Source organism: Mesorhizobium mediterraneum, assembly GCF_002284565.1.
GTDB classification, from domain to species: Bacteria; Pseudomonadota; Alphaproteobacteria; order Rhizobiales; family Rhizobiaceae; genus Mesorhizobium; species Mesorhizobium mediterraneum.
Window position 1 is genome coordinate 112,933 of record NZ_NPKI01000033.1, and the last position, 57,671, is coordinate 170,603.

The following is a 57,671-nucleotide window of genomic DNA, read 5'->3' on the forward strand; positions in this document are numbered from 1 at the left end:
TCGGGCAGCACGATGTGGCGGGCGTAGCGTTCAAGCTCTTCGTCGGTGAGCGCGGTGATGTTCATTGCAAGACAATATAGCTGCCGAGAAATCTTGTCAGGCGTCTTTGGTTGGCCCAACCGTGCCGTGATCGACGGTCAGGAACTGCGCGCGTCCCTTGAGACTGGAAAACAGCGCCGCATCGGTCCCGGTCATGAAGGCCTGGCAGTTCAGCTCTTCGAGGATCGAGAACAGCGCGGCGCGCCGGCCTGCGTCGAGATGGGCGGCGATCTCATCGAGCAGCAGGATCGGCGTCATGCCCGACATCTCGCCGGTCAGCCGGGCATGCGACAGGACCATGCCGACCAGCAGCGCCTTCTGCTCGCCGGTCGAACAGAGTTCGGCCGGCATCGCCTTGGGCCGGTGCCTCACCACGAGATCCGAACGGTGCGGGCCGTCTAGCGTGCGCCCGGCGGCGCGGTCGCGATCGCGGCCTTCGGCAAGGGCGCGGCGGAACCGCTCCTCGACATCGACAGCCGCGGTGGTTCCGACTTCGCTTTCCAACGCGCCCGACAGGCCGATATCGGCTTGCGGAAACGGACCCGCGCTTGGCAGCCTGTCGATCATCGCGGCAAGCAGGCGCACCAGTTCGGCACGCGCCGCGGCAATCGCCACACCGGTTTCGGCCATTTGCGTCTCGATTGCGTCGAACCAGGCGCCGTCACGCGAGCCTTCGGCGAGCAGCCGATTGCGGCCGCGCATCGCTTTTTCGTAGTCGAGCGCGCGCTGGCCGTGGCCGGGATCGATCGCCAGCACCTGACGGTCGAGAAAGCGCCGGCGGTCTGCGGCCGGCCCGGTGAACAATGCATCCATCGCCGGTGTTAGCCAGACGACGCGCAGCCATTCCAGCATGTCCTCCGCCGAGCGCGCTGCCGCGCCATTGATCCGCACCCGCCGGCCGCCCTCGCCGGCGGCGTCGCCGCCTGCAATGCCGGTGCCGATCTCGACCGGGCCGTCCGGCCCATCGAGCCGGGCATGGATGGCAAAGCCGCCGTCGCCGCCTTCGCGCGCCACGTCGGCATAAGGTGCGCGGCGCAGGCCGCGACCCGGCGTCAGCAGGGAAATCGCTTCCAGCAGATTGGTTTTGCCGGCGCCATTGTCACCGGAAAAAATCACGGCGCCGGGGTCGATGTCGATCGACAGCGTTGCGTAGTTGCGGAAATTCGTAAGCGATAGCTTACTTATATGAGTCTGCTGGTCGTGCGCAGACTGCTTCGCAACTCCGGTCATGACAGCAAGATGGCTTCTTTCGGGCCTATACCCGCATCGGCATCAGCACGTAGAGCGTGGTTTCGTCGGCCATGTCGTGGATCAGCGTTGGCGAACCGGCGTCCGCCAGCATGAATTTTGCCTCAGTGCCGGTCAACTGGGCTGCGACGTCGAGCAGATATTTGGCATTGAAGCCGATTTCGATCGCGTCGGACGAATAATCCGCAGCCAGTTCTTCGGTGGCGCTGCCTGAATCCGGATTGTTGACCGCAAGCGTGACCTGGCCTTCTCCAATCGAAAGCTTCACCGCGCGGCCGCGCTCGGAGGAGATGGTCGAGACGCGGTCGACGGCGGCGGCGAAACTCTGACGGTCGATGATCAGCTTCTTGTCGTTGCCGGTGGGGATGACCCGCTGATAGTCCGGGAAGGTGCCGTCGATCAGCTTCGATGTCAAAACCACACTGCCGATGGTGAAGCGGATCTTGGTGTCGGACAATTCGGTGGTCACGGCGATATCAGGGTCATCGACAAGCTTTTGCAGCTCGCTGACGGTCTTGCGCGGAATGATGATGCCCGGCATGCCCTCGGACCCTGCCGGCGCGTCGATCTCGGCGCGCGCCAGTCGATGTCCGTCGGTCGCTACCGAGCGCAGCTTCAGCTTGCCGTCGGCATCATGCGTGTGCAGATAGATGCCGTTCAGGTAGTAACGCGTCTCTTCGGTGGAGATGGCGAATTGGGTCTTCTCGATCAGGCCCCTGAGCGCAACCGAATCGAGCCGGAAGATATGCGAGAACGATCCGGCCGAAAGCTCCGGGAAATCGGATTGCGGCAGGCATTGGAGACGGAAGCTCGAGCGGCCCGAGGTCACCGTCATGGCGTTGCCGTCCTCGTCGGTCTTCAGCATGACCTCAGCGCCGTCGGCGAGCTTGCGCACGATGTCGTAGAGCAGATGCGCCGGAACCGTCGTCGCCCCGCCGCGCTCGACCTTGGCAGGCGTGGCTTCGGTCACCTCCAGATCGAGGTCGGTCGCCTTCATCTCGAGGGTGGCGCCTTCGGCGCTCAGCAGCACATTCGACAGAATCGGTATGGTGTTGCGCCGCTCGACCACGCGATGAACGTGATTGAGCGACTTCAGGAGATTTGACCGTTCCAAGATAACACGCATGACGAAACAGGCTCGCTTGAATGAATGAGCGGGTCTCCGGCAAGCGGTGCCCCGCGAAAGGTCTGAACAGGCTCAGAATCTGCATAAACTGATAGGAAAAACCCCGCAAGCGCAAGCCCACGCCACCGGTTCGAGCCGGTTACGCAGGCTTTCTGGGGATAAAGCTGGCGAAGCCCGCAAGCCAATGCTTGTCGCCCAAAAGTGCGCAGCGGTTTTGAGGCAACGACATGCATAAAAACGTAGATTTCAAGCGCGTCGCAGCCACGCGACACGCTTTGTTTTCGGGCCGGTCAGGCTTGATCGTTGATCAGTCTTCTCAGCAGTTCGAGCTCCTGCGCCAGCGTGTTGTCGACGCCTGAAAGATCCTCGATCTTGCGCACGGCATGCAGCACCGTCGTGTGGTCGCGGCCACCGAAACGCCGTCCGATCTCCGGCAAGGAGCGCGGTGTCATCACCTTCGACAGGTACATGGCGACCTGCCGCGGCTTGACGATTGTACGCGTGCGCCGGTTGGACAGAAGTTCGGTCTTCGAAACATTGTAGTGACGCGCGACGATGCGCTGGATGTCCTCGATGCGCACCCGCTTCGGCTCGCCCGAACGATAGATGTGGCCGAGGATCTCGTCGATGCGATCGATGGTGATCTGCGGTTCGAACGATTGACGGAACAGAAGCTGGTTGAACGCACCTTCGAGTTCGCGTCCGCTGCCGGTCACCGTGCGGGCGACATGGTTGAGGATCTCCTCCGAGATGTCGAGCGATGCATCATCGGCCTTTGCGGTGGCAAGGCGCAGCTTGAGCATGCCGATGCGCATGGCGAAATCCGGCGCCGACATTTCGAGCGCGACGCCGCCGTTGAGGCGCGAGCGGACGCGGGGCTCCAGCGATTCCAGTTCCGACGGCGGCCGGTCGGCGGCGACCACCACCTGCTTGGCGCTGTCGAGCAGCATGTTGATCAGATGGCAGAATTCATGCTGGATCGACTTGCCTTGCAGGAACTGCATGTCGTCGATGATGAGGAGGTCGATGTCGCGCAACTGCTCCTTCAGCGTCAGCGCATTGTTGTCGCGGATCGCGGTGGCGAACCGCCACATGAAATATTCGGCCGTGAGATAGACGACGCGCGACTTTGGATTCTGCTTCAGCGATTCCGCCGCGATCGCCTGCAACAGGTGCGTCTTGCCCAGCCCCACCGTCGCGTGAAGAAAGAGCGGATTGAAGCGCACCGCGCTCGACTGCGATTCCGCCACCGCCTTGGCGGCGGCGAAGGCCACCCGGTTCGACGGTCCCTCGATGAAGGAGCCGAACGTATAGCGCGGGTCAAGCGGCGAACCGAGCACATTGTGCCTGAACTCGGTCTCTGCAGGCATTCCCGAGCGAGGTGCCGGCACCCGCTCCACCCTGCCGGGGCCCGCTGTTCCAGCGGCCAGCGCCGTTTGCGCTTGCCTTGTCATCTTGCGCGCTGGGGCCAGTTCGGGCTCGACGCCATTGCGCCCCGGGCGGGTAGCGGTGCGCACGACGATCTCGATCTTGAGGATTTCGGGATCCTCGTGTTTCCACAGCTCGGCGATGAGGTCGAGGTAGTGGCCGTTGATCCATGAGCGCAGGAAGGCAGTCGGCACGGAGATGCGGACAATGCCCCGGGATGCTTCGGCGACCTTCATGCGCCCGAACCAGCTCGAATAGACTTCGGTTCCCAGACGCGCCTTCAACTGGGCCTTGACCCGGTCGAACTTCTGTTCCGCGTCGTTGGAAGCCGACATAGTGTCCCCTCCGGTTAAGGTTCCAGGGAATGGGAGGTCGCCCGTAAGCTCCCTTTCGATGCCGCTCTGCATGATCGAGTTCCTTGTCCTTTTGTACCTTTTTTCGCCGGGGATACGCCTCCTGCATCCATGTTTCCGGCGACCGTGTCTTCGCTGCGACACCACCGCCGCCGCCGGCAGGTGATGTCGCCTCGTTGTCAGGGGACCGGCGCCGGCTCCTCAGAGCCAGCCCGTTTGGTCATGTCAGGGCAATACAATGCCGTCCGGCGAAAACGCCGGCGCGTCATGACCTGCCATATACAGTTACGCCAATCCCCTACCGTATCGAAAAAGACAAACCAAACCCGACGCGGAAATGATCCACGTCATGAATTCCGCCACTTTTTTGCTGGCCGATTCAGGCTGGGTTAAGGGCCAACAGGCCCGTCCCTCTCGATAGACCGACATTAACGAAATCGTTGTGGATAGGGCAAGGCCACGACTAACGGATTTTTAAGGAATGTGGTTACCGCAGACGGGTTCGAACCCTGTGTTGCACGGGCGTATTTTGACAAAGCCATTGTGATTCAAACCCTTTTCCGGCGAATATGAAAAAGGCCACGCCGCGCGAAATTTTCTGAAATAATTTTCTTGACAGGCAATTGTCCCCCATCCCCCGCACGCGATGTGAACAAGCTGTGGATGGACCGTCCGTAAGTTATTGAAAAGTAAGGGTAGTTTTTGACAGCCGATATTTTCGTCGCGGACGCTTTCAGCGGCCTTGAATATCAGCAGGCATGTATATGCCGGCAAAGCATTTCGAACATTGAAGTTCGCGCGGAGGTGTGGTTTGCGAGCATTCTTTTTAAGTACTTGCCGGCAAACGAAAAAACCCGGCGCGAGCGGCCGGGTTTAAAGAAGATCAGTTCTGGAAAGGTATATCAGGCCGACAGCACCTTGAGCCGCTGGGCCAGGCGCGACACCTTACGGGATGCCGTGTTCTTGTGCACCACGCCCTTGGTCGCGGCGCGCATCAATTCCGGCTCCGCCACTTTGAAAGCAGCCTGCGCGGCGGCCTTGTCGCCCGAGGCGAGCGCCTCCTCGACTTGGCGGATATAGGTCCGCACGCGCGAGCGGCGGTTCTTGTTCATCGCCGTGCGACGGGCGATCTTGCGCGTTGCCTTTTTGGCCGAGGAGGTATTGGCCATGATGCCTCTCTTCTGATCTGGTGGGCGCATGCGGGATGCCGCAGGGCGCAAAAAACAAACGGGCAGCCACAGGGCCGCCTCGGTTGGTGCGGCTTATAGTTCAGCTTTTCCGGCGCGTCAACGCTGCTTCGCCTTCTTTTTGGCCGCTGTTGTCGCTCGCATCCGGCCGCCGTCGTCACGATCTACCGGTTCGTGAAATTCGGCTTCCGCTTCTCGGTAAAGGCGGCCATGCCTTCCTTCTGGTCGTCGAGCGCAAACAGGGAGTGAAAAAGCCGGCGCTCGAACCGCAGCCCTTCGGCCAGTGTCGTTTCATAGGCGCGGTTGACGGCCTCTTTCGCCATCATCACCGAGGGCAGCGAAAAATCGGCTATCTTGGCCGCCGCCTTCAACGCCTCCTCGATCAGCTCGTCGGCAGGCACGACGCGCGACACCAGGCCGCAACGCTCGGCCTCCGCGGCATCCATCATCCGTCCGGTCAGGCACATGTCCATCGCCTTCGACTTGCCGACGAAGCGGGTTAGGCGCTGTGATCCGCCCATTCCCGGCATGACGCCGAGCGTGATCTCGGGCTGGCCGAACTTGGCGTTGTCGGCGGCGATGATGAAGTCGCACATCATCGCCAGTTCGCAGCCGCCGCCGAGCGCATAGCCGGCCACTGCCGCGATAACAGGCTTGCGCGCCCGGGTGAACTCTTCCCAGCCGACAAAGAAATCCTGCACATAGGCGTCGGCAAAGGAGATCGCCTGCATTTCCTTGATGTCCGCACCTGCCGCGAAGGCCTTTTCGGAACCGGTGATGACCATCGCGCCGATGTCGGCATTCGCGCAGAAGCCGTTCACGGCCGCGACCACTTCCGCCAGGATTTGGGAGTTCAGCGCATTGAGCGCCTTCGGCCGGTTCAGCGTGATCAGCCCGACCTTGCCGCGGGTTTCCACGATAATCGTTTCATAGGTCATGACTGTATCTCCTCGCTCGGTCATCTATCTACATCTGGCGTCCAACTCACACATGGCGTCCAGGCTGGCTCACATCTGACAGGTCCGGCAATAGAAGGTGGAACGCCCGCTTTGCACGACGCGCTCTATGTGGCCGCCGCAGCCGTGCTTTGAGCAGGGTTCGCCCTCGCGATCGTAGACCGCGAAGGAATGCTGGAAATAGCCCAGGGACCCGTCGGTCTGCACATAGTCGCGCAGCGACGATCCGCCGGCGGCGATTGCATCGGCGATCACCGCGCGGATTGCTTCGGCCAAGGCGTCGCTCTGCTGTCTGGCCTTCTTTCCAGGCTTTGCGATGGTGCCCGACTCGCGCAACGGCGACAGGCTGGCGCGCCACAGGGCTTCCGACACATAGATATTGCCGAGCCCGGCGATCAGCCGCTGATCGAGAAGTGCCGCCTTCAGCGGCGACTTCCGGCCTTTCAGCAGCGAGGCGAGAAGCCCGCCGTCCAACGCATTGCCTGTCGGCTCGACGCCCAGCCCCGCCAGCATCGGATGCGTGTCGGGCGCCCCTTCCGAAAACAGCATGAAGCCGAAACGACGCGGGTCGTTGAAGGTCACGCGCGACCGGACGCCTTTGGGCGAGACGACATGGAAGACGACATGGTCGTGCACCGCGTTTTTCGAGCGCTCGTGATAAAACGCGCCCAACATTTCGCTGTTATCGGGCATTTCGCTGTCATCGGACATTTCGATGCGGAACGAACCAGACATGCCGAGATGGCAGATCAGCACCGGGCCGCCTGCCAGATACATCGTCAGGTATTTGGCCCGGCGACCGAGTGCCGTAATCGTCTTGCCGGTCAGCCTCTCCGAGAATTTTTCAGGAAACGGAAAGCGCAGGTCGGGCCGGCGTGCCTCGACGCGTGCGATGCGGGCGCCTTCCAGGACCGCCTGCAGGCCACGCCGGACCGTTTCGACCTCAGGCAATTCAGGCATGGCCGCCTATCGTTGCATAAAAGGAGGTGCCGTGGCGGCCGCGTGCCAGCCCAAGATGCTCGGCGACCGTTTCACCGATGTCGGCGAACGTCGTTCTGAGCCCAATGTCGCCGCCAAAACCTGGTCCCGTGCCGATCACCGGAATGCGTTCGCGCGTATGATCGGTGCCGTGCCAGGTGGGATCGTTGCCATGGTCGGCCGTGAGGATGAGAAGATCGCCGTGCCTCAGCCGCGCAAGCGCCTCCGGCAGCCGCCGGTCGAAGGCCTCGAGCGCGGCGGCATAGCCGGCAACGTCGCGCCGATGGCCGAACTCGGTGTCAAAGTCGACGAAATTGGCGAAGACGAGATCGCCGTCGCCCGCGTCATCCATCGCGCCGAGCGCCTTGTCGAACATCGCCATGTTGCCGGCGGCCTTGCGCACTTCCGAAATGCCGCGATGGGCGAAGATATCGCCGATCTTGCCGACCGCGATGACCCGGCTGCCGCGCGCCGTCAGCCGGTCGAGCAGGGTTGGTTCGGGCGGCGGCACCGAATAGTCCCGGCGGTTGTGCGTCCGTTCGAAGCTGGCGGCGGTTTCCCCAATGAAAGGTCGCGCGATCACCCGTCCGATGTTCAGCGGATCGACCAGCCTGCGCACCACCTTGCAGAATTCGTAGAGTCGTTCCAGGCCGAAGTGAACTTCATGCGCGGCGATCTGCAGAACGGAGTCGACCGAAGTGTAGCAGATCGGCTTGCCGGTGCGGATATGCTCCTCGCCGAACCGTTCGATGATCTCCGTGCCCGGGGCATGGCAATTTCCGAGAACGCCCGGCACCTCTCCTTCGCGGATGATTGCTTCGGTCAGCTCGGCTGGAAAGGCGGGAACCGTGTTCGGAAAATAGCCCCAGTCGAACCGGACTGGCAAGGCGGCGATTTCCCAATGGCCCGACGGCGTGTCCTTGCCGCTTGAAATCTCCTGCGCCGCGCCATGGAAGGCGGAGGCGAGATGGGCCTTGCCGCCGCTTTCGATGCTGAATCCTGTCGCGGTTTTTGCCGCGTGACCCAGACCGAGCGAGAGCATATTGGGTATGAAAAGCGGTCCTTTGCGCAGCCCCTCGCGATCCGCCCGGCCTTCCGCGCAGGCTCTGGCGATGTGTCCGAACGTGTTGGAACCGGCGTCGCCATAGCGCTCGGCGTCGGCCGCGCCGCCGATGCCGAAGGAATCGAGAACGAAAAGGAAGGCGCGCGCCATTGCAGGGTTCATTATTATTGTCTGTCCGTCCGCCCAGACATAGGGTTCCGCGGCGCCATTGGCAATTCGGAACCAGACGGCTTGGCGCGATAGTTGAGATGCCGCGAAATGCCGGCATGGGCATGGACCGATGAAAGGCGAGCGGGGACTCACATGAGGCATGCCTTGAAGGCCTCCGTAGCCATCATGACGATGCTGGGCGCATCCTGGTCAAACCCGGCGCGCGCCGATTGGCGGGACGACATCGGCACGTTTCGTGTCGGCATCGTTGCCGAGCCCGGCGCCGGCAACACCGTTCCAGGTCTTGAGCTGTTGACGGATGCCTACACCAAGGCGCTCGGCATGAGGGTGGAGTTTGTCGTTGCCCGCGACTACGCGGCGCTGATCGAGGCGCAGGCCAATGCCCAGATCGAATATGCGGTCTATTCGGCGACCGCCTACGCCACCGCATCCGAACGTTGCGAATGCGTCGAGCCTCTTGTGGTGCCTGTCGATTCCGACGGCGCGGTCGGCATCCGCTCCGTCTTGCTGACGCGGGACGGCAAGGTCCCGGATCTGGCCGCGATGGAAGCACATCGGGTCGCCATGGCGCCCCCGGACAGCGTCGGCGGTTCTCTCTTGCCACTTGCCGGGCTGGCCGCCGAAGGCGTCAAGGTTGCCGAGGACGCACCATTTCTGACGCACGCCAGTTCGGCTGCGGCGGCTGAAACGATGCTGGTCGATGGTGAGGCCGATGCCCTGTTCGGCTGGATGCCGGCGATGGCCGATGGTCAGCCGGATCTTCCGGGCGGCACGGTGGCCAGGCTGGAAATGGCAGGGATTTCGAAAGCAGCACTTCGGGTCGTGTGGACGTCCGGCGTGCTGCGATATGGTCCCCATGCCGTCCGCAGCGATCTCGACCCCGAAGCCAAACGGCGGCTCACCGTGTTCCTCATCAATCTCAGATCGATGTCGCCGGATGTCTACGATCTTCTGGAATGGAAACATTCCGGCGGCTTCGCCGTTGCCAGCCCGGATGACTACGCGATGGCCGCGGCGATCGTGCGCCTGGTGTCAGGCAACCATCGACAGCAATAGCAACCGGCGTCGGAGCATCGGAGCAAAAAAAGAAGACCGGTTCTGTGTCAATCCGAGTTCAAAAAATGGAGTGGCGGTGCGGCTCGATTTGAGACTCCGCCGCTCTGCCCGCGGTTGTTTCAGCAGGTGGCGCAAGGAATCGTCAGGCTCCTGCGGGGCCTGAGATAATATGTTTCCCCCATCGATATCTTGTTGAAGGCCGAGCTCAATCCAAGTCGCTTTTCGCTGTCCGCCGACCAGGTGATGATCGGCTCGTATGCAAGACTGCTTTCGACGCGAATGAGAAAGGTGTCCTTGATCTCAAGCGCTTTTGGAACCGTGGTGATGGAGTCCTTGGCGGCGTCGGCGCTGAAGGCATCGCCAACCATCTTGCGTGACCACACGACCTGCACCTTCGGCGGCGTTTCGTTGGTGACCTTTATCGCGGTGATGACGATCTTCGGGGTCGAGCGGTTGTAGGGCTGAAGGGTGGAGTTGCCGATCGTCATGATCGCATCGAGATCGGCGGCGAAGATTATCTCCTGCTGGGTGACCAGATCCGCCACCATGCTGCCGATGCGGCTGACCTTCTTGCTGGTCTCGATGGCTTGCGAGGCTTCCATGGTCATGAAGTACATGATCAGCAGGACAGGCACGATGAAGGCAAACTCAACGGCCGCGACACCGCGGCGATCGCAGCAGAACCGGATGGCTTTCGTGCAGATCCCGGCGATCCCCCTATGTGCCCCCGCACGAACCATGCTTCATCCTTTTCCCACTCGCGCAACGGCGCGTTTCAGTCGTCGAACGGCTCGTTCTGCCAGGTCACCGATGCGAAATGCAGCGTTTTGCCATCTTTGAGATTGGCCATCGACTTGGCCATGAAATTGGTCATGACCGGCCATTTGTAGAAAACCCGCAGCATGTTCTTCGACGCAGCCAAGCCCGGGGCTACCGTGAAGGTCTCCGCGTTCGTGCCTTGCGTCAGCACGACGTCGCCGTCCTGGATCTTGAAGCCCGCCTTGGCCGCATCGGCGAAGGTCGGATATTCGCGCAGATCCACCAATAATCCGGGGCAGTCCTTGGCGACCATGATTTCCAGCCGGCTGCAGATCATGGCCTTCAGCGTGGCCTCGGTCATGTCGGCTGCCTTATCTTGGCCCGTCCGCAGCCGGCGCGCGACATCGTCGGTGGCGTTGGCCATCACCTCTTGCCCGGCAAATGAAATGCAGCTCTCCAGGATGGCAAAGACGAGGAGCGCAAACGGCACCGCAAGCATCGCGAATTCGATGGCTGTGCTGCCGCGCCGGTCACCAAGGAATCGCGCGGAAAAGCTCGCTCGTCCTGCTTTGCTCATGTCCCGTCGCTGCCGATCCTGAAGGGGTGTCGGAGGAAACATTAGCGGAAACCCATTGAGGTGCAGTTTGGATGATCGTTAAATTCGACGGAAAGGTTTTAAGCGGCCGATAACCGAAGCGGCATTTCTGTGAGACGAGAACAGTCCGGTTGCTTACCGGCCGGCGCTCATCTCGGCTTCCGAGGCTTTCTCCGCATCGCTCTTGTACGAGCTTTCGCAATACGGCGTGCAGGACATGGTCTGTATTTCGGCACGTCGATAGATGCGCACCGACGACGCGTCCTGCCGCACGACAGTGATCTGCTCGTCGATGATCGGACTGCCCTCTTGATCGAGGACGACGAGGTTGGTGACGCCAAAGCCCTTGCCCGTCAGCACGATCGTCGAAGCATCCTGCACGGAGGCGTCGGCGATCGCCGGATTGCCGACGACGATCGTATCGGCGGCGCGCGACAATTTGACGATCTTCGCCTGGTTCATCGTAACCTCGATGCCGGCGCCCGCCTTGGCCGGCACGACGAAGGCCGTGGCGGCAAGAAGCGCGGCAATCGGAAAGGACGATCTCGGCCCGGTCATTGAAGCGCTCCACGGCGGCGAACTGCTCAACGGAACATGAACGAGATTGGTGAACCAACGGTTAAGCGGATGGGAGCCGTGACGATGTCGGGATCGGAATCGTGATTGCCTGGAGCGCGCCGCCCCTTTCTCAAATCGCCAAATTGCGGCTTTCGCCACCGTTGACGTGCCTCTCGGGCTCGCGGGCGCCACTTAGTTTACGGTTAACCACACAATGCCTTCGAAGCGGGAAAGGAATCGGTAAGGCTGTTTATTAAGCCGATCGAAAGAGCTTCTCCATAGATTGGCAGCATCCGATCAGCCGCCAAGAGAAGTTGACGGATTTGCTGTAACATCTGGAGTAGGAGCTCTCGAATGGCTAATCTCATTGCACGTTTTGTGAAGGACGAATCCGGCGCGACCGCCATCGAATATGGTCTGATCGCCGCCCTAATCGCGCTCGCTATCATGGTCGGCGCCGGTCAACTGGGCAATAGCATCAACCAGAAGTTCAAGGACATTTCCTCGACGCTGAACGGCGCCTGATAATAGCGACGTTAGTCGCTTTTTCGGATCAAGGGCCGCCTCGTTTGGCGGCCCTTATTCATTGTGTCAGGCGATTTTGAATTCCCGGCCTCATCAATCGTTAATCGAACACGTCTAGGCTGGGCCAGGTACCATGGGCGCTGCGCTGATGATTGAAGCCTTGATCTTCGTTGTCTTTCCGTTCTGCATGCTTTTCGCCGCGATCTCCGACACGCTGTCGATGACGATCGCCAATCGCGTGCCGGTGCTGCTCGTGGCTGTTTTCGCTCTGGTCGCACCGCTGACGGGCATGGACTGGGCAACCTATGGCTTGCATTTCGCCTCCGGCGGCCTTGTCCTCGCCGTGACGTTCGGTCTGTTCGCGCTCGGCGGCATGGGAGGCGGAGACGCCAAGCTGCTGGCCGCCACGGCCCTCTGGATGGGACTGAGCATCCATCTCGTCGAATATCTCGTGGCCTCGGCATTCATCGGTGGCCTGCTGACGCTCGCCATCCTCGCCTATCGGAAATCGCCGCTTGCAGCCGTTACAAGTCACAATCCGTTTTTGCGCCACTTCGCCGACGAGACGACCGGCGTGCCCTATGGCATAGCGCTCGGCATTGGCGGGCTGCTCACCTTTCCGAATTCGCCGTTGATGGCGTGGGCACTCGCAAGGCTGGCAGCCTAATTCTCTCGCCAACCTTCCCTCGCCAGATTAGCCTTCCACTATTTCGATTTGGCGTTGGAGCAGGCGGCTTGGCCGCCTTTTTGCGGGCCGAACCGAATGCCTCAAATTTATGTAAACCTTAAATTAATCACGATCGTAAGCATTATATTAACCTTGTTTTGACGATTGCCGCTGCAAGGTCCGGCTTGGCTAAGTGGTTTGCCAAGGGGTTCGGACAAATGCCAGCATCCCGACTGATCATTCTGGGCGTGGCGGTGGCCGCGGCGGGTGGCGCAGGCTATGTTGCAAAAAACATGGTGGCGGCTCCGCCGCCTCAAATCGTCGATTCCGGCCCCACGGCGCCGGCAATCGCGCTGCAGGACGTGCTTGTCCTGTCCAGCGACGTTCCGATGGGCAGCCCGCTCGAGAACAATATCAGCTGGCAGTCCTGGCCGGCCGACGGCATCAATGCGAATTTCATAACCCGCGCCGCGGAGCCCGAAGCGCTTGAGAAGCTGAAAGGCGGTGTTGCCCGAGTGGCGATGTATGCCGGCGAGCCGTTGCGGCGCTCCAAGCTGATCGGCGAGGGACAGAGCTTCATGTCGTCGATCCTGCCCTCCGGCATGCGGGCCGTCGCCACAGCCGTATCTGCCGACACTTCCGCCGGCGGCTTCATTCTTCCCAACGATTTCGTCGACGTCATCATGACCCGCAGAGCCGATGCCGCGAGCGGCGGCAGCGGTTTTACGACCGAAACCATCCTCAAGAACATTCGCGTCCTGGCAATCGACCAGACGATCCAGGAGGACGAGGAAGGCAAGAGGACCAGGGTCGGTCAGACCGCCACGCTGGAACTGACACCGCAGCAGGCGGAGATCATCACCGTCGCCCAGCAGATGGCGGACCGCCTGACATTGGCGCTGCGGTCGGTCAGCGACACCCAGGAGAAGAATCTGGGCGAGGCCGACTATCTCGTTTCCGGCAATGGGCGGCGCGGAACGGTGCGATTGATAAAGTCGGGCGAAGTTTCCGAAGTGGGAGCAAGGCAATGAGGCTACACGCTGGACTGCCGGTCACCGTGGCTGCGGCAATCGGCCTGTTTCTCCTCGGAACGAATGCGCATGGTGTCGTCGAGGCAAATGCGGCAGGCAGGAATGCCGAGGTGTCGGCTTCGACCGCCACCCAGCGCGTCAAGCTCGGTCTCAACAAATCGGTGGTCATCGACCTGCCGAGCGACGCCTATGATATTCTCGTCGCCAACCCCGCGGTCGCCGATGCGGTGACCCGCACCGCCCGGCGCATCTATCTGTTCGGAAAGGCGGTGGGCGACACCAACATCTTCGTCTTCGGCCCCAATGGCGAGCAGATCGTCAGCCTGGATCTGGCAGTCGAACGCGACGTCGCCGGGCTGGAAGACTATATCAGGCGCTTCATCCCGTCATCGGCCATCACGGTCGAATTGCTGAACGATAACGTCGTCCTGACCGGAACCGTGGACACTCCCCTGGACGCCAAGCGTGCGGTCGATCTGGCCACGATCTTCGTGTCCGGCGGTGAAGCGACCACGGGACAATATTCGCAGACCGCCTCCGGCGGCTCGGCCGAAGCCGGTGTCGACATCGACAATCCGGATTCCGAGCGCCGCGTCAGCAAGATCGTCAACCTGCTGCAGATCATCGGCGACGACCAGGTGACGCTGAAAGTGACGGTTGCGGAAGTCAGCCGCTCGGTGATGAAGCAGCTCGGCGTCAACATGGTCGGCAACGGCAGCAGCAATGGCATCTCCTATGGCGCGATGAGTTCTCCTCCTTATGGCTTGGGCAAGCCGATTTCGCAGTTCTCCAACTTGCGGTTGGGTGATACGCTCGGAAACGGACTTCAGGCGTACATCAATGCCATGGAGCAAAGCGGCGTTATGAAGACGCTTGCGGAACCGACGCTCACAGCCGTCTCGGGCGAAAAGGCAACATTCAAGGTTGGCGGCGAGTTCAATCTGATCACAAGCCGAACGAGCAACACGTCGAGCGACAACCAGAAGGGCGAGACCACATACTCCAACGAAAGACTTGAATACGGCATTGGTCTCGAGTTCCAGCCGGTGGTGCTGTCGGCTGGCCGGATCAGTCTCAAGATCAGAACGTCCGTGTCGGAGCCGACCGCAGAAGGTGCGACCACACTCGAAGCGCTCGGTGACTTGCCCGGCACCACTTTGCTGTCGATCCGCAAACGCCTAGCCGACACCACCGTCGAACTGCCCTCCGGCGGTTCGATGATGATCGCCGGCCTCGTTCGAGACGATATCCGGCAGGCGGTCGCGGGGCTGCCGGGCCTGGCCAAGATCCCAGTGCTCGGCACGCTGTTCCGCAGCAGGGATTTCGTCCGCAACGAGACCGAGCTCGTCATCATCATCACGCCTTACCTGGTGAAGCCGGTGGCGCGCAACGAGCTTGCCAAGCCGGACGATAATTTCAACGCGGCCAGCGATGGCGCCGGCATGTTCCTTGGCCGTGTCAATCGCGTCTACGGCAGCATGCAGACCGACAAGCCCAACGGCCGTTACCACGGCGTTGTCGGCTTCATCTACAAGTAAGCGGGGAAGCGGACATGTCGCAGTCAGCGTCGAAGCCAAGGACGATCATCGCAGCGATGCGGCCCGGCCGTTCGCGACACTACCGGCCGGCTATTCCGGTCCTGGCGATTGCGGTCGCGGCATTGCTGGCGGGTTGCGCCAAGCGGGACAGCATCACGGTAGGTGCTGTTCCGGACGACTATCGCACCACGCATCCGATCGTGATCGCTGAGAAGATCCAGAAGATCGACCTTCCGGTCGGCGCCGGCGATCGCGGCATGACCGGTTCTCAACGCGTCACGCTTCTGGGTTTCCTGGACGGCTACGACAAGAGTGCCGCTCCGGCTCTGACGATCTCCATCCCGAGCGGTTCGGCCAACGAGATCGCCGCGACCGCAGCCGGTCGCGATTTCGCCCGGCTTGCGATTGCCAGCGGCATCAGCCGCAACCGTATCGTCGTGACCACCTACCAGTCGGTTTCGGCCGAAGCGTCCGCGCCGATCCGCGTCGCCTATGTCTCGGTGAAGGCCCAGACCGATAGATGCGGGCGCTGGCCCGAAGATCTGCTGGAGACGTCGGAAAACAAGCACTACGCCGATTTCGGCTGCTCTTATCAGAACAATCTTGCCGCCCAGATGGCCAACCCGGCCGATCTGATCGGGCCGCGCAAGCAATCCGATATCGACGCGGAAAATCGCGGCGAGGTGATCGACGTCTACCGCCAGAGAGGCATTTCGGACGAGTTCCTCGGCAATTCCGAAGTGGAATATTGAGTTTGAGCCGCGCAGGTCACGGAAAGAAATGACAATGAGCAATCTTGCCTACGACGCAGGGCTAGACGGCGGCGAAACCTCGCAGCAGGATATCGCCGCCATGCAGGCGTTGCGGCCGATTCCGCGCATTTCGATCCAGGCATTTTGCGAGACCGAAGGCGTCGCCAATCCGGTCGAGCGCGCCGGCGAGGATCGCCGCATGGCGAAGGCCCATTTGAAGGTCCATATGGGCGGCATCGCCACCGCTATCGAATTCTACCAATCGGCGCCGACACCGAACCTGATCCTGCTGGAATCGCGCAGCGAGCCGACGCAATTGCTCGAGCAACTCACGCAGCTCTCCGAATATTGCGATCCGACCTCCAAGGTCGTGGTCATCGGCCACTACAATGATGTCGGCCTCTACCGCGAGCTCATCCGCTCCGGCATTTCCGAATATGTCATCGCGCCGGTGTCGATGGCCGACATCGTCAGCGTGATATCGTCGATTTTCGTTGATCCGGAGGCCGAGCCGATCGGCCGCTCGATCGCCTTCATCGGCGCCAAGGGTGGCGTCGGCTCCTCGACCATTGCCCACAATGTGGCCTGGGCGATGTCGTCCCTGTTCAAATCTGAAGTGGTCGTCGCCGACCTCGATCTTGCTTTCGGAACGGCCAACATCAATTTCGATCAGGATCCGGCGCAAGGCATTGCCGAGGCGGTCTTCTCACCGGAGCGCGTCGACGAGGTCTATCTCGACCGGCTGCTTGCCCAGTGCGCCGAGCACCTCTCGCTGCTTGCAGCACCTTCAACGCTCGACCGGGTCTACGATTTCGATCCCGACGCCTTCATGCAGCTTATCGACACGGCCCAGCGCAGCGTGCCGCTTCTGGTGCTCGATATCCCGCACATCTGGACAGGCTGGACCAAGAACACGCTGGTCAAGGCCGACGAGATCGTGATCACAGCGACGCCGGAGCTGGCCAATCTGCGCAACACCAAGAATCTCGTCGACATGTTCAAACGGCTTCGCCCGAACGATCCGCCGCCCAAGCTGATCATCAATCAGGCAGGCGTGCCGAAGCGTCCGGAGATTACGTCATCCGACTTCGCCGACTCGCTCGGACTGTTGCCGATGTCGGTGATTCCTTTCGAGCCGCTGCTGTTTGGAAATGCCGCCAATAATGGGCGCATGCTCGGTGAAATGGATGCCAAGAACCAGGTCGTCGGCATGGTCAACGAGATTGCGCATGTGCTGACCGGGCGCAGCGAAATCAAGGCAAGAAAGAAAGCGGGCTTGGGCAATCTCCTTGGCAAGCTCTCGCGCGGCAAGAAGTGATGCTTTCGTAGCGGAATTGGTAGTCGATCATGTTTGGTAAAAGAGGTAGCGACGACGGCAGCCGGTTCACGCCGGAATTCCGCCAGCCGGCACCTGCGCCTGCTGCGCCGGCGGCGGCAAACCCTGCGGAAACGTCGGTTCTTGCCAAACCCGCGCTGCCTGCGTTGCTTGGCACGTCTGCGGCCCCGCTCGCGCGCCGCGCTGTCGAGGCGCCGCCACTGGCACCGGAGCCGAAAAGGATCCAGCGCGAAAAGAGCGAAGCCTACTACGACACCAAGAGCCAGGTCTTCTCCGCGCTCATCGACACGATCGACCTGTCGCAGCTCGCCAAGCTCGATCCCGAAAGCGCGCGCGAGGAAATCCGCGACATCGTCAACGACATCATCGCGATCAAGAATTTTGCGATGTCGATCGCCGAACAGGAAGAACTGCTCGACGACATCTGCAATGACGTCCTGGGTTACGGGCCGCTGGAGCCATTGCTTGCCCGCGACGACATCGCCGATATCATGGTCAACGGTTCCAAGGACGTCTATATCGAGGTCAACGGGAAGGTCGAGCAGACCGGAATTCGTTTCCGCGACAACCAGCAGCTTCTCAACATCTGTCAGCGCATCGTCAGCCAGGTTGGCCGTCGCGTCGATGAATCGAGCCCGATCTGCGACGCACGCCTTCCCGATGGTTCCCGCGTCAACGTCATCGCGCCGCCGCTCGCCATCGACGGTACCGCTCTCACCATCCGCAAGTTCAAAAAGGACAAGCTGACGCTCGATCAGTTGGTCAAGTTCGGTGCCATTTCGCCGCATGGCGCCGAGATTCTCAAGATCATCGGCCGCGTCCGCTGCAACATTGTCATTTCGGGCGGCACCGGCTCGGGCAAGACGACGCTGCTCAACTGCCTGACCAACTATATCGACCGCGAGGAACGCGTCATCACCTGCGAGGACTCGGCCGAGCTGCAATTGCAGCAGCCGCATGTCGTGCGTCTGGAAACCCGTCCGCCCAACCTCGAGGGCGAGGGCGAGGTGACCATGCGCGACCTGGTCAAGAACTGCCTGCGCATGCGGCCCGAGCGCATTATCGTCGGCGAAGTGCGCGGACCTGAAGTGTTCGATCTCCTGCAGGCGATGAACACCGGCCATGACGGCTCGATGGGCACGATCCACTCGAACAGCCCGCGCGAATGCCTGAACCGTATCGAATCGATGATCGCGATGGGCGGCTACACGCTGCCGCAGAAAACCGTGCGTGAAATCGTGGTCGGGTCCGTGGACGTGATCATCCAGGCCGCACGCCTGCGCGACGGATCGCGGCGTATCACCCACATCACCGAGGTGATCGGAATGGAGGGCGATGTCATCATCACGCAGGACATCGTCCTCTACAATATCAAAGGCGAGGACGCGAACGGCAGGCTGCTGGGCGAGCACGTGTCGACAGGCATCGGTCGTCCGCATTTCTGGGAGCGCGCCCGCTACTATGGCGAGGAACAGCGCCTCGCCAATGCGCTCGAGGCGATGGAGAAACGCGCTGACTGAAGCATTCGGAGGCGTAGGGGCCAGGATCGATGTTCGGAATTGACGGCACCGTATTGGCGTTCATCGTGCTCGCCGGCTTCAGCGCCGGCGCGGTCGCTTATGTTTTTCTGTTCAACCGGATCAGCACCGAGAAGCAAGTCGGCAGGCGGCTTGAAACGATCAAGACCGCCGAGACGGATCGTGACGTCGTCAAGGCCTCGCGCGATCGCGTGGCGGAAGCAGCCAAGCGCCGCAAATCGGTCCAGGATTCGCTGAAGGATCTTGAGCAGAAGCAGAAAACCAACCAGAGCATCGTCAAGAAGCCGCCACTGAAGGCCCAGATCCGTCAGGCAGGCATGAAGGTCTCGCTCGAGCGCTTCTATCTCTACTCGGCCGTTTGCGGCGTCCTCCTGACGTTACTTGCCTATTTCATCGGCGCGCCGCTGCTTGTCTTGCCGGGTGCGCTGCTGGTCGGCGCCCTCGGACTGCCACGCTGGTTCGTCTCGTTTTGCCGCGCTCGCCGGGTCAAGGCGTTCCTCAACGAATTTCCGAACGCGCTCGACATCATCGTGCGTGCGGTCAAATCCGGCCTGCCGCTGAACGACGCCGTCCGCCTGATCGCCAACGAATCTCCCGAACCGGTCAAGACCGAGTTCCGCCGCATCGTCGATTCGCAGCAGATGGGCCTGTCGATCCCCGACGCCAGCCTACGCATGGCCGAAACAATGCCGTGCACGGAAGCGAGCTTCTTCGGCATCGTCATCCAGATCCAGTCCCAGGCCGGCGGCAATCTTTCCGAGGCGCTAGGCAATCTTTCGCGCGTGCTTCGCGACCGCAAGAAAATGAAAGCCAAGGTCCAGGCGCTGTCCATGGAAGCGAAGGCGTCCGCCGTGATCATCGGTGCGTTGCCTTTCGTCGTCGCCTTTCTCGTCTACCTGACAAGCCCGAACTATATCATGCCCCTGTTTACCACCAGCGCCGGCAATCTGATCCTCGGTTGCTCGGCGGTCTGGATGTCGATCGGCATCCTGGTGATGCGCAAGATGATGAACTTCGAAGTTTAGGGTTTCGAGCGCATGACCGAAAATGTCGTCAAAACCCTTACCGACCCGGCATTCCTGATTGCCTTGCTGGTTGGCATCGCGGTGTTTGCGACCGTCTTCACGCTGCTGCCTGCCTTTGGTGGAAACCAGCTCAAGGCGCGCATGAAATCCGTAGCGCTGGAGCGCGACGAATTGCGCGCCAAGCAGCGTGCGCGGCTTGCCGTCGAGGCCGATCGCCGCCGTAAGGGCCTGCGCGAGCAACAGTCGATCGGCATGCGAAATATTGTCGACCGGCTGGACCTGAGACGCGCCCTTGCCGATGAAGGCACGTTACAGAAGCTCAAGGTGGCTGGCTTTCGCGGGCAGAATCCGCTGACACGTTTCCTTTTCTTCCGTCTGGTCCTGCCCTTTATCGGCTTTGCGCTGGCCGCGATGTATCTGTTCGTGCTCGGAGGATTGTCGGAGCAGCCGCCTCTCATCAAACTGTTCGTCTGCATCGTCGTCGCCTATGCGGGTTTTTACGCGCCGGTGCTCTATGTCAACAACCGCGCCACCAAGCGCAAGCAGTCGATCCAGATGGCGTGGCCGGACGCGCTCGATCTGATGCTGATCTGCGTCGAATCAGGCATGTCGGTGGAGGCGGCGTTTCGCAAGGTCGCGGACGAGATCGGTGCGCAATCGGTGGCGCTTGCCGAAGAGTTCATCCTGACCAATGCCGAACTTTCCTACTTGCAGGAACGCAAGCAGGCTTACGAGAACCTTGCAAGTCGCACCGGTCTGGAATCGGTCAAGTCGGTGTCGCAGGCGCTGGTCCAGGCCGAGCGCTACGGCACGCCTGTGGCGCATGCGCTGCGTGTGCTTGCCAGTGAAAGCCGCGACATGCGCATGAACGCCGCCGAGAAGAAGGCCGCGGCGTTGCCACCGAAGCTAACCGTGCCGATGATCCTGTTCTTCCTGCCGGTGCTGTTCGCCATCATTCTGGGTCCTGCCGGCATCCAGGTGAGCCAGCGCGGCATCTTCGGCGATCCGCCGACATCCAGCGGCCAATAGCCTCGCCAAGGCGACAATGCACGCAAAAGCCGCGGTGCTGATGCAACGCGGCTTTGGATTTCCGGCATGTCGATCAGTTGAGGGACTGGCCGGCAAAGCCGGCGCGGTCAATTGGTGGCAGGCTTGGCCTTGTCCTGGTCCTTGAGCTGGCTCCAGGCATTCTGCTGGGCGAGCATCTGGCGAAGGTAAGCCACGTTCGCTTGCGCCTGTTCGGCCGAGAGCTCCTGCGAAGCGATCTTCTCGGCCTCGTCGAAACGACCCTGCAGGCCGACGACCAACGCCAGGTTCTGGCGGACGCGGCTGTCGGCGTTCGGCTGCTGGGCGGCAGAGCGCATATAGGTTTCGGCCGTGCGCAGGTCGCCTTCCAGCACATAGGACATGCCGAGATTTGAAAGGATCGAAGGTTCGTTCGGCTTGAGGTCCAGCGCCTTGCGATAATCCTGGCGCGCCTCGTCTCTCTGGCCAAGCTGGTCGAGAATCGCGGCTTCCGCCGACACCAGTTTCCAGTCCGGATATTCCGGTGTCTGCGCGCGGCGCACGGCGTCGAGCGCCGGCTCGAACTGCCCATTGGCGGCGAGCGCCTTGCCATAGGCGGCAAGCACGTCGCGGTCTTTCGGCAAGGCGATCGCCAGCTTGCGCATCACTGCGAGCGACTGGTCGGCGTCGCCATCCATTTGCAGCGCCGCCGCGTAATTCGTCGCGATCCGCTTGTCGTTGGGGTTCCTGGCGTAGGACTGACCGAGCGCTGCTGTCGCATTGTGCAACTCGCCGGCCGACATGATTTCCAGCGGTTTGCCGCTGGAGCGCGAGATGGAACCGGTCGTCAACTTGCTGGTTCCGCAGCCGGCGACGCTGGCAGCAAGCGCCATCATCAACGCCGTGGTGATCAGCCGCTTTCCCGTGGCGTTCATCGTGCGGTTGGTCGGCATCTACACCAGGCCTCCATTCATAGACGTGGCCATTACGTGGCCATCTTCCCTCCCGCAGAAATATTCTGTTAACCCTAACGCATAGTTAAGAAACGCCGACTCGAGCGCCGGAGACCATCGAATGCCTGTCGAACTCGTCGAGAAGAAACTGAAGACCGCGCTGCCGGTCCATCTGGTGGCGAAGGACAGACTGGAGGCGGCCGGCCTTGCGTCGTCCACGCTCGCCTGGGCCAGGGCCAACGGCTTTACCGGTGAGGCGGGTAGGACACTCGTCATGCCCGGCGAAAACGGCGCGCTGGCCGGAGCCTTGTTCGGCCTCGGCGATGGTGAAAGCGCGCTTGCCCTCGGCGCGTTGGCGCGGGCCCTGCCGGAGGGCGACTGGCATTTTGCCTCCACATTGGCCGAGCCGGAACTTGCGGCAATTGCGCTGGCTCTCAGTGGTTATGTCTTCACCCGCTACGGCAAGAAGCCTGGCAAGGCGCTGCGTTTTTCGCTGCCGTCCGGCGCTGAAGCGGCCTACGTTCGCCGTATCGCCGATGGCGTTTTCCTGACGCGCGATCTGGTCAATACGCCGACCAGCGATATGGGGCCGGACGATTTGGAGACGGCTGTCCGGACCTTGGCCAAAAAGCACAAAGCCGAAGTGTCGGTGACCAAGGGCGACGATCTGCTCAAGAAGAATTTCCCGATGATCCATGCGGTCGGGCGCGCATCGGTCGGCGCCCCGCGCCTGATCGACATGATTTGGGGGCCGAAGAACGCCCCGAAGGTGACGCTGGTCGGCAAGGGTGTATGCTTCGACACCGGCGGTCTCGACATCAAGCCGTCATCGGGCATGCTCTTGATGAAGAAGGACATGGGTGGCGCCGCCAACGTGTTGGGCCTCGCCTCCATGATCATGGCCGCCGGGTTAAAGATCCGGCTGCGTGTGCTGATCCCGGCGGTTGAGAATTCGATCGCCGGCAACGCTTTCCGGCCCGGCGACGTGCTGGTAAGCCGCAAGGGCATCACCGTGGAGATCGGCAACACCGATGCCGAGGGACGGCTGGTGCTGGCGGATGCCTTGGCGCTGGCCGACGACGACGAGCCGCAACTGCTGATCGACATGGCGACCCTGACGGGGGCTGCTCGCGTCGCGCTCGGCCCCGACCTGCCGCCTTTCTACACCGGCGATGAAGCGCTGGCGTCCGATCTTGCTGCGGCCTCCGTCGCGATCGAGGATCCGCTGTGGCGCATGCCGCTGTGGAAGCCCTATGACGCAAAGCTGTCGTCGAAGATCGCCGACATCAACAACGTCACGTCTGACGGGTTCGCCGGCTCGATCACGGCGGCGCTGTTCCTGAAGCGCTTCGTCGAGAAGAGCGCCGGCTGGGCGCATTTCGACATCTTCGCCTGGAACCCGTCCGATCGTCCGTACGGTCTCGCCGGCGGTGAGGCGCAAGGCATCCGGGCGCTGGAAAGGGTCATCTCGAAACGCTACGCCTGACGGTTGCTGTCCGACAGGAAATTCTCGAGACTGAAACGGAACCGAAACAATTTGCCGTCATGTTGGCCGGATGTCGATTTCCATGCGCCCGAGCCAGGCCTTGCGACTGTGGCAGCAGGTGATGCTGTCCCAGGTGCGCGACGATACGCCGGACCTTACCATGCGCCAGACGGCGATCCTGTTCACCATCTATCTCGACCCGCCGCCGCACACGGTGCGCGGGCTCGCTGCCCGGCTCAATGTCACTAAGCCGGTGATTACCCGCGCGCTCGACACAATGGGCGCGCTGAAGCTGGTTTCGCGCCATCGCGACGAGCTCGACAAGCGCAACGTGCTGGTCAAGCGCACTGTCGAAGGTGCTCTCTTTGTCGAGCGCTTCGGCGATGTTATCATCGCCAGAGCCCAGGAATTGCCCATCTGACCGAGTTGCCGATTTGAACGAGTTGCCGATTTGACCGCCAGGGATGCCCGCCTCCACGCCTTCCGTTCCGATCTCGCCGATGTCAGGCTGAAAGGCGAGGTCGCCGCCGATCGCTTCGTCGCCGGACGGCCAGCGCGTATATCAGCTTCAGTGGCCGATATCCGCAAGGCGCCGCGCCCGGATGCCGGCGTCGACACGCAGCTTCTGTTCGGCGACGACGTCCTCGTCTTCGAGGACGTTGAGGGCTGGGCCTGGATCCAGGCCGAGCGCGATGGCTATGTCGGCTATGTCGCCGACACCGTGCTGGGGGCGCGAGGCCATACGCCCACCCATGTCGTCTCGGTGCCGCGCACCTTCCTTTATCCCGGACCGGATTTGCGGTTTCCGTCGAACGGACAGCTCTCGATGGGATCGGCGGTAACGGTGACGGGCGCGGCTGAAACACGCGGTACGCACTATGCGCTGCTGCCATCCGGCGAGGCGGTCATATCGGGCCATTTGCGGCCCTTGAACAAACCAGCTGCCGACTATGTCGCGGTCGCGGAAACCTTTCTCGGCACACCCTATCTGTGGGGCGGCGCCTCCGGCTTCGGCATCGATTGTTCCGGCCTCGTGCAACTGGCGATGCACATGGCCGGCAGGCAAGTGCTGCGCGACACCGACATGCAGGCGGCGACCATCGGTGAGCCGCTCGACCCGGACCGGGATTCTGCCGGGTTGCGGCGCGGCGACCTGGTGTTTTGGAAAGGCCATGTCGCTGTTATGACCGACCCAGAAACGATGATCCATGCCAACGGCCACACCATGCTGGTCTCGCGTGAAGGGTTCAGAGAAGCCGTCGCCCGTATCGGCTACCTCTATGGCGGGCCGACAGGATTTCGGCGACCGTAGCGCGAGAGCGGTTCTTCTCAGGCGAGAGGAAGGCGTTCGATCACCTTTTGTTCCGATTCTTCTTGGCGATTGCGCGCCGCCGCGCTACCTCTGGCGCGTGACAGAGCAGCCGCGCCTTGCCGAACAGAATGCCGCCGTGCACTTGCCCGAGCCATTCCTCAGATGGTTTTCGCAAAAGGGCTGGTCGCCGCGTGCCCATCAGATCGAATTGCTGGCGACTGCCCAAGCCGGGCAGTCGGTGCTGCTGATCGCACCGACCGGCGCCGGCAAGACGCTGGCAGGGTTCCTGCCGTCGCTGACCGAGTTGGCAGGTCGGCCAAGGAAGAAACCGGGGCAGGCGCGTCGCGGCATCCACACGCTCTACATCTCGCCGCTGAAGGCGCTGGCCGTCGACATCGAGCGCAATCTCGGCAAGCCGGTCGAAGAAATCGGTCTGCCTATCACGATCGAGACACGCACCGGCGACACGCCCGCCCACAAGCGCCAGCGGCAGAAGCTGGCGCCACCCGACATTCTCCTGACCACGCCCGAGCAACTGGCGTTGCTGATCGCGGCGCCCGACGCCAGGCGCTTCTTCGAGGACCTGCATTATGTCGTGCTCGACGAACTGCATTCGCTGGTGACGTCAAAACGCGGGCATCTCCTGTCGCTCGGTCTGGCCCGGCTGCGATCCTTTGTTCCGGGCTTGCAGACGATCGGCCTGTCCGCGACGGTGGCCGAGCCCGATGAATTGCGGCGCTGGCTGGTCAGCCAGAACCCACCCGGCGGCATGGCTGAGTTGATCGTCGTGACGGGCGGCGCCAAGCCCGAGATCTCCATTCTCGACTCGGAGGAGCGTGTGCCGTGGGCCGGACATTCGGCCCGCTACGCAACGCCGGAGATCTATAGCGAGATCAAGCGACACAAGACGACCCTGCTGTTTGTCAACACACGCAGCCAGGCCGAGCTGCTGTTCCAGGAGTTGTGGCGGGTCAATGAAGACACATTACCGATCGCCCTGCATCACGGCTCGCTCGATGTCGCCCAGCGCCGGCGCGTCGAAAAAGCCATGGGCGAGAATGCCTTGCGCGCCATCGTCGCCACTTCGACGCTCGACCTCGGCATCGACTGGGGCGATGTCGACCTGGTCGTCCATGTCGGCGCACCGAAGGGTGCGAGCCGGCTGGCGCAGCGCATCGGCCGCGCCAATCACCGCATGGATGAGCCGTCCAAGGCGATCCTGATTCCGGCCAACCGCTTTGAGGTGCTGGAATGCCGGGCGGCGCTCGACGCCAATTATCTCGGCGCCCAGGACACGCCGCCGCTGGTCAACGGCGGGCTCGACGTGCTGGCGCAGCATGTGCTTGGTTGCGCCTGCGGTGCGCCATTCCATGCCAATGCGCTTTTTGAGGAGGTAAGAGCAGCCGCGCCCTATGCCGAACTCGATCGGCCGACATTCGACCGCGTCATCGATTTCGTCGCCACCGGCGGCTATGCGCTGAAGAACTATGAGCGCTACGCCCGTATCCGCCTGAACAAGGACGGGCTGTGGCGCGTGTCCAATCCTCGGGTTGCTCAGCAGTATCGGCTGAATGTCGGCACCATCATCGAGGTGCCGGCGCTCAACGTGCGTTATATCAAGGCCGGCAGCAAGGGCTCTGCCTCGCGCGGCGGTCGCGTCCTCGGCAAGATCGAGGAGGCGTTCCTTGAAACGCTGACGCATGGCGACACGTTCATGTTTGCCGGCAAAGTACTGCGCTTCGAGGGCATCCGCGAGAATGAGTGCTTCGTATCGAATGCACCCGGCAGCGACGCCAAGGTGCCATATTATGGCGGCGGCAAATTCCCGCTTTCGACCTACCTCGCTGAGCAGGTCCGCATCATGCTGGATGACCCGCAGCGCTGGAAGAAGCTGCCGGAACAAGTGGCCGACTGGCTACGTTTCCAGGCCGACAAATCGGTACTGCCGAAACGCGATGACCTGCTGATCGAGACCTTTCCGCGCGGCAACCGGCACTACCTGGTGGCCTATCCGTTCGAGGGCAGGCTGGCGCACCAGACGCTCGGCATGCTGCTCACCCGCCGTCTCGACAGGGCGGGCGCCAGGCCGCTCGGCTTCGTCGCCACCGACTATGCACTTGCCATATGGTCGCTGGCCGATATGGGCTGGATGTTCCGGGCGAAGAAGCCTTCGCTCAGTGAACTTTTCGACCAAGACATGCTGGGCGACGATCTCGAAGCTTGGCTGGCCGGCAGCTGGCTCTTGAAGCGCACCTTCCGCAACTGCGCGCTGATCTCGGGGCTGATCGAAAAACGCCATCCGGGCCAGGAGAAAAGCGGCCGCCAGGTCACTGTGTCGACCGACCTCATTTACGACGTTCTGCGCAGCCATGAGCCGGACCACATCCTGCTGCAGGCGACGCGTGCCGATGCGGCCACCGGTCTGCTGGATGTCAGCAGACTTGCCGAGATGCTCTCGCGCATCCAGGGACGAATCGTGCATAAGAACCTCGAACAGATCTCGCCGCTCGCCGTGCCGATCATGCTCGAGATCGGCAAGATGCCGGTGCATGGCGAGGCCGATGATACACTGCTGATGGATGCGGCAACGCTGGTCGAGGAAGCCATGGGGACGAAATGACGCGCGCGCTGGCCATGCCTGCACCCCTGGCGGATGCCGATTTTATCGGCATCGCCGGCGAGCGCGCGATCTGCGATCGGCGCGGCGTGCTCTACTTCCCCGAGCTGAAATTGCTGGCGGTGTCGGATCTGCATCTGGAAAAGGGATCGTCGCTAGCACGGCGCGGTACGTTGATCCCACCTTATGATACCGGTGCGACGTTGTTGCGGCTGCAGGCGGTGATATCAGACTACCAGCCGGCGATCGTCATGAGCCTCGGCGACAGCTTTCATGATGGCGGCGGAGCGGCGCGCATGCACTCAAGCTTCCGCGAGCGGCTGGAAGGGTTGATGGTCGGCCGCGAGTGGTTCTGGGTCGCCGGCAACCATGACCCGGATGCGCCGGCCGACTTGCCCGGCGAGACGGTGCGCGAGCTGGCCATAGGCTCTCTGCTGTTCCGGCATGAACCTTCGGCAGTGAGAGTGGAAGGCGAGATCGCCGGCCATCTGCATCCGTGCGCCCGCATCGTGCAGCGCGGCCGCTCGGTGCGGCGGCGCTGCTTTGCCGGCGATGGCGGCCGCATGATCATGCCGGCCTTCGGCGCCTATACCGGCTCGCTCAATGTGCTCGACCGCGCCTATGCCGGGCTGTTCCGCCGCGAAACGCTGATGGCCTATATGCTCGGCACGGAGCGCATCTTCGCGATTTCCCGCTCAATGCTGAGGCCCGGCTGAGACCGCTACCGGCCGTAGTACAAGGTGACGGTGTGCTTCGCCTCGGCGAAAAACAGCCAGCGTTCGACCAGCATGCCGGCGAATTGAGCGATTGCGGCGAGCGCCGACAGCACCGCCGCATAGGGCCATGGCAAGGCGAACGCGGCAATCAGCAGTAAGGCGGGCAGCGCGAAGGCCAGCACTTGTGTGATCTGACGCAGCCGCGCCTTGTGCTTGCGCGCGATGCGAAAGCCCATCTCCTTGAGCAGGTAATTCTCCTCGGTATGCGGCCATTCCAGCGACCGCACCGTGCCGCCGGCAAGTCCGGTCGCGGTGTTGGCATTGGTCGGGATTTCCAGCCCGTCATTGTATCGCCATGTTGCCAGCTTCCAGCCCCAGCCGAGCACGGTCAGCAGCACGCAACCTGCCAAAGCGATGGTCGAGCCGATGGCGAAACCCTGCAGCAGCGCGTTGAGCAGCACGCTGCCGCTCATCGCCGAAAAGATCAGGTAGCCGGGCAAAGTGAAGCGGCTGTTCCATTGGGCGATCGGCTTCAGCGAGGCGTAGATCATGCCGGTGGTGCAGACGGTGACGACCGCGCCGATGGCAGCCAGCAGCCCGGCGACAGCCACCCAGCCGTTCGTGCGGCCGAGGAACACCCACCCGATGGCGAAAAACCCCGCCGGTACGAAGGTCGCAACCGACGCGACGCCTTCGCGCGACAGCCATGAGCTGCGCCATTGCGAGAAGGCGCGCCAGGCGCGTTCGGGCCGGCCGAGATGGCCGGCCGATAACAGCAGGCCGGCCGAGATCAGACCGAGCGCCAGCCCCATGCTGACCAAACCGAGCCAGAAATTGGGCGGGACGAACCCCAGTCCGGCCAGCACGCCGAGCAGCGCGAGCAGGCCGTAGCCGGCGCCCGTGGCGGTGGTGAAAAAGACGACGGAGAAAGCTGGACGCATGAGGTCGGTAGCTGGTCAGTGCGAAAGCATGCGGTCGACCCAGCCAAGGAAACCGCCTTCGGCCCGCACCGGTTCGAGCGCCGGCGCCGGCACCGATGCGGCGCGTGTGGTGTGGGCGCGCGGCGGCAAATATTTGTTGGTCGGGTGATAGCCGAGTTCGGGCATCAGGTCGACGCCGCCGCGCTCGGCCACCAGTTGCGAGATCGCCGACGCCGGGTCGCCGAGATCGCCGAAATGCCGCGCGCTGGTCGGGCAGGCGGCGACGCAGGCCGGCACGCGGTCTTCTTCGGCTAGATTGTCGTTGTAGATGCGGTCGACGCACAGCGTGCATTTCTTCATGACGCCGACGTCAGTGTCGAATTCGCGCGCGCCATAAGGGCAGGCCCAGCTGCATAATTTGCAGCCGATGCACTTGTCCTCGTCGACCAGCACGATGCCGTCCGAGGCCCGCTTGTAGGAGGCTCCGGTCGGGCAGACGGTGACGCAGGCCGGTGTCTCGCAATGCAGGCAGGAGCGTGGGAAATTGACCGTTCGCCCACCCATCTCGGTCATGTGCTCGTAGCTGTGCACGCGGTTGAACCAGACCCCGTCGGCGTCGCCGCCATAAGGATCGATGTCGGTCAGCGGCGCCATGTGGCCGCCGGTGTTCCATTCCTTGCAGGCGGTGACGCAGGCCTGACAGCCGACACAGGTGTCGAGATCGATGACGAGGCCGAGCTTCTTGTCGGTTTGGGCGGGAAGGCAGGTCATGATCTGGGAGCTTCTCTTTCCCGGCGAAACTCGGCGCCGAAACTTAGCTTGTCGGGCGAGGGTTCGAAATGCGGCGGTTGCCGGAACCGCTCGAACTGCGGCTCGGTGAAGCCGGCTTCCTCGGCCGCGCATTTGACGATGCGGACGCGCAGGTCGAACCAAGCCGCCTGGCCGGTCACTGGATCGGAATTCGAATAGCGCCTGCCATTGGCATCGGCAGAAGTCTGGTCGCCGATGATATGGTTGAGCAGGAAGCCACGATTGGATTCAGCGGCGTCGTCCTTCAGCCCCCAGCTGCCGCGCCGCTTGCCGATCGCGTTCCAGGTCCAGACCGTATCCGCGTTGACGCCGTCGACCAGCTTGATCTGTCCCTTGACCTTGCCGTTGATGCTCTCGATCCAAACCCAGTCGTCGTCGACAAGGCCGAGGCCGGCGGCGGTCCGGTTGTGCACGAACAGCCGGTTCTGGCTGGTGATCTGCCTGAGCCAAGCGTTCTGCGAGCCCCAGGAATGATACATGTGCATTGGCCGCTGCGTCAGCGCATGCAGCGGATAGATCTGCGTGTCGACAGCCGCTTCCTCGAAGGGCGCGTACCAGAACGGCAGCGGGTCCATATAGGTCTCGATGCGGCTGCGCTCCGTCTCCGGCGGCAGCACCCGCCCATGGCCGCGCGCGGCGAGGCGAAACCGCTGGATCGGTTCGCAATAGAGCTGGAAGACGATCGGCTCGGCTTTCGGGATGAAGCCCATGTTCTCGGCGAAGTCGAGATAGGAGCGGTTGGCCATCTTGTAGTAGCGCTGGTCGTCCGCAAAATCATGGTGCCAGAAGCCGCCATTGTCGATGTAGCGCTGCAGCTGGTCGGGATTGGCCTCGCCCTTGCCGGTCAAGGTTCCGTCCTTGCCGCGCCAGCCGGCGAGCGGGCCGATGCCCGGCGTGCGCTGGTGATTGACGATATAATCGGCGTAATCGCGGTATTTGGCCGAGCCGTCGTCATCGACGAAGCCGGGCAGGCCAAGCCGCGCGCCGAGCTCGATCAGCACCGTCTGGAACGGGCGGACGTCGCGGTCTGGCTCGACGACGGGATGGCGGATGGCGTCACCCGGCCCGTCGGCATGGCTGATTGGCCGGTCGAGCAGGCTGATGCAGTCATGCCTTTCGAGATACGTGGTGTCGGGAAGCACGAGATCGGCGAACGGCACGGTCTCGGAATAATAGGCGTCGGAATAGATGATGAAGGGGATCTTGTAGTTTCCGGCCTCGTCGCTGTCGGTCAGCATCGCCATCGTCTCGACGGTGTTCATCGACGAGTTCCAGGCCATGTTGGACATATACATCATCAGCGTGTCGATCTTGTAGGGATCTCCGGCCCAGGCGTTGCGGATGACCGAGTGCATAAGGCCGTGCGCGGCAAGCGGTGCATCCCAAGAATAGGCCTTGTCGATACGAACAGGCGTGCCTGCGTCATCGACCAGCAGATCGTCCGGTCCGCAGACGAAGCCGAGCGGCATGCCTTCAAGCGGCGTCATCGGCCTGACGTCCTTGCCCGCCGGCTTCGGCCCCGGCGGCGCCGACCGGGGATAGGGCGGCTTGAAGCGAAACCCGCCCGGAACGTCCACCGTGCCGAGAAGCACCTGGAGCAGGTGGATGGCGCGGCAGGTGTGAAACCCGTTCGAATGGGCCGAGATGCCGCGCATCGCATGCATCGACACCGGCCGGCCCTTGATCGTCTCGTGCCGGCGGCCGGCCCAGTCGGTCCACGCCACCGGCAGTTCGATTGCTTGCTCGAAGGCGACATGCGCCAGTTCGGCGGCCATCCGACGAATGGTGTCGCCTGAAACGCCGCAGCGTTCGGCAACCGCATCGGGAGAATAGCTCTCATGCAGATAGCGGTCGGCGATGAGCTGGAAGACCGGCACGCAGCGGCGGCCGTCGATCGTGAAGTTGCCGGTCAGCGTCGGCTTTGCATCGGCATCTGTGGCGTTGACGGGCGTCTTCGCTACCCTGTCCCAAGCCAGCGGATCGCCGTCGCTGTCGCGCGCGAAAAGCCCGTCATCGGCAGCACCCGGCTCCTGGATGATGAGGACATGGGCGTTGGTGTAACGCAGCAAATAATCGAGATCGACACGGCCAGCCTTCAGCAGTTCGTGGATGAGGGCAAACACGAACAGGCCGTCGGTGCCGGGCCGAATGCCGATCCAGTCATCGGCGATGGCGTTGTAGCCGGTGCGGCACGGATTGATCGAAACCACCTTGGCGCCGCGCGCCTTGAGCTTGCCGAGGCCGATCTTGATCGGATTGGAATCGTGGTCTTCGGCAACGCCGAACAGCATGAAGTATCTGGTGTTGTCCCAATCGGGCTCGCCAAACTCCCAGAACGAGCCGCCGATCGTATAGAGCCCGCCGGCCGCCATATTGACCGAGCAGAATCCGCCATGGGCGGCGAAATTCGGCGTGCCGAACTGGCTCGCCCACCAGCCGGTCAAGGATTGCGACTGGTCGCGCCCGGTGAAGAAGGCGAGTTTCTTCGGATCGGTCCGGCGGATTTTCGAAAGCCGTTCCGTCGCGATCGAGAACGCTTCCTCCCACTCGATCTCGCGAAACTCTCCCGAGCCACGCGGACCTGTACGCAGCAATGGCTTCTTCAACCGGGCCGGACTGTAGTGCTGCATGATGCCGGCGCTGCCCTTGCCGCACAGCACGCCGCGGTTAACGGGATGGTCCTTGTTGCCGTTGATGTAGCGGACCTTGCCGCCCTTGATGTGGACGTCGATGCCGCAGCGGCAGGCGCACATATAGCAAGTGGTCTTGGCGATGCTGTCGGAGACATCAGGCGAAGTGTCGACGCCATCGCCTTCGTCGGGCGCGCGCGTGTCGGCAAGCGGCCGTTGCGACGGTGCGGAATTGGCGCCGCGCGGCGGTCCGTTCGTCATGATCTACTTTTGCGGTCCGAGTGTTTGGCTCGCGTTTTTGGCCCGGGGCCGCGCATGTAATGCTCTTCCGGATGATAGCTGTCGCCGGTGAGCCGCCGCCGGAGGCCGCGCGTCCAATGGGCAAACAGGGATTTGAATCGCCCGATCACTTTCTGCCCTTTGCGGGTTGGCCGCGATATTTTTCCAATTTCGTCCAAAAACTTAGAACAAAATGATCGATCCGTCTAACAAGTTGCTCTTGTAATTCCAATCGAATTTGTTTCTTAATTTTCTCATGACCCTGGACCAATTGCGGATCTTCGTTGCTGTCGCCGAACGGGGGCATATGACCAAGGCGGCCGAGCTGCTGGGCATTTCCCAGTCGGCGGCGTCGGCCGCCATCCGCTCACTCGAGCAGCAGCACGGCGTCCAGCTGTTCAACCGGGTCGGCCGCAACATCGAGCTTGCGCAGACCGGGCGCAGGTTCCTGCCCGAAGCCAAGGCCGTGCTCGAACGGGCGGCTGCCGCCCACAATGTGCTGGAGCACGTCTCGCAGACAATTACCGGCAGTCTTTCGATCGCCGCCAGCCAGACTATCGCCAGCTACTGGCTGCCGCGCCGGCTGGCCACTTTCCACGAGGCCTATCCCGCCGTCAGGCTGAGCGTGACCATCGGCAACACCAGACAGGTCGAGACCAATGTCTTGGACGGCACGGCGGATTTTGGCCTGGTAGAGGGGCGCACTGATTCCGACATATTGCGGCGCGCCAAGGTCGATGTGGATCGCCTGATGCTGGTCGTGGCGCACTCTCATCCCGAGATCGCTGAAGTCTCGCAAGGGCATCCCGATATCAGGGAGCTCCGGTGGATCATCAGGGAAGGCGGATCGGGCACCCGCGAGGTGCTGGAAGATCTTGCCCGCCGCGAAGGGATCTCGTTCGCGGACCTCAGGATATTCCTGGTGCTGCCGAGCAACGAGGCGGTCCGCCAAGCGGTCGAGGCCGGCGCCGGCGCCACCATCATTTCGGAGCTCGTCGTCGCCCGCGCGGTCGCCGAAGGCAGCTTGCGGTCCGTGCCGATCGATCTGCCGAAGCGCGATTTCGCGATGATCACGCATCGTGACCGGCAGGCAAGTCTGGCCCAAATGGCGCTCAAGGCGCATCTGGGCGAGAAGGCCGGCGAGACCGTCCGGGGCTAAGCTGGATCAGCCGAATTTCCGCTGCGCGTCGAGCGCCAGCCCAAGCCCGACCGAGCCGAACATGTCGCCTTCGATGACGGACGCCTGCGGCACCAAGGCTAGTATCTGTTGCTTTGCCAGCGGGATGGCGGTCGATCCGCCGGTCAGGAACACCGCGGTGATGTCGGACGGTTTCACCTGCGCGTCACGGATGGTCTCACCGACCGTCGCGGCAACCCGTTCGATGTCCCTGGCGATCGTGGCCTCAAGACCGTCGCGCGAAATTTCTGCCGTGAATTCCACTCCCGTCAGCGCGACCACGACATCGGCGGACAATTGCTCCGTCAGCTCGATCTTGGCCTTTTCGACCAAAGCGGCCAGCGCATGCCCGTAACGATGCTCGACGATATGGATGAAACGGTCGACTAGGTCGGCGCGTTCAGCCTCGTAGCGGATCTGGCGCAGATGCGTCATCGCCCGGGCGGTGTAGACCAGATTGATGCGCTGCCATGTCGCCAGATCGATGAAGTAGCTGGCCGGCAAGTTGCGCTTGCCGTCCTTGGTCGGCGAGAGATAGCCGAGCTGCGGCATCACATGGGCGATGCTCAGCAGCCGGTCGAAGTCGGTGCCGCCGATGTGGATGCCTCGGCTCGCCAGAATGTCGTCCTTGCGATCGAGGGAGCGGGCGCTCTGCGGCGAGACCCGCACGATCGAGAAGTCGGAAGTGCCGCCGCCCATGTCGACGATCAGCGCCAGTTCTTCCCGCGTGACCTTCTGCTCGTAGTCGAGCGCCGCCGCGATCGGCTCGAACTGAAATGCAATATGCTTGAAGCCCTGGGCGCGCGCCGCGTTTTCGAGTTCGCCTTCGGCCTTGGCATCGGCCTCGGCATCGTCGTCGACGAATTGCACCGGCCGGCCGAGCACCACGCTCTCGACCACGTCGCCGGCATCCTCTTCCAGCCTTTTCCTGAGATGGCCGACGAACAGACCGATGATCTCGGTAAAGGCGATCGACCGTGCCTTGATCCGCGTCTTTTCATGGACAAGCGAACTGCCGAGCACGCTCTTCAGCGAGCGCATCAGGCGACCTTCGATGCTGTCGGTATAGTTGGCGATGGCGCTGCGCCCGAAATAGGTGCGGTTGTCCTCGAAGTTGAAGAACACGGCGCTGGGCAGCGTGACCTGGCCGTCTTCCAGCGCCACAAGCCGCGGCTGCCCGTTTCTGACCACGCCCACGGTGGAATTTGACGTGCCGAAATCGATACTGCCGAATGCTGGTCGCATCGCAAGATCCTGTATTCTTGATTTGGGGAGCGACAGCTCGCGCTTCGGCCGAGCCGGGGAACGCGGTCTAACCCATGAAGCTCGAAAGGGGAACCGTCTTACGGAAAAGATCAGTCCTTCCGGAAGACGAGCCTTCCGAGCCAGCCGGTCAGCATGGCCAGCGACACGGCGAAGATGCCGTAGAGGAAGGAATAGTCGTGGGCCACGCGGAAGATCGACTGTTCGAAACCGGACTTGCGGATTTCGAGCTGGGCGGAGCTTTCCTTGATGAACAAGCCGCTCTTGAACAGGAACGCACGGGCCTTGTGGGTGCCGACCGGAACATTGGGGGCGAGCCTGACGGTGGCACGGAACAAGTTCTGCGACAGGAACTGCACGCCGCCGACATTCTCGCTGTAGAGGCCCGTCGCCGTTTTGCGCTCGCGCAGCGCCGCGGTGAATTCCTCGATCGTCGCCGGGCTGTCGTCGTCGTCGGCCGGTTGCATATAGAGGTTGGCGGCGCCGAGCGACAGTTGCTTGTAGCTGTTGGGGTCGGTGACGTCCTGCAGCGGTCGCGTCGTCGCCACCGAATAGGACACCGGCACATTCTCGAAGGTCTCGGACTCCAGATTGATCCAGATGCCGAGCACCCGGTCCTTGCGGCGCACGACGACCGGCCGGGCCGGCCCTTCCAGCACGACGATGATGTCGTAGCGACCTTGGCGCGCGACAAGCGGGTCGGCATTTTCCAATGAGCCGAAGATGGTGAGGTCGGCACCGGAAAAGCCGGCGGTGATCGAGACGTGGTCGGTGGACAGGCCGATCTGGATGTTTTCGGCAGCCGGCGTCTGCGCTTCTCCCGGTGACACGGCGGCGAACAGCGACAGCGAGGCAACGGCCAAGAACGCCCTCAAGCCGGCCATCAGGTCAGACCCACGCCGGACAGGGAATAGAGGTTGGGCGGTGTCACGAACAGATCGATGGCGAGCCGGATGGCGACCGCCAGCACCAGCAGTGCCAGCAGCGCCCTGAGCTGCTCGCCACGCAGCCTTTGGCCAGCCTTGGCGCCATATTGCGCGCCGGCGACGCCGCCCGCCATCAACAGGAAGGCGAGCATGACGTCGACCGTCTGGTTAGTGGTGGCATGGACCAGCGTGGTGTAGGCCGAGGTGAAGATGATCTGGAACAGCGAGGTGCCGATGACGACGTTGGTCGGCACTTTCAAGAGATAGATCAGCGCCGGAACCATGATGAAGCCGCCGCCGACGCCCATGATCGACGACAGGAAGCCGATGCCGGCGCCGAGGCCGAGCACTGGGATGACGCTGACAAAAAGCTTCGAGGCCCTGAATCGCATCTTCAGCGGCAAGCGGTGGATCCAGTTGTGCTGGCCGGACTTCTTCAGCACCGGCGCGGCACCACTGCGGGTGGCGCGCAGCGCATTGACGCTCTCGACCAGCATCAGCCCGCCGACGGTGCCAAGCAGCACGACGTAGAGCAGCGAGATGAACAGGTCGAGCTGGCCGAGCCGGCGCAAGAAGCCAAAAACAAAGATGCCGCCGGTTGAGCCGACGATACCGCCGGCCAAAAGCACTCCGCCAAGCTTGAAGTCGAGCGTGCCGCGCTTCACGTGCGACAATGCGCCGGAGAAGGAGGAGGCGATGACCTGGTTGGCGCCGGTGGCGACCGCGATCGCCGGTGGTATGTTGTAGAAGATCAGCAGCGGCGTGATGAGGAAGCCGCCGCCCACTCCGAACATGCCCGACAGGAAGCCCACCGCCGCGCCCATGGCCAGCAGCACGAAGACGTTGACGGAAATTTCCGCGATCGGGAGATAGATGCCCACCCGTCAGTCTCGATCAGTTTGCCTCTCGGCGAATGCAACCGTTGCGGGCATTTTTGCGCCAAAAAGCTAAATTGTTCTTGCGCCGGCAGGACGGCGAAGTCAAACCCCGCTGTACAGCCGAAACAAAAAACAACTCAATCAGTTAACAGGCAAATGTGTGGCAAAGGCATCGTTTAAACGACGCATCTGCCGTTATTTGCGCGCAAGCAGCGCCTGGACCAGCTTTTCGTCGACCGTGCCGGTCGCCGTCATGTCGTTGTCGGTCTGGAAAGCCATGATGGCGTTCTTGGTCTTCAGGCCCATCAAGCCATCGGGGTTGCCGGCTTCATAGCCATTCTTGTTGAGAATGCGCTGGATGTTCTGAACGGCCTTCTTCATGTCGACGCTGGCGGTCGTCTGCGGCGTGCCGTCCTGCCACGACTCAGGAATGTCGGCCGAATTGGCCGCCGGATCGAGCGGTTTCGCCTTCCACATTTCGGTGGCGGCGCGTGCGCGTTCGAGCTGCTCGGGCCTGAGCGCCTTGGCGATCTCATCGCGCTTTGCCGCCGCATCCTTGTCGCCGGTCTTGGCGACGAGCGCGAACCATTTGTAGGATTCCTCGAGATTCTGTTTCATGCCGACGCCCTTCGCCGCCAGGATGCCGAGATTGAACTGGCTGTCCTTGACGCCGAGATCGGCGGCGGCCTGGAACCAGTGCGCGGCCGATTCATTGTCGGTCACGCCGTCGGCCGCCATGGCAAAGAGCACGGCGAGATTGTGCATGGCGCTGGCGTTGCCCTGCTCCGCCGCGAGCTGGTACCAGGTCTTCGCCTTCTTGACGTCGCGCGCGACGCCGGTGCCCTTCTCATAGAAGTTGCCAATGCGGTATTCCGCCGGTGCGAAGCCGAGCTCGGCGGCCTTCTCATACCATTTGGCGGCCGCTGCCATGTCTTGCTTGACGCCGCTCGATTCGGCGTAGCGCGAGCCGATCTCGAACAACGCTTTGGCATCGCCGCCGGCCGCTGCGTCACGCAATGCAGCCGGACCGGCATCGGCCGGGATGTCGATCTTGGCAGCGGCTGCCGCAATCGAAGCATCTGCGGGCGTAACCGTGCCGGTCATGTCCTGGGTCGCCGGCGTGGCGGCCAGCTCTGTGGCCTTTGGCTCGGTGTCCGCAGCTGCCGGGCCCTCAGGTGCCGACGCTGTCGCGTCCGCCGCCGGATCGGGCGACGCCGTTGAAGCCATGGCAGGAACGGGTTCGGCCTCGGGTGCGGTGTCCATCGGCGTTCCGGCGTCCGACGGCGCGGCGAGGGTGGTCTGTGCCGGCATGTCGTTCTCGGTTACCGATTCGGACGGCTCTGCCTGCCGGACGGCGCGGGCCGGCGCGCTGTCCGGCGCTGCAGTTTGCGCGTCCGTCGTTGGCTCGCTGGCGGCACCGACCGACGCGGCTTCCGCTGGCTGCGCGGCCACGGTCGACGCCGCATCGTTGCTGGCTATTTCGACGGGGTCGGAGAAAAAGGCCTTGCCCAGTTGCAGGCCGGCGAGCGCCAGCATGATTGCAGCGGCCGCCATCAGGATCGGCTTGCGCCGCGCCTTGAGCAGGTCGCCGATCCTGAGCGCCTTCACCGGGCCACGCGTCGTCGACTGCCGCTTGAGAGCCTCGGCCTCGGCAGCGGCGGCTTGCGCCGCGCGTCTGGCTGCTGCGATGAAGTCGGATTTCGATGCATCGGCATTGCCGGTCCTGACCGGCGGTCCGCGTTCGTCGCGCACGCGTTTCATGATGGCGTTGAGGTCGGGTGGCCCGGAGCCGGGCTCCAGCGGCCGGTTGGCAACCTTCGGATCCAGTGGCTCGTCGAGATCGGCGCTCGGTATCTCGACATCAGGCGCCGAGCCGGCAAGCGGTGGAACATCCGCCTCCTTCTTGCCCTTGAAGGCGCGCGCCAGTCCGCCGAGCATCGACCTCCGGCCGCCGGTCTGCTCGCTTTTCTCCGTCGTCGTGTCCGAACCAAGCGCCGCCATGGCCGCGGCCGCAGCGGCTTCGGCTGGCGTGCGGGTGCCTGGTTCGCTACGCGAACCTGGCTCATTGCGCATGACGGCAGGTGCACGGCTGTCGAGGTCGGCCATGTCCCCGGTCAGCGGCAATGGCTGGTCGATGTCCATGGACGGCGCGTCCCGAACGGCCATCTTTGACGATCGCGCGCCGCGCCAGCTGTCCGGTTCAACCGGTTTCGTGCTGAGAAGTTCGCTCACCGCGTCGGTCGGCTCGCCGGTCTCCAGTGAGCCCAGTCGGTCGACGATCTTGAGCAGTGTGTCGTGGATGGCCTCGAAGGTCCTCGAATTGCGCTCGTCGGAACGGCGCGTCAGTGCTTCGAGCGTCTTCAGATCCTGGGCGAGGCCAGAAACGGCCGCCGTATTGGCACTGGAGTCGGCAAGCGAACGGACAGCGCTCTCGGCTGCCTCGCGCGCCGCGCTAAGAATGGAATCGCGGGTTCCAGCCAGCGACTTCTCGATTTCGTTGAGACGCGGGCTGATGTCTTCGAATTCCGGCAATGGCGTGCCGGGCTTCGAAAGATGCGCCGACAGGCCCGCGACCTGCGCTTCCAGGCTGCGGATCAGGGCCGGGTCGATGCCAGCGACTTGTGCCGCGGATGAATCCAGCCGGCTTGAAATGTCTTCGAGGCGGCTTTCCAGGCCACGGATCGCCGCTTCGCCTGCGGAATCGGGAACACGCGTCTCCATGCGCTTGGCCAGCGCGCTGAAGCGGGCGTCGATGGCGTCCATGATGCCGGCCCCATCGATCTGCGGCATGCGCTGGTCCAGCCTGTCGGCGACTTCGTCCAGCCGGCGCTCGAGATCGCGAAACAGCATGTTGCCTTGTTCGATCGCGTCTCCCTGGCGGCGCTCCATCATGCCGGACAGCACGTCGAAACGCTGTTCCAGCCCCTGGAAGATGTAATCGGCGTCCGGCATGGCAGGCGCCCTGTCGATCTTCTCGGCAATGAGCGCGATCTGCTTGTCGAGGCGCTCCATCGCCTGCTCCGGCAGATTGGCCCGGCCGGCAAGATCGTCGACCCGGCTCGACAGCATGTTGAGGCGGTCGATGACCTCGCCACTGGGGTGCACCTGCGTGACTTCCTCGATCTGCTGGGCAAGCGAGGCGATCCGCTTCTCGATGCGCTCGAAGGGCTCGGGGTCGAATGAATTGGCCTGCGCGGCGACGGTTGAGGCAACGATAGCGCGGGAAATCTCATCCAGCCGCTCGTCGATCATACCGAATGTGCCGCTGCCGCGATTGTCCTGCTGCCTGGCGAAATGATCGACGGCGCCGGCAAGCGTGCGGACCTTCTCTTCAAGCGACCGCAGCGACAGCGATTCCGGCAAATTGTTGACGGCATTGCTGATCTGTTCGAGCCGGTCGGTCAGCATTGAAAGACCGGGTGCGTCCGACCGCTTGCGCTGATCGGCATCGACACGATCCTCGAACGCGGTCCAGCGGCGGTCGAAATCGTCCCAGCGGCGGCCGACCGCCTGCACGCTCTCCTCGCGCGCCAGCGTGTCGAGCGCGGCCTTGACCTGCTCCAGCTCGAGCCGGAGCATGTTGACGCTTCTGTCGTCGCTCTTTTCGGCCAGGGTCTGGATGGCGCCGGAAAGCCGTTCGAACTCGACGCCGAGTTCGGCGCTGCCTTTGCCGGAGCCCCCCGGCTGAGCGCTTGCTTGGAAAGCCCGCTCGATGTCCTTGCGCAGCGCTTCGAATTCGCGCTGCAGGCCGGCGGTCATCTGGTGGCGCAGTTCCTCGCGCAGGCCGCGCAATTCGCCGGCGATCTTGCCGACCACGGCGACGCCGTCTTCTTGGCCGCGCACGCGGTCGATGTCGCGGGCGATCGCGTGGTAATTCTGGTCGAAGGCAGCCGGTGCTTGGCTTCTCGGCGGCTGCGCGGGGCGCGGATCATCATAAGGCCGGGCGCTGGCATAGCGCGGCTCCGCGCTCGGCCGGCGAGGATCGGGACGCTCGCTCATGTCCTCGCGCGTCCGCTCCAGCCGCTGCTCCAGCGTTTCCAAGGAACGGTTGAGCTGTTCAAGCGTGGTGTGCGGCCTGCGCTGCCTGCCGGCGTTGAGTGTATCGAGATAGGACCGCTTGCTGTTCATCGATGCGCCCGTTCAGAATTACTGGTCCGTCTAATTGCTGGCCTATGACCAGTTTCCCAAGTCTGCCGGAAACGAAGGCGGCCGCGCGGCTCTGCTGCGGTGGAAGACGAGCTTCCCGGGTTTCACCCGCGCTCCGAAAAACCGTGAAAAATTCGCTACAGGATAAACACGGGTAACCGACATGCGCACATTTCGCCCAACGTGGTAAACAACGCGTTAACCAAGCTTAAGAAGTTGCAACGTTGTGTTGGCGGGCCGCCTAAAGCCGGGGTGATGCTCTGGCGGATGCGGCAAAAAGTTCCTCCCGCACAACGCCCTTGCTTCGTGGGGCGGCTATCGGTATAGAATTGACGTAAACGTAAAGGTGCACAGACCGTGCCGTTTGCGATTTGTTTGTTGAAACCACGACTGGAAGCACGCCCCCGCTTCCACTCAGGCGACGCTTGGTCCGGGACCGCGGCGCCACCAGATGGGGAAAGCCAGTGACCATGAAACTTGTTTCGCCCGGCGAAGCCGCGGCCAATACCAATGACATGTCTGACAAAGCCGGTGAGGATCTTGTCCGCATCGGCGAGATGGCCAAGAAATACGGAGTAACGCTGCGCACGCTGCGTTTCTACGAGGACAAGGGCCTTCTCAATCCGCAGCGCGACGGCTCGACCCGTCTCTACACCCGGCGCGACAAGGCGCGGCTGAAGCTGATCCTGCTCGGCCGCAAGGTCGGGTTCTCGCTGCGCGACGTCAAGCAGATGATGGACCTCTACGACCCGACCGGCTCCAACACCAAGCAGTTGCGGCTGGCGCTCGACAAGTCGGAGAAGCAGCTTGCCCGTCTGCAGAAGCAGCGGGCGCTGATCGATGATGCCATCAACGAGTTGAGCAACTCGATGGCGGCGGTGCGCCAGATGCTGAGCGAACGTTCGGCGCCACAGGCCAGCGTCGCCGGGTAATTCGGCCTCACCGGCTTCCGGTGAGCCGCCTTTCTGACGAATGAGTGCCGCGTGGCCTTGGCCGCGCGGCACTTTCCGTTGTCTTCCGGCTGCGGCGGGAAGAAGACATTTCAATCTGTTCCGCACTGGCTTCATCGATATAGCGCCGCTACGCTCACGGGCGGGAAAATTTGTCTCATCAAAAAATTGACGTTTACGCAAACGTCAACTTTTGCTATCTCGATCTGAACGTTGGTCCGATGCTGTCCCTGACTTCATTTTGGGGCTTGATTTCGGGACCAAGCCGCATGGTGGAGGAAGAGCATGCCGATCTACAGGGCGCCGGTCCAGGACACGCTGTTTGTGCTGAACGAGGTACTGGGCTACCAACGCTATTCCAATCTTCCCGGATTTTCCGACGCGACGCCGGATGTGGTCGAGGCCATCCTCGCCGAGGGCGCCAAGCTCGCCGAAAACGTCATGCAGCCGCTGAACCGCGTCGGCGACACGGAAGGTTGCGTGCGCCATGACGATGGCTCGGTGACGACGCCGAAAGGCTTCAAGGAGGCCTTCGACCAGTATCGCGAAGGCGGCTGGATGGGGTTGGCGGCACCCGTCGAATTTGGCGGCCAGGGCCTGCCTTACGCGGTGCATACCGCTGTTTCCGAATACATGGTTTCGGCCAACATGTCGCTGATGATGTATCCCGGCCTGACGCAGGGCGCGATCGCGGCGATCATCACCCATGGCACCGACGAGCAGAAGGCGACATGGCTGCCGAAGCTGGTCGAGGGCATCTGGACCGGCACCATGAACCTGACCGAGCCGCATTGCGGCACCGATCTCGGCCTGCTGCGCACCAAGGCGGTTCCCAACGGCGACGGCGCCTACAGAATTTCAGGCCAGAAGATATTCATCTCGGCCGGTGAGCACGATATGTCGGACAACATCGTCCACCTCGTGCTGGCCCGCATCGAGGGTGCGCCGGAAGGCGTGAAGGGCATTTCGCTGTTCATCGTGCCGAAGCTCAAGCTCGATGCATCAGGCAATCCGGGTGAGAAGAACACCGTCTTCTGCGGCTCGATCGAGGAGAAGATGGGCATCCATGGCAATTCGACCTGCGTCATGAACTATGACGAGGCGCAAGGCATGCTGCTCGGCGAGGCCAATGGCGGGCTGAAGGCTATGTTCACGATGATGAACGAGGCCCGGCTCGGCGTCGGCCTGCAAGGCCTTTCCCTGTCGGAGGTCGCCTACCAGAACGCTGTGTCCTATGCCAAGGATCGCCTGCAGGGCCGCTCGCTGTCCGGGCCGAAGGCGCCGGACAAGAAGGCCGATCCGATCATCGTCCATCCTGACATCCGCCGCAGCCTGATGACCATGAAAGCCTTCAACGAAGCCGGTCGCGCGCTGGCGCTGTGGACGGCGATCAAGTCGGACATCGCCCACCGCTCCGACGACGACAAGGACCGCCAGGCTGCCGACGACTACACCGGCCTGATGACGCCGGTGGTCAAGGGCGTGCTCACCGACAAGGGCTTCGACCACGCGGTGATGGCGCAGCAAGTGTTCGGCGGCCATGGCTATATCGAAGAGCACGGCATGAGCCAGTTCGTGCGCGATGCCCGCATCGCCATGATTTACGAGGGCGCCAACGGCATCCAGGCGCTCGACCTCGTCGGCCGCAAGCTGGCCTTGAATGGCGGCCGCGCGGTACAGGCCTTCTTCAAGGAGGTCGGCGAGTTCTGCGAGGAGAACCGCGCTGACGAGAAGATGGCGCCTTTCACCAAGGCGCTGAAGAAGGGCCACAACGATCTGCAGGCGGCGACGATGTGGCTGATGCAGAACGGCATGGCCAGGCCCGACAACGCCGGTGCCGCCTCGACCGACTACATGCATCTCTTCGGCCTCGTGGCGCTGGGCTACATGTGGGCGCAGATGGCGAAGGCCGCCGGCGCGAAGCTGGCGAACGGCGCCAACGGTGCTTCGTCTTTCTACGACAGCAAGCTGGTGACGGCGCGCTTCTTCATGGAGCGGATCATGCCGGAGACGTCGGCGCACCTCGCTCGCATCTCCAGCGGCGCCGAGACATTGATGGCACTGCCGGCGGAAGCGTTCTAAGCTCGACAGCGTCGGCACAGCCGACCTTTAACCTGTCGATACGCGGAGGAAATCGTGGCGACAAATCCTGCCGAAATCCTCGGCCTCCCTAAACCCGCCTGGGCGGCGGATGAGGTCGGCATGCTCTACGACATGGCGCACCGTTTCATGTCGGAAGAGATCGCGCCGCGCTATGACGAGTTCGAGAAGAACGAGATGGTCGACCGCGAGTGCTGGCTGAAGGCAGGCGCGGCCGGTCTGCTCTGTGCCTCGATGCCGGAGGAATATAGCGGTTCGGGCGGGACATTCGCGCATGAGAGCGCCATCATCGAGGCGATCGGCCATGTCGGCGTCGACGGTTTCGGCATCGGCCTGCACAATTCGATCGTCGCCCCTTACATCCTCCACTACGGCTCGGAGGAGCAGAAGAAGAAGTGGCTGCCGAAACTGGCGACCGGCGAGTTGATCGGCGCCATCGCCATGACCGAGCCCGGCGCTGGCTCCGACCTGCAAGGCGTCAAGACGCGTGCCGAGAAGGATGGCAACCATTACAAGGTCAACGGCTCGAAGACCTTCATCACCAATGGCCAGCTCGCCAACTTCATCATCGTCGTCACCAAGACCGATCCGGAGAAGGGCGCCAAGGGCACTTCGCTGATCGTTGTCGAGACCGACGAGGTGGAAGGGTTCGAGCGCGGCCGCAACCTCGACAAGATCGGTTTGAAGGCCAACGACACGTCGGAACTGTTCTTCAACGATATGCGCGTGCCGACCTCCAATCTGCTCGGCCACGAGGAAGGCCAAGGCTTCGTCCAACTGATGCAGCAATTGCCGCAGGAGCGGCTGCAGATCGGCACCGGCGCCATCGCCATGGTCGAGCGGGCGCTGGCGCTGACAATCGACTACGTCAAGGAGCGCAAGGCCTTCGGCAAGGCGATCATCGATTTCCAGAACACCCAGTTCAAGCTGGCCGAACTGAAGACCGAGGCGACCATCGGCCGCGTCTTCTACAATGACTGCGTCGCTCGCCACATCAATGGCGGCCTCGACCCGGTGACGGCCTCAATGGCCAAATACTGGCTGTCCGACTTGCAAGGAAAAGTCGTCGACGAATGCCTTCAATTGCATGGCGGCTATGGCTACATGAACGAATACCCGATCGCCCGCATGTTCCGCGACGCCCGCGTTCAGCGCATCTACGGCGGCACCAACGAGATCATGAAATTGCTGATCGGGCGCTCTCTCTGAGCGACTTTTCAGCAAACCCAAGGAGCAGGAAAATGGCCGAAGCTTATGTCTATGACGCCGTGCGCACGCCGCGCGGCAGGGGCAAGAAGGATGGCTCGCTGCACGAAGTGCCGGCGGTGCGGCTCGGCGCCAAGGTGCTTGAGGCGATCCGTGACCGCAATGGACTGGACACCGGCACCGTCGACGACATCATCTTCGGCTGCGTCGATCCGGTCGGCGAGGCGGGTTCTGTCATTCCGCGTGCCGCAGCCTTCGAAGCCGGCTATGCGACCACGGCGCCCGGCATGCAGATCTCGCGCTTCTGCGCCTCGGGCCTGGACGCCATCAACTTCGGCGCTGCCAAGATCGCACAAGGCGCCGATGAGATCGTCATCGCCGGCGGCGTCGAATCGATGTCGCGCGTCGGCATGGGCGCATCCGGCGGCGCCTGGTTCATGGACCCTTCGGTTGGCCTGCCGGGCTGGTTCGTTCCGCAAGGCATCTCGGCCGATCTGATCGCCACCAAATACGGCTTTTCGCGTGATGACGTCGACGCCTATGCGGTCGAGAGCCAGAAGCGTGCCGCCAAAGCCTGGGGCGAAGGCCGCTTCAAGAATTCGGTGATCTCGATCAAAGACCAGAACGGGCTGACCATCCTCGACCATGACGAGCATATGCGGCCTTCGACCGACATGCTGTCGCTGGCGGCACTCAACCCGTCCTTCGTCATGCCCGGCGAAATGGGCGGCTTCGATGCCGTCGCGGTGCAGAAGCATCCCGAGGTGGAAGAGGTCAACCACGTCCACCACGCCGGCAATTCGTCCGGCATCGTCGACGGCGCGGCGGCCGTTCTGCTCGGCTCGAAGAAGGCCGGAAAGACGCTCGGCCTGAAGCCGCGCGCACGCATCCGTGCATTCGCCAATATCGGCTCGGAACCGGTGCTGATGCTGACCGGTCCGGTCGACGTGACCGAAAAGCTGCTGAAGCGCGCCAAAATGAAGCTGTCGGACATCGATCTGTTCGAGCTTAACGAGGCTTTCGCCTCGGTGGTGCTGCGCTACATGCAGGCATTCGACATTTCGCACGACAGGATCAACGTCAATGGCGGCGCCATCGCCATGGGCCATCCGCTCGGCGCCACAGGCGCGATGATCCTCGGCACCGTACTGGACGAACTGGAGCGCCGGAACCTGAACACCGCGCTGGTGACGCTTTGCATCGGCGCAGGCATGGGCACCGCAACGATCATCGAACGCGTCTGACGGGAGAGACCGATGAGCTACACCAATTTCACCCTCGACATCGACGCAGACGGCATCGTGCTGATCACCTGGGATATGCCCGACCGCTCAATGAACGTCTTCACCGAAGAGGCGATGCTGGAACTGAACGCCATCGTCGACAAGGTGGCGAGCGATGCGGCGATAAAGGGGGCGGTCATCACCTCCGGCAAAGACACGTTTTCCGGCGGCGCCGATATCACCATGCTGCAGAAGATGCTGACGACCTTCGCCGCCGAAAAGGGCAAGGACGTCGAAAAGGCGACCAAGGCGCTGTTCGACAATGCCGGCTACATGACCGGCCTGTTCCGCAAGCTGGAGACTTCGGGCAAGCCGTGGGTTTCGGCGATCAACGGCACCTGCATGGGCGGCGCATTCGAATTGTCTCTCGCTTGCCATGGCCGTGTCGCGGCCGATTCCGACAAGGTGAGGATGGCGCTCCCCGAAGTGAAGATCGGCATCTTCCCGGGTGCCGGCGGCACCCAGCGCGTGCCGCGGCTGACCGACCAGCAGCAGGCGCTGCAGATGCTCACTTCCGGCCAGACGCTGTCGCCGCAGAAGGCCAAGTCGATGGGGCTGATCCACGAGATCGCCGAGCCGCAAAAGCTGGTTGAGACCGCCAAGGCCATGATCAAAAATGGCTTGAAGCCGGTGGCGCCGTGGGACGAGAAGGGCTTCAAGCTGCCCGGCGGCCCGATCTATTCGGTGGCCGGCGCCAATCTGTGGCCGCCGGCAATCGCCATCTTGCGTCGCGAGACCTATGGCAATTATCCTGCCGCCGCGGCCATTCTGAAATGTGTCTATGAAGGCCTGCTGGTGCCGTTCGACACCGCCTTGCGCATCGAGCAGCGCTATTTCACCGAGATCATGCAGACTAAGGAAGCTGCGGCGATGATCCGCTCGCTGTTCGTCTCGCTGCAGGAGCTGAACAAGGGTGCCCGCCGCCCGGCCGGTGTGCCGGAAACCAAATTCAAGAAGATCGGCGTGCTCGGCGCTGGTTTCATGGGCGCCGGCATCGCCTATGTCACCGCCAAGGCCGGCATTCCGGTGGTGCTGCTCGACCGCGACATGGAAGCGGCCGCCAAGGGCAAGGCGCATTCAGACAGCCTGATCTCGGATCAGGTCAGGAAGGGCCGCGCCAAGCCAGAGGACAAGGACAAACTGCTGTCGCTGATCACGCCGACGGCGGATTATGCCGACCTCGCCGGCTGCGATCTGATCGTGGAAGCGGTGTTCGAGGATTCGGGCGTCAAGAAGGACGCCACCGAAAAGGCGGAGGCCGTGCTGAAGCCGTCGGCGGTCTTCGCGTCGAATACGTCCACCATCCCGATCACCTCGCTGGCGAAGAATTCGGCGCGGCCGAAGAATTTCATCGGCATCCATTTCTTCTCGCCGGTCGACAAGATGATGCTGGTCGAGATCATTTTGGGCAAGAAGACAGGCGACAAGGCGCTGGCCACCGCGATCGACTTCGTCCGCGCCATCAAGAAGACGCCGATCGTCGTCAACGACACGCGCGGCTTCTTCGTCAACCGCTGTGTGCTGCGCTACATGTCGGAAGCCTACAAGATGCTGATCGAGGGCGTTCCGGCGCCGATGATCGAGAATGCGGCAAAGGCGGCCGGCATGCCGGTCGGCCCCTTGGCGCTCACGGACGAAACGGCGATCGATCTCGCGCAGAAGATCATGAAGCAGACCATGCGCGATCTCGGCGAAAAGGCGGTCGATCCGAAGCAGATGGCGCTGATCAACACGCTGGTCGATACGCATGGCCGCTTCGGCCGCAAGAACGGCAAGGGTTTTTACGACTATCCGCAAAAGCCTGCCAAGAAAAAGCTGTGGCCGGGCCTGAAGGATCTCTATCCGCAGCTGGCGCCCGAAAAGGTCGACTATGAGGAACTGAAGCAACGGCTCCTGGTCACCATCGCGCTGGAGGCGGCGCGAGTGATGGAGGAGGGCATCGTCACCGATCCGCGCGAAGCCGATGTCGGCTCGATCCTCGCCTTCGGCTTCGCGCCCTTTACCGGCGGCGTGCTGTCCTACATCGACGGCGTCGGCGCCAAGAAGTTCGTCAAGATCGCCAAGGGCCTGCAGAAGAAGTACGGCGCCGAGTTCAAGGCGCCCAAGCTCCTGCTCGACATGGCGGAGAAGGGCGAGACCTTCTACCAGCGCTTCGATCCCTACGCGAAAGGCGAGGTGAAGAAGGCAGCCTGATGCCGCCTTCGGTGGTGGACAAAATCACGGCCACCGGTTAGAACGAGGAAGGTATTTTTTCCTGTTCTGAAGGAGAGCAAAAGTGCTCTCGCATGATCGCGTATGGGCCGCCATCGACGCTCTCGCCGAGCGCTATTCGCTTTCGGCCTCGGGGCTGGCGAAGCGTGCGGGCCTCGATTCGACCGCCTTCAACAAGTCGAAGCGGCTGTCCTCGGACGGGCGGCCGCGCTGGCCGTCGACCGAATCGCTGGCCAAGATCATCGAGGCGACGGGCGCCTCGCTCGACGAATTTACGGGACTGGTCGAAGGCCGGGGCAAGCCCGGCCCCGGATCCCTGCCCGCGCAGAGGTCTTCCGTGCCGCTGCTTGGCTTCGCTCAGGCCGGCGCCGGCGGCTTCTTCGACGATGCCGGCTTTCCGGCGGGGCAGGGCTGGGACCTGATCGAGCTTCCGGCACAGGCGACCGAAACCTCCTATGCGCTGCAGGTCCAGGGCGATTCCATGCTGCCGCTCTACCGCAACGGCGACGTGCTGATCGTCGAGCCGGGCGCTGCCACCCGCAAGGGCGATCGGGTTGTCGTCAAGACCAATGCCGGCGAGGTGATGGCCAAGGTGCTGGACCGTCAGACGGCGAAGTCGATCATGCTGGTCTCGCTCAATCCCGATCACCCGGACCGCGACATTCCTATGCGCGATGTCGAATGGGTGGCGCGGATTGTCTGGGCAAGCCAGTAAGGGGCCGCCGGTGCGTCCGCTTCATGCAGCCGCTGCGGTGTTGACGATTTTGGTGACAGGGGCCGCGATCGTCGCCGGCGGCCGCGCCGTGCAGCATGACGAAAGCGTCCGTGTCGCAGCTCGGGCGCAGGCCGGCATGGCGGCGCAATCCGAGGCGCCTGCTACATCAGCGATTCCCCGACCCAAGATGGTAAGGCCGGAGGTCCATTCCAGGGCCATCGATCCCGAGGTCATCGCGCCGCCGCAACTTCAGTCCGAAGAGCTTGAACGGGTCGAGCCACGCGCGCCGTTGAGCGAGCTGGCGCTGGCCGGACCGCCCAAGCCGCCCAAAACGAAAATGCCCGACGACTGGAACGGGACAAAGCTGTTCCAGCCGGTTGCATCGGCCGCAGGAGTGATCGAGGCCAAGGGCTACTCGGTCGCGATTTCCGGTATCGACATCGTCAGGCAGGACGAAACTTGCACCGACGGCGGCAAGCCCTGGACGTGCGGCACCCGGGCGCGAACGGCGTTCCGTGCTTTCCTGCGCGGCCGGGCGGTGGTCTGCACGGTGCCGCCCGAGGGCGGCCGCGACCTGGTCGCCGCCGAATGCCGCGTCGGCAACCAGGATGTCGGCCAGTGGTTGATCGAAAACGGCTGGGCACGCGCCACCAAGAACGGCCCTTACGCCGAGGCCGGCGACAAGGCGCGTACGGCGAGAAAGGGCATTTTCGGGCCGGCGCCCAGTCTCTCCGGCCTGCCTCCGGCACCAGCCCCTGTCGCTGCCGCATCGCAACCGACGCAGCCGATTCTCGATCCGTCGGCGACGGCTACGCCGCCAACCGAGACGACGGCTACGCCACCAGCTGACCAGCCAACGCCTTCTGAATGAGCGCGCGGGTCTCTGCGATGCCATAGAGCGCGGCGAACGAACCGAAGCGCGGGCCGCGCTCCTGTCCGATCAGCACCTGGTAGATCATCTGGAAGAAGGCGACGGAGACGCCCGGCCCGCCTTCCGGACTCTGCTTCGAATGGTCCTGATAGCGCTCGACCTTGCGCGCGACGTTGAGGGCGGCATTCTGGATCACCTCGCCATCGGCGTCTGGCGGCAACGCGGCGAGCGCTTCGGAGAGTTTCGTCAGCGCCTCGCGCTCGACCCCGTCGGCGGCCCGGTACACCTTGGCCGGCTTCACGAAATCGTCGAAATAGCGGATCGCATATTCAGCCAGCCGGTCGAGCTCGGGATGGGTCGTTGGCGTCACACCCGATGTGTGGCGCGAAATGAATCCCCACAGCACGTCCCTGTTCTGGGCGTTCGAGGCGCTGACCAGATTCAGCAGCAACGCGAACGACACCGGCAGGTCGACGACAGGCGGGTTACCGTCATGCATATGCCAGACGGGATTTCCCAGCCGCTCCTTCCACTCCTGCCGGCGATAGGCGGACAGAAAGGCGTAATACTCGTCCACCGCCTTCGGAATGACGTCGAAATAGAGTTTCTTGGCCTGCCGCGGCCGCTGGTACATGTACAGCCCGAGGCTTTCGGTCGGTGCATAGGTCAGCCATTCGTCTATGGTCAGTCCGTTGCCCTTCGACTTTGAAATTTTCTGGCCGTTCTCGTCCAGGAACAGTTCATAGACGAAATGCTCCGGCGCCCGCCCACCTAGGATGTTGCAGATACGGTCGTAGATCACCGCATTCGTCTGGTGGTCCTTGCCGAACATTTCGAAATCGACGCCGAGCGCCGCCCAACGCATGCCGAAATCGGGCTTCCATTGCAGCTTCACCTTGCCGCCAGTTATGGGAAGTGTTGTCTCGGTGCCGTCATCGTCGAAGGTGATGGTGCCGGCCTTGGCGTCGACATGCTTCATGGGAACGTAAAGCACGCGGCCGCTCTTGGGGGAAATCGGCAAGAACGGACTGTAGGTCGCCTGGCGCTCTTCGCCGAGCGTCGGCAGCATCACGTCCATAATTTTGTCAAAACGTTCGGCAGCGCGCAGCAGAACTTCGTCGAAACGGCCAGCCTTGTAGTATTCCGTCGCGCTGGCGAACTCGTAGTCGAAGCCGAACGTGTCCAGGAAGCGGCAAAGCATTGCGTTGTTGTGGTCTGCGAAGCTCGCATAGTCGCCGCCGAAAGGATTGGGGACGGACGACAGCGGCTTGTGCAGGTGCGGCTCGAGTGCGGCGCGATCCGGGACGTTGTCCGGAATCTTGCGCATACCGTCCATGTCGTCGGAAAAGCACAAGATCTTGGTCTTGACCGTGTCTCCGGTAAGCACACGGAAAGCGTGGCGCACCATCGAGGTGCGTGCGACCTCGCCGAAAGTACCGATGTGGGGCAGCCCCGACGGACCGTAGCCGGTCTCAAACAGGACGGTCTCGGGAAAGTCAGTGCCTTTGTAGCGCTCGACGATCTTCCTGGCTTCCTCGAACGGCCAGGCCTTGCTTTCACCCGCCGCCGCAAGCACCTCGGGATTGAGATCGATGATGTTTGATCCCGCCATGTCACTGTTTTCCAAATCATTCGCCGGCATCGCCGCAGAAGGGGGCCGGAAGAGGTTTTTTCAACCGGTCTCTAGGCGTGCCTGCCGTGGGCGTCAACGATCGCGGCTCTTTTTCCTTGCGGCGTTGGTGCCTCGTTCCTAACTTCGGAGCCCGTTCGAGGAGTTTTCAAATGTCGTTGCCGCCGCATGAAGCCCTGATCTATCTGATGGTTATCACCTCCGCGTCCGATCGCGACATGACCGATGTCGAATTGGCGCGGATTGGCGACGTCGTCCGCTCGTGGCCGGTGTTCGAGGATTTCGACCACGACCGAGTCGTTGGCGTCGCCCAGGATTGCCAGCAGATGCTGCATGAAAAGGACGGGCTGGAAGGCGTCCTCGCGCGCGTCGCCGAGTCGCTGCCTGAGCGGCTCCACGATACCGCCTATGCCGCCGCTTTCGAGGTCGCGGCCGTCGATCTCGAAATGCGGATGGAAGAGGTGCGGGTGCTGCAGCTCATCCGCCGCCAGCTCGATCTCGATACGCTGACCGTCGCCGCGATCGCCCGTGCCGCCAAGGCCCGCCTTCGCACGCTGACCTGATCCAGGCACTGAAGGGTCAAAAGATGCTGATCGGACCGGATCAGAAAAAGCCGGGCCGGATCAGAAAAAACTGACCGGGCCGGATCAGAAAAAACTGACCGGGAAATAGCGCAGATAGAATTCGGCGAAGATGCCCTTCACCGAAATCTCCTGCAGCGCGTAGTCGAACGCTGCGGCGAGCGCCGGATCGTTGGCCCTGGTGGCGATGGCCATGCCCGAGCCCAGATATTCGGGTGCCAGATAGGGGCCGCCAGCAAAGCGGCAGCAGGCTGCTGCATCCGAACCGCCCAACCAGAAGGCGAAGCGCATGCCGTCGCCGAAGGCGGCGTCGACCTTGCCGGCCTTGAGGCCATCATAGAGTTCTTCCGGCCGGTCGAAGGGAACGACCTGAACGGTGCCGAAATAATCGCGCAACATCCGCTCATGCGCGGAACTGGCGACCACGCCGACGCGCTTGTCGCGCAGTCTGTCGAAGATCGGTTCCGTCAGCGCCTTTGTCTTCTGCATGATGAAGCGCGCCGGAAACTGCAGGTAGGAACGTGAGAAGGCATATTTCGACCGCGACTCCGGCGTGGCGGCGATGCCGGCAATGATCGCTTCGCCTTCGCCCTTCTGCAGCGCCCCTTCGAGCTCGGCCCAGGGCAGCGCCTGGATTTGGCATTTTTCCGCGATGCCGAGTTCGGCGCAGATGGCGCGCGCCAGATCGACGTGGAAGCCGGACAACCGGCCTGCCCCGTCGAGGAAATTGAAGGGCGGGAAATCGGTGGTGGTCAGGAATCTCAGACGCGGCAGTGCGGAAAGGTCCGGCTTTGGCAGCCGCTCCTTGGCATCCCACAGCACCGGCACTTGCGGCTCCGCGGCACGCGCACTCGTGAGCAACTGTGCCCCCGTCATTACCAGCATCAGGACGATGGATATCCACCGAATTGCCACGACCGGAGCTCCGCCCTGTTCTGTCCAGATTGGCTTTTCGTACGAAAATGGTGCAGGCACAACGGTTTTTGATTTCATCACGCCGATTTAGGGATATGGTTTAGCGAGTTTGCAAACGTGTGCGGCGTCGGCTGGAGGGGAGCAAGGCACTGCAAGCAGAGGAGAGCAGGTTTGTAATCCGGGGTCGATGGCAAAGTGCAGATCAGGCACTGGACGTTGATCTCAACGCGGAAGGCAACATGGGGTAGATGTTGCGATGGGCCACTTCGATCGCACACTGGAATTCATAGATCAGTTGCAGCACGCCGACACAGCGGCGGCGGTCTGCCAAAAACTGCTTGGCATAACCTCGGAGTTCGGCCTGACGGCGCTTATGGCCGGGACGGTTCCGCAGCCAGGCACCCCGCGAGGCCAGCAAAAGGACCATGTGCTGCTCTGTGACTGGCCGGGAGAATGGCTGGAGCGCTATGTGGCGCGCAACTATGTCGACCATGACCCCGTCGTCAGTCACATGAAGCAGCTGCAGGCGCCGTTCCAGTGGCGGGAAGCGTCTCAGGGCATTCGCATCGACAAGAGCAGTGGCGAGGTGATGGGCGACGCCAGCGAATTCAAACTGCGCGACGGCATGGCCTTCCCGCTGGTCACGCTCGACGGTCAGATCGTTATGGTGTCGCTCGGCGGCGAGGCCGTGGAACTGTCGGGAGCCGAGTTCGGGCAGGTATCGCTGGCAGCGACCTATGCGATCGGCCGCGCCATGCAACTCCACACGATGGCGGCCAAGACCATCGACCACGTCGAACTGACGCCGCGTGAGCGCGAATGCATGCAATGGGCCGCCGTCGGCAAGTCCGAATGGGAGATTTCACAGATTCTCGGCATTTCGGAACACACGTCAGAGAAACACCTTCTTAACGCCAAAAGCAAACTCGGTGCCGTCAACCGGGTGCAGGCGGTCGCGGAAGCGATAAGGCGCGGCTATATTAGCTAGCTCGGCCGTGCCGGCCTAGAAATTCTTGCCTACGTGATCGCGTAATTTTCTCGGGACAGCCCGGCCGTATCTTCCTATTGAACCTAGGAGACGGCAGATGCTTTTTTCCCTTACCACACAGGAACTTATGGAACGTCCCGACCTTTGGGAGGCCGTTCATCGCTTGCGCTACAAGATTTTCGTCGAGGAAATGGGGTGGAGCGATCTGCAGCGCCCCGATGGGCTTGAGATCGATCAGTTCGACCACGACGAGGCGGTGCATCAGCTCGTCATCCGCAACGGCGAGCTTGCCGGTTATCAGCGGATGTTGCCGACAACGCGGGCGCATCTTCTGACCGAGGTGCTGGCGGACCTCTATGAAGGGACGCCACCGTCCGGGCCGAACGTTTGGGAGCTGACCCGCTATGCGGTGGCGCCGGGCTTTCGTGACGGCAAGCGCGGCGTATCGACGGTCGGCACCGAGCTCATTGCCGGCTTCGTCGAGTGGGGGCTGAAGCGGAACGTCAATCAGGTGATCATCGAGTTCGAGCCGATGTGGGTCCTGCGGGCGCTGCAATTGCACTTCCTGGCGAAGCCGCTTGGCTACCAGCGCACCTATGGCAACCAGCAGGTCGTCGCCACGCTGCTCACCTTCAACGAGCATACGCTTGAGGTGGTGCGTTCGCGTCGTAGCCATTTCGCGCCGGTGCTGGCCAGGGGATATCCCGACAGGCTCGGAATGAGGCAGGCCTCGTGAGATTGGAGACAACCATGAACGTCCACACGCAAACGGAGTTCCGCAACCATACGCTGATCGTCTCGGTGTCGTCGGATGACGGCCGGCCGGTGCTGGACAGGCGAGCCTATGAAAGCTTGGCCAAGACCTTCCATGAAGCCGCCGTCGACGATGATGTACGCGTCGTGGTGCTGCGCGGCCTCGCCGGCTGCTTCTGCCTCGGCGGCGACTTTTCCGAGTTCCTCGACGCCACCAAGCATCAACGATTGATCGCCGCCGTCACCGACATGTTCCGCACGCTGGCGACGTTTCCAAAACCGGTCCTTGCCTGTGTCGATGGCGGCGCTGTCGGCGTCGGCTGCACCATCCTGTTCCATTGCGACATGGTGATCGCATCTGATGAAAGCACGTTCCGGGTGCCGTTCGTCGATTTCGGCCTCGTGCCGGACGCGGCGACCAGCATCCTGGCGCCGCAGAAACTCGGTTATGCCGGCGCTTTCCGCTTCTTCTGCCTGGGCGACACGCTCAGTGCCGAGGACGCCAGGATGCTTGGCCTGGTCACGGAGATCGTGGCGGGCGATGTCGAGGAAGCCGCACTTGGCAGAGCCAGGCAACTCGCCAAAAAGCCGGTCGCCGCGCTGCTGCAGACGCGCGACCTGCTCAAGGGCGACACAGGCGCGCTCTGCGATCGCATCGACCAGGAGATTTCGCTGTTTCAGCAGGCTTTGCAGGACGATGCCACGCTGAAGCGACTGCAGCGGATTGCCCGGCTGGCGGCATGAGAAGTCACTCGGGAGAATGACAAGAATGTCCGGAATCGTGCCGCGCGTCTTTGGCGCGCGGCAGTGCTTCAGGCCCGTGTTCCCAGGAACGAAGGCCCTTCCCCGATGATTTTCTTGTCTTCCTTGCCGATGGTGTCGAGGTCGCGGCCCTCATAGGGAAGCGACAACAGGATACGCCGGATGACGGCAAGTCGCGCGCGCCGCTTGTCGTTGGCCCGCACGATGATCCAGGGCGCGAATTCCTCGTGCGTGCGTGCGAACATGAGATCGCGCGCCTTGGTGTAGTCGTCCCATTTGGTGATGCCGGCAATGTCGATCGGCGAGAATTTCCAGCTCTTCAACGGACTCCAGCGGCGATCGTGAAACCGCTCGAGCTGTGTCTCCCGACCGATGTTCAGCCAGAATTTGAAAAAATGGATGCCCTCGTTGCAGATCATCCGTTCAAAATACGGCGTCTCGTCCAGGAATTTCTCATGCTGCTCCGGCGTGCAGAAGCCCATGACCGGCTCGACGCCGGCGCGATTGTACCAGGAGCGGTCGAAAGTGACGAACTCGCCGGACGTCGGAAAGTGCGCGACATAGCGCTGGAAATACCACTGTCCGAGCTCGGTCGGGGTCGGCTTGGTCAGCGCCACATTGCGTGCGGTTCGAGGATTCAGGTACTGGCGCAGCGCAAAGATCGTGCCGCCCTTGCCGGCGGCGTCGCGTCCTTCGAACAGCGACATCACCCGCTTGCCGGTCGATTGCAGCCATGCCTGCGCCTTGACCAGCTCGATCTGCAGCCGCTCGAGCGTCTCGTCGTACTCGTCGCTTTTCATTTTCTTGTCGTAGGGGTAGCCGCCGGCGGTCAGCTTATTGTCCTCGACCCAATTGGGAAGCTTGGGATCCTCGATGTCAAACTCGAGCTCCTTGCCGTCGATCCGTATCTTCAGCGGGCCTGCAACGGGCGCGGCATCTTCCTTGAGTATTTTCATCGAGACGAACCTTTCCAGCTTCCGGACTCATGCTATTGGGAGCCTAACTGCATCGGCCCGAAAATCGGAATCGATTTTCGGAAAGAACGAGGCAGCAGATTAAAAGTGGCAGAGCGTCCTTTGTGCATCCAATTGGACGCACGGCGCGCGTGAATGGCTGACAATGGCTGACATCGGCACAGAACAGCGAAGCAAGGCGCAAGCCGTCGCCAGTCGGTTGTGGAACAGCCGCTGGCTGCTGGCGGCCGGCATCGTCGCGGTCCTGACGGTCTATGTTTTCGCGGCCGGCTATGTGGTGCTGCTGGCATGTGCGGTGCTGCTGCTTGCCGCCGCGATGCTGCCGGCCGGCGTTGCGCGCCAGTCCGCCGGGGATGCCGCGGCGATCGAGGCGAGCGGACTGCAACACCTGTCGGGGGAATATCTGGCGGCGGCCGTTGCCGATCCGCTGATCATCTTCGATCGCACCGCCACGATCGTCCATGCCAACGCCGCCGCCTTCGCCGCCTTCGGCGGCATCGCACCGGGCATGTCGCTGTCGCTGAAATTCCGTGCGCCCGAGATGCAGGCCTTGCTGGACAGTATTTTGTCTGGGGCCGCCGCTTCGGATGTCGTCGACTATACCGAAAAGCTGCCGGTCGAACGGGCTTATCGGGTGAGTGCGTCTTCAGTCGGCCACGGCACCGACCTCTATGTGCTGGTTTTC

At 62.6% G+C, this 57,671-nt stretch carries 50 protein-coding genes (2 of these 50 only partly in view); 28 read left to right on the forward strand and 22 right to left on the reverse strand.

Features of this window, described 5'->3' with window-relative positions:
* The 8 genes from CIT25_RS26230 to CIT25_RS26265 form a co-directional block, all read right to left on the reverse strand.
* Nucleotides 1-65: the 5' end (the start) of a molybdopterin-synthase adenylyltransferase MoeB gene (locus CIT25_RS26230; RefSeq protein WP_095487898.1), read on the reverse strand. 691 nt of this gene lie to the left of the window's left edge; only the first 65 of its 756 coding nucleotides appear in the window; it begins with the start codon at nt 63-65; its stop codon lies beyond the left edge, outside the window.
* Between the two features lie 31 nt (nt 66-96).
* Complete coding sequence (recF, locus tag CIT25_RS26235) at nt 97-1,269, reverse strand: DNA replication/repair protein RecF (protein WP_095487900.1); 1,173 nt, start codon at nt 1,267-1,269, stop codon at nt 97-99.
* 25 nt (nt 1,270-1,294) lie between these two features.
* Nucleotides 1,295-2,413 (reverse strand): DNA polymerase III subunit beta, encoded by a 1,119-nt coding sequence (dnaN, locus tag CIT25_RS26240; RefSeq protein ID WP_095487902.1) that lies wholly within the window; start codon nt 2,411-2,413, stop codon nt 1,295-1,297.
* A gap of 290 nt (nt 2,414-2,703) precedes the next feature.
* Nucleotides 2,704-4,176, reverse strand: a complete 1,473-nt coding sequence (gene dnaA, locus CIT25_RS26245; protein WP_245329992.1) for a chromosomal replication initiator protein DnaA — start codon at nt 4,174-4,176, stop codon at nt 2,704-2,706.
* Nucleotides 4,177-5,096: 920 nt separating this feature from the next.
* Complete coding sequence (gene rpsT, locus CIT25_RS26250) at nt 5,097-5,363, reverse strand: 30S ribosomal protein S20 (RefSeq protein WP_095487906.1); 267 nt, start codon at nt 5,361-5,363, stop codon at nt 5,097-5,099.
* Between the two features lie 182 nt (nt 5,364-5,545).
* A complete protein-coding gene (locus CIT25_RS26255; protein WP_095487908.1) occupies nt 5,546-6,319 on the reverse strand; it encodes an enoyl-CoA hydratase in 774 nt (257 codons plus the stop codon).
* Nucleotides 6,320-6,388: 69 nt separating this feature from the next.
* Entirely contained in the window at nt 6,389-7,297 is a 909-nt protein-coding gene (gene mutM / locus CIT25_RS26260; protein WP_095487910.1) for a bifunctional DNA-formamidopyrimidine glycosylase/DNA-(apurinic or apyrimidinic site) lyase, read from the reverse strand.
* Nucleotides 7,290-8,528 carry a phosphopentomutase gene (locus CIT25_RS26265; RefSeq protein ID WP_095487912.1) on the reverse strand — a complete coding sequence of 413 codons (1,239 nt, stop codon included), beginning with the start codon at nt 8,526-8,528 and terminating at the stop codon, nt 7,290-7,292. Before CIT25_RS26265 ends, mutM begins: the two co-directional genes overlap by 8 nt.
* 153 nt (nt 8,529-8,681) lie before the next feature.
* Here CIT25_RS26265 and CIT25_RS26270 point away from each other — a divergent pair, with 153 nt between their 5' ends.
* Nucleotides 8,682-9,605 (forward strand): PhnD/SsuA/transferrin family substrate-binding protein, encoded by a 924-nt coding sequence (locus CIT25_RS26270; protein ID WP_095487914.1) that lies wholly within the window; start codon nt 8,682-8,684, stop codon nt 9,603-9,605.
* 119 nt (nt 9,606-9,724) lie between these two features.
* Here CIT25_RS26270 and CIT25_RS26275 read toward each other — a convergent pair whose 3' ends face one another.
* From CIT25_RS26275 to CIT25_RS26285, 3 genes are all read right to left on the reverse strand, one after another.
* Entirely contained in the window at nt 9,725-10,345 is a 621-nt protein-coding gene (locus CIT25_RS26275; protein ID WP_095487916.1) for a TadE/TadG family type IV pilus assembly protein, read from the reverse strand.
* Between the two features lie 35 nt (nt 10,346-10,380).
* The gene (locus CIT25_RS26280) at nt 10,381-10,941 is read right to left on the reverse strand and encodes a TadE/TadG family type IV pilus assembly protein (RefSeq protein ID WP_095487918.1); all 561 of its coding nucleotides are present in this window, start codon (nt 10,939-10,941) and stop codon (nt 10,381-10,383) included.
* Nucleotides 10,942-11,094: 153 nt separating this feature from the next.
* Nucleotides 11,095-11,517, reverse strand: coding sequence for a pilus assembly protein N-terminal domain-containing protein (locus CIT25_RS26285; RefSeq protein ID WP_095487920.1), 423 nt, complete (start codon nt 11,515-11,517; stop codon nt 11,095-11,097).
* A gap of 354 nt (nt 11,518-11,871) precedes the next feature.
* Between CIT25_RS26285 and CIT25_RS26290 the strand changes: the two genes are divergently transcribed.
* The 9 genes from CIT25_RS26290 to CIT25_RS26330 all read left to right on the forward strand — a co-directional run bounded on the left by CIT25_RS26290 (nt 11,872) and on the right by CIT25_RS26330 (nt 20,958).
* Nucleotides 11,872-12,042 (forward strand): Flp family type IVb pilin, encoded by a 171-nt coding sequence (locus CIT25_RS26290; RefSeq protein WP_095487922.1) that lies wholly within the window; start codon nt 11,872-11,874, stop codon nt 12,040-12,042.
* A gap of 148 nt (nt 12,043-12,190) precedes the next feature.
* Complete coding sequence (locus tag CIT25_RS26295) at nt 12,191-12,709, forward strand: A24 family peptidase (RefSeq protein WP_095488076.1); 519 nt, start codon at nt 12,191-12,193, stop codon at nt 12,707-12,709.
* A 218-nt stretch (nt 12,710-12,927) separates the two neighbouring features.
* Nucleotides 12,928-13,740, forward strand: a complete 813-nt coding sequence (gene cpaB / locus CIT25_RS26300) for a Flp pilus assembly protein CpaB (protein ID WP_095487924.1) — start codon at nt 12,928-12,930, stop codon at nt 13,738-13,740.
* Entirely contained in the window at nt 13,737-15,278 is a 1,542-nt protein-coding gene (locus tag CIT25_RS26305) for a type II and III secretion system protein family protein (protein ID WP_095487925.1), read from the forward strand. The genes cpaB and CIT25_RS26305 overlap by 4 nt, the downstream gene beginning before the upstream one ends.
* A 14-nt stretch (nt 15,279-15,292) precedes the next feature.
* Nucleotides 15,293-16,030 (forward strand): CpaD family pilus assembly protein, encoded by a 738-nt coding sequence (locus CIT25_RS26310; RefSeq protein ID WP_095487927.1) that lies wholly within the window; start codon nt 15,293-15,295, stop codon nt 16,028-16,030.
* A 34-nt stretch (nt 16,031-16,064) separates the two neighbouring features.
* Nucleotides 16,065-17,348, forward strand: a complete 1,284-nt coding sequence (locus CIT25_RS26315; RefSeq protein ID WP_425351757.1) for a CpaE/TadZ family protein — start codon at nt 16,065-16,067, stop codon at nt 17,346-17,348.
* Nucleotides 17,349-17,377: 29 nt separating this feature from the next.
* Entirely contained in the window at nt 17,378-18,886 is a 1,509-nt protein-coding gene (locus CIT25_RS26320; protein WP_095487931.1) for a TadA family conjugal transfer-associated ATPase, read from the forward strand.
* 29 nt (nt 18,887-18,915) lie between these two features.
* Complete coding sequence (locus CIT25_RS26325) at nt 18,916-19,929, forward strand: type II secretion system F family protein (protein WP_095487933.1); 1,014 nt, start codon at nt 18,916-18,918, stop codon at nt 19,927-19,929.
* A 12-nt stretch (nt 19,930-19,941) separates the two neighbouring features.
* Nucleotides 19,942-20,958, forward strand: coding sequence for a type II secretion system F family protein (locus tag CIT25_RS26330; protein WP_095487935.1), 1,017 nt, complete (start codon nt 19,942-19,944; stop codon nt 20,956-20,958).
* Between the two features lie 107 nt (nt 20,959-21,065).
* Here CIT25_RS26330 and CIT25_RS26335 read toward each other — a convergent pair whose 3' ends face one another.
* Nucleotides 21,066-21,887 (reverse strand): tetratricopeptide repeat protein, encoded by an 822-nt coding sequence (locus tag CIT25_RS26335; RefSeq protein ID WP_095487937.1) that lies wholly within the window; start codon nt 21,885-21,887, stop codon nt 21,066-21,068.
* Nucleotides 21,888-22,008: 121 nt separating this feature from the next.
* Between CIT25_RS26335 and CIT25_RS26340 the strand changes: the two genes are divergently transcribed.
* From CIT25_RS26340 to pdeM, 5 genes are all read left to right on the forward strand, one after another.
* The gene (locus CIT25_RS26340) at nt 22,009-23,373 is read left to right on the forward strand and encodes a leucyl aminopeptidase family protein (RefSeq protein ID WP_095487939.1); all 1,365 of its coding nucleotides are present in this window, start codon (nt 22,009-22,011) and stop codon (nt 23,371-23,373) included.
* 70 nt (nt 23,374-23,443) lie between these two features.
* A complete protein-coding gene (locus CIT25_RS26345; protein ID WP_095487941.1) occupies nt 23,444-23,794 on the forward strand; it encodes a MarR family winged helix-turn-helix transcriptional regulator in 351 nt (116 codons plus the stop codon).
* Nucleotides 23,795-23,824: 30 nt separating this feature from the next.
* Nucleotides 23,825-24,685 (forward strand): C40 family peptidase, encoded by an 861-nt coding sequence (locus CIT25_RS26350; protein WP_095487943.1) that lies wholly within the window; start codon nt 23,825-23,827, stop codon nt 24,683-24,685.
* A gap of 97 nt (nt 24,686-24,782) precedes the next feature.
* Nucleotides 24,783-27,305, forward strand: a complete 2,523-nt coding sequence (locus tag CIT25_RS26355; RefSeq protein WP_095488078.1) for a ligase-associated DNA damage response DEXH box helicase — start codon at nt 24,783-24,785, stop codon at nt 27,303-27,305.
* Entirely contained in the window at nt 27,302-28,018 is a 717-nt protein-coding gene (gene pdeM / locus CIT25_RS26360) for a ligase-associated DNA damage response endonuclease PdeM (RefSeq protein WP_095487945.1), read from the forward strand. Before CIT25_RS26355 ends, pdeM begins: the two co-directional genes overlap by 4 nt.
* A gap of 5 nt (nt 28,019-28,023) precedes the next feature.
* Here pdeM and CIT25_RS26365 read toward each other — a convergent pair whose 3' ends face one another.
* Genes CIT25_RS26365 through CIT25_RS26375 form a run of 3 tightly spaced genes read right to left on the reverse strand, consistent with a single transcriptional unit; the run spans nt 28,024 to nt 32,639 of the window.
* A complete protein-coding gene (locus tag CIT25_RS26365; protein WP_095487947.1) occupies nt 28,024-28,959 on the reverse strand; it encodes a dimethyl sulfoxide reductase anchor subunit family protein in 936 nt (311 codons plus the stop codon).
* A 15-nt stretch (nt 28,960-28,974) separates the two neighbouring features.
* Nucleotides 28,975-29,709, reverse strand: coding sequence for a 4Fe-4S dicluster domain-containing protein (locus CIT25_RS26370; protein WP_095487949.1), 735 nt, complete (start codon nt 29,707-29,709; stop codon nt 28,975-28,977).
* Nucleotides 29,706-32,639 (reverse strand): molybdopterin oxidoreductase family protein, encoded by a 2,934-nt coding sequence (locus CIT25_RS26375; protein WP_095487951.1) that lies wholly within the window; start codon nt 32,637-32,639, stop codon nt 29,706-29,708. Before CIT25_RS26375 ends, CIT25_RS26370 begins: the two co-directional genes overlap by 4 nt.
* A 274-nt stretch (nt 32,640-32,913) precedes the next feature.
* On the opposite strand from CIT25_RS26375, the gene CIT25_RS26380 reads away from it, so the two are divergent.
* A complete protein-coding gene (locus CIT25_RS26380; RefSeq protein ID WP_095487953.1) occupies nt 32,914-33,816 on the forward strand; it encodes a LysR substrate-binding domain-containing protein in 903 nt (300 codons plus the stop codon).
* A 6-nt stretch (nt 33,817-33,822) separates the two neighbouring features.
* On the opposite strand, the gene CIT25_RS26385 is transcribed toward CIT25_RS26380, so the two are convergent.
* The 4 genes from CIT25_RS26385 to CIT25_RS26400 all read right to left on the reverse strand — a co-directional run bounded on the left by CIT25_RS26385 (nt 33,823) and on the right by CIT25_RS26400 (nt 41,029).
* Entirely contained in the window at nt 33,823-35,079 is a 1,257-nt protein-coding gene (locus tag CIT25_RS26385; protein ID WP_095487955.1) for an Hsp70 family protein, read from the reverse strand.
* Nucleotides 35,080-35,189: 110 nt separating this feature from the next.
* Nucleotides 35,190-35,981, reverse strand: coding sequence for a TIGR02186 family protein (locus CIT25_RS26390; RefSeq protein WP_095487957.1), 792 nt, complete (start codon nt 35,979-35,981; stop codon nt 35,190-35,192).
* Entirely contained in the window at nt 35,981-36,904 is a 924-nt protein-coding gene (locus tag CIT25_RS26395; RefSeq protein ID WP_095487959.1) for a sulfite exporter TauE/SafE family protein, read from the reverse strand. Before CIT25_RS26395 ends, CIT25_RS26390 begins: the two co-directional genes overlap by 1 nt.
* A gap of 192 nt (nt 36,905-37,096) precedes the next feature.
* Nucleotides 37,097-41,029 carry a peptidoglycan-binding protein gene (locus CIT25_RS26400; protein WP_095487961.1) on the reverse strand — a complete coding sequence of 1,311 codons (3,933 nt, stop codon included), beginning with the start codon at nt 41,027-41,029 and terminating at the stop codon, nt 37,097-37,099.
* 488 nt (nt 41,030-41,517) lie between these two features.
* Here CIT25_RS26400 and CIT25_RS26405 point away from each other — a divergent pair, with 488 nt between their 5' ends.
* The 7 genes from CIT25_RS26405 to CIT25_RS26435 all read left to right on the forward strand — a co-directional run bounded on the left by CIT25_RS26405 (nt 41,518) and on the right by CIT25_RS26435 (nt 50,383).
* Nucleotides 41,518-41,979 carry a MerR family transcriptional regulator gene (locus CIT25_RS26405; protein ID WP_095487963.1) on the forward strand — a complete coding sequence of 154 codons (462 nt, stop codon included), beginning with the start codon at nt 41,518-41,520 and terminating at the stop codon, nt 41,977-41,979.
* A 303-nt stretch (nt 41,980-42,282) separates the two neighbouring features.
* A complete protein-coding gene (locus CIT25_RS26410) occupies nt 42,283-44,079 on the forward strand; it encodes an acyl-CoA dehydrogenase (protein ID WP_095487965.1) in 1,797 nt (598 codons plus the stop codon).
* Between the two features lie 54 nt (nt 44,080-44,133).
* Entirely contained in the window at nt 44,134-45,306 is a 1,173-nt protein-coding gene (locus tag CIT25_RS26415; RefSeq protein WP_095487967.1) for an acyl-CoA dehydrogenase family protein, read from the forward strand.
* A gap of 32 nt (nt 45,307-45,338) precedes the next feature.
* On the forward strand, nt 45,339-46,547 hold the full coding sequence (locus CIT25_RS26420; RefSeq protein WP_095487969.1) for an acetyl-CoA C-acetyltransferase: 1,209 nt from the start codon (nt 45,339-45,341) through the stop codon (nt 46,545-46,547).
* A 12-nt stretch (nt 46,548-46,559) separates the two neighbouring features.
* On the forward strand, nt 46,560-48,779 hold the full coding sequence (locus CIT25_RS26425; RefSeq protein ID WP_095487971.1) for a 3-hydroxyacyl-CoA dehydrogenase NAD-binding domain-containing protein: 2,220 nt from the start codon (nt 46,560-46,562) through the stop codon (nt 48,777-48,779).
* 82 nt (nt 48,780-48,861) lie between these two features.
* Nucleotides 48,862-49,512, forward strand: a complete 651-nt coding sequence (locus CIT25_RS26430; RefSeq protein ID WP_095487973.1) for a S24 family peptidase — start codon at nt 48,862-48,864, stop codon at nt 49,510-49,512.
* Between the two features lie 10 nt (nt 49,513-49,522).
* Entirely contained in the window at nt 49,523-50,383 is an 861-nt protein-coding gene (locus tag CIT25_RS26435; protein WP_095487975.1) for a thermonuclease family protein, read from the forward strand.
* Here the strand turns inward: CIT25_RS26435 and CIT25_RS26440 are convergent.
* The gene (locus CIT25_RS26440) at nt 50,346-51,995 is read right to left on the reverse strand and encodes a lysine--tRNA ligase (RefSeq protein WP_095488080.1); all 1,650 of its coding nucleotides are present in this window, start codon (nt 51,993-51,995) and stop codon (nt 50,346-50,348) included. The genes CIT25_RS26435 and CIT25_RS26440 overlap by 38 nt on opposite strands.
* Before the next feature lie 170 nt (nt 51,996-52,165).
* Here CIT25_RS26440 and CIT25_RS26445 point away from each other — a divergent pair, with 170 nt between their 5' ends.
* Nucleotides 52,166-52,576: a tellurite resistance TerB family protein gene (locus CIT25_RS26445; protein WP_095487976.1), complete on the forward strand. Its 411-nt coding sequence runs from the start codon at nt 52,166-52,168 to the stop codon at nt 52,574-52,576.
* 84 nt (nt 52,577-52,660) lie between these two features.
* Here the strand turns inward: CIT25_RS26445 and CIT25_RS26450 are convergent, their stop codons facing one another.
* The gene (locus CIT25_RS26450) at nt 52,661-53,509 is read right to left on the reverse strand and encodes an ABC transporter substrate-binding protein (RefSeq protein WP_425351758.1); all 849 of its coding nucleotides are present in this window, start codon (nt 53,507-53,509) and stop codon (nt 52,661-52,663) included.
* A 256-nt stretch (nt 53,510-53,765) separates the two neighbouring features.
* On the opposite strand from CIT25_RS26450, the gene CIT25_RS26455 reads away from it, so the two are divergent.
* From CIT25_RS26455 to CIT25_RS26465, 3 genes are all read left to right on the forward strand, one after another.
* Nucleotides 53,766-54,497, forward strand: coding sequence for a helix-turn-helix transcriptional regulator (locus CIT25_RS26455; protein WP_095487979.1), 732 nt, complete (start codon nt 53,766-53,768; stop codon nt 54,495-54,497).
* A gap of 97 nt (nt 54,498-54,594) precedes the next feature.
* On the forward strand, nt 54,595-55,233 hold the full coding sequence (locus CIT25_RS26460; protein ID WP_095487981.1) for an acyl-homoserine-lactone synthase: 639 nt from the start codon (nt 54,595-54,597) through the stop codon (nt 55,231-55,233).
* Nucleotides 55,234-55,247: 14 nt separating this feature from the next.
* Nucleotides 55,248-55,994 (forward strand): enoyl-CoA hydratase-related protein, encoded by a 747-nt coding sequence (locus tag CIT25_RS26465; protein ID WP_095488082.1) that lies wholly within the window; start codon nt 55,248-55,250, stop codon nt 55,992-55,994.
* Nucleotides 55,995-56,062: 68 nt separating this feature from the next.
* Here CIT25_RS26465 and ppk2 read toward each other — a convergent pair whose 3' ends face one another.
* On the reverse strand, nt 56,063-56,968 hold the full coding sequence (gene ppk2 / locus CIT25_RS26470; protein ID WP_095487983.1) for a polyphosphate kinase 2: 906 nt from the start codon (nt 56,966-56,968) through the stop codon (nt 56,063-56,065).
* 163 nt (nt 56,969-57,131) lie between these two features.
* Here ppk2 and CIT25_RS26475 point away from each other — a divergent pair, with 163 nt between their 5' ends.
* A protein-coding gene (locus CIT25_RS26475; protein ID WP_095487985.1) for an ATP-binding protein crosses the window boundary here: on the forward strand, nt 57,132-57,671 show its 5' portion. The gene runs 723 nt beyond the window's last position; 540 of the gene's 1,263 nt are visible here — the first part of the coding sequence; its start codon is at nt 57,132-57,134; its stop codon lies beyond the right edge, outside the window.

Coding starts and splice junctions, on each gene's coding strand:
- CIT25_RS26325 (WP_095487933.1), top strand. CDS start 18,916: ATGTTCGGAATTGACGGCACCGTATTGGCGTTCATCGTGCTCGCCGGC.
- CIT25_RS26265 (WP_095487912.1), bottom strand. CDS start 8,528: ATGGCGCGCGCCTTCCTTTTCGTTCTCGATTCCTTCGGCATCGGCGGC.
- ppk2 (WP_095487983.1), bottom strand. CDS start 56,968: ATGAAAATACTCAAGGAAGATGCCGCGCCCGTTGCAGGCCCGCTGAAG.
- CIT25_RS26270 (WP_095487914.1), top strand. CDS start 8,682: ATGAGGCATGCCTTGAAGGCCTCCGTAGCCATCATGACGATGCTGGGC.
- CIT25_RS26465 (WP_095488082.1), top strand. CDS start 55,248: ATGAACGTCCACACGCAAACGGAGTTCCGCAACCATACGCTGATCGTC.
- CIT25_RS26255 (WP_095487908.1), bottom strand. CDS start 6,319: ATGACCTATGAAACGATTATCGTGGAAACCCGCGGCAAGGTCGGGCTG.
- CIT25_RS26295 (WP_095488076.1), top strand. CDS start 12,191: ATGATTGAAGCCTTGATCTTCGTTGTCTTTCCGTTCTGCATGCTTTTC.
- CIT25_RS26370 (WP_095487949.1), bottom strand. CDS start 29,709: ATGACCTGCCTTCCCGCCCAAACCGACAAGAAGCTCGGCCTCGTCATC.
- CIT25_RS26275 (WP_095487916.1), bottom strand. CDS start 10,345: ATGGTTCGTGCGGGGGCACATAGGGGGATCGCCGGGATCTGCACGAAA.
- CIT25_RS26280 (WP_095487918.1), bottom strand. CDS start 10,941: ATGAGCAAAGCAGGACGAGCGAGCTTTTCCGCGCGATTCCTTGGTGAC.
- CIT25_RS26375 (WP_095487951.1), bottom strand. CDS start 32,639: ATGACGAACGGACCGCCGCGCGGCGCCAATTCCGCACCGTCGCAACGG.
- CIT25_RS26425 (WP_095487971.1), top strand. CDS start 46,560: ATGAGCTACACCAATTTCACCCTCGACATCGACGCAGACGGCATCGTG.
- CIT25_RS26290 (WP_095487922.1), top strand. CDS start 11,872: ATGGCTAATCTCATTGCACGTTTTGTGAAGGACGAATCCGGCGCGACC.
- mutM (WP_095487910.1), bottom strand. CDS start 7,297: ATGCCTGAATTGCCTGAGGTCGAAACGGTCCGGCGTGGCCTGCAGGCG.
- CIT25_RS26400 (WP_095487961.1), bottom strand. CDS start 41,029: ATGAACAGCAAGCGGTCCTATCTCGATACACTCAACGCCGGCAGGCAG.
- CIT25_RS26385 (WP_095487955.1), bottom strand. CDS start 35,079: ATGCGACCAGCATTCGGCAGTATCGATTTCGGCACGTCAAATTCCACC.
- recF (WP_095487900.1), bottom strand. CDS start 1,269: ATGACCGGAGTTGCGAAGCAGTCTGCGCACGACCAGCAGACTCATATA.
- cpaB (WP_095487924.1), top strand. CDS start 12,928: ATGCCAGCATCCCGACTGATCATTCTGGGCGTGGCGGTGGCCGCGGCG.
- CIT25_RS26455 (WP_095487979.1), top strand. CDS start 53,766: ATGGGCCACTTCGATCGCACACTGGAATTCATAGATCAGTTGCAGCAC.
- CIT25_RS26420 (WP_095487969.1), top strand. CDS start 45,339: ATGGCCGAAGCTTATGTCTATGACGCCGTGCGCACGCCGCGCGGCAGG.
- CIT25_RS26320 (WP_095487931.1), top strand. CDS start 17,378: ATGTTTGGTAAAAGAGGTAGCGACGACGGCAGCCGGTTCACGCCGGAA.
- CIT25_RS26390 (WP_095487957.1), bottom strand. CDS start 35,981: ATGGCCGGCTTGAGGGCGTTCTTGGCCGTTGCCTCGCTGTCGCTGTTC.
- CIT25_RS26315 (WP_425351757.1), top strand. CDS start 16,065: ATGAGCAATCTTGCCTACGACGCAGGGCTAGACGGCGGCGAAACCTCG.
- CIT25_RS26440 (WP_095488080.1), bottom strand. CDS start 51,995: ATGGCGGGATCAAACATCATCGATCTCAATCCCGAGGTGCTTGCGGCG.
- CIT25_RS26340 (WP_095487939.1), top strand. CDS start 22,009: ATGCCTGTCGAACTCGTCGAGAAGAAACTGAAGACCGCGCTGCCGGTC.
- CIT25_RS26330 (WP_095487935.1), top strand. CDS start 19,942: ATGACCGAAAATGTCGTCAAAACCCTTACCGACCCGGCATTCCTGATT.
- dnaA (WP_245329992.1), bottom strand. CDS start 4,176: ATGTCGGCTTCCAACGACGCGGAACAGAAGTTCGACCGGGTCAAGGCC.
- CIT25_RS26380 (WP_095487953.1), top strand. CDS start 32,914: ATGACCCTGGACCAATTGCGGATCTTCGTTGCTGTCGCCGAACGGGGG.
- CIT25_RS26405 (WP_095487963.1), top strand. CDS start 41,518: ATGAAACTTGTTTCGCCCGGCGAAGCCGCGGCCAATACCAATGACATG.
- rpsT (WP_095487906.1), bottom strand. CDS start 5,363: ATGGCCAATACCTCCTCGGCCAAAAAGGCAACGCGCAAGATCGCCCGT.
- CIT25_RS26410 (WP_095487965.1), top strand. CDS start 42,283: ATGCCGATCTACAGGGCGCCGGTCCAGGACACGCTGTTTGTGCTGAAC.
- pdeM (WP_095487945.1), top strand. CDS start 27,302: ATGACGCGCGCGCTGGCCATGCCTGCACCCCTGGCGGATGCCGATTTT.
- CIT25_RS26365 (WP_095487947.1), bottom strand. CDS start 28,959: ATGCGTCCAGCTTTCTCCGTCGTCTTTTTCACCACCGCCACGGGCGCC.
- CIT25_RS26345 (WP_095487941.1), top strand. CDS start 23,444: ATGTCGATTTCCATGCGCCCGAGCCAGGCCTTGCGACTGTGGCAGCAG.
- CIT25_RS26460 (WP_095487981.1), top strand. CDS start 54,595: ATGCTTTTTTCCCTTACCACACAGGAACTTATGGAACGTCCCGACCTT.
- CIT25_RS26310 (WP_095487927.1), top strand. CDS start 15,293: ATGTCGCAGTCAGCGTCGAAGCCAAGGACGATCATCGCAGCGATGCGG.
- CIT25_RS26335 (WP_095487937.1), bottom strand. CDS start 21,887: ATGCCGACCAACCGCACGATGAACGCCACGGGAAAGCGGCTGATCACC.
- CIT25_RS26285 (WP_095487920.1), bottom strand. CDS start 11,517: ATGACCGGGCCGAGATCGTCCTTTCCGATTGCCGCGCTTCTTGCCGCC.
- CIT25_RS26445 (WP_095487976.1), top strand. CDS start 52,166: ATGTCGTTGCCGCCGCATGAAGCCCTGATCTATCTGATGGTTATCACC.
- CIT25_RS26305 (WP_095487925.1), top strand. CDS start 13,737: ATGAGGCTACACGCTGGACTGCCGGTCACCGTGGCTGCGGCAATCGGC.
- dnaN (WP_095487902.1), bottom strand. CDS start 2,413: ATGCGTGTTATCTTGGAACGGTCAAATCTCCTGAAGTCGCTCAATCAC.